The organism is Hymenobacter ruricola, from assembly GCF_015694525.1.
Taxonomy (GTDB): Bacteria; Bacteroidota; Bacteroidia; order Cytophagales; family Hymenobacteraceae; genus Hymenobacter; species Hymenobacter ruricola.
In genome coordinates this window covers 1-57,671 of sequence record NZ_JADQDM010000001.1, presented here as the reverse complement: position 1 = coordinate 57,671, position 57,671 = coordinate 1, and the positions used below count along the sequence as shown (strand labels likewise).

Sequence of the window (57,671 nt, the reverse complement as noted above, 5' to 3'; positions counted from 1 at the left end):
ACGGGACCCGTGTACTCGTCGGGGCAAACCACTTCAACGGCCATGATGGGCTCCAGCAATTTCGGGCCGGCCTTCTTGGCAGCTTCACGGAAACCGTCACGGGCGGCGAGTTCGAACGACAGGGCGTCCGAGTCAACGTCGTGGAACGAACCGTGGTACAGACGCACCTTCATGGCTTCGAGCGGGAAGCCGGCCAGCGGGCCACGCTTCATGGCTTCTTCGAAACCTTTCTGGATGGGCTGGATGAATTCGCGCGGGATAACACCGCCTACGATGGCGTTGTCGAACTCCAGACCGGGTTTCTCCGGCTCGGTTTCTTTCGGGCCCAGCTCAAACACGATGTCGCCGAATTTACCGCGGCCACCAGTCTGCTTCTTATACGTCTCGCGGTGGTCAACCACCTTGGTGAGAATCTCCTTGTAGGCCACCTGCGGGGCACCCTGGTTGATTTCCACTTTAAATTCACGACGCATACGGTCGATGATGATTTCAAGGTGAAGCTCGCCCATGCCGCGGAGGATGGTCTGGCCGGTTTCCTCGTCCGTGTTCACGCGCAGCGTGGGGTCTTCCTCGATGAGCTTGGCGATGGCCATGCCCATTTTGTCGACGTCAGCTTGCGTTTTCGGCTCGATGGCGTAACCAATTACCGGCTCGGGGAAGCTCATCGATTCCAGAACCATCGGGTTCTTCTCATCGGTCAGCGTGTCGCCGGTTTTGATGTCTTTGAAACCAACGCCTGCAGCAATGTCACCGGCCTGAATCTTGTCGATGGGGTTCTGCTTGTTGGAGTGCATCTGCATGAGGCGCGAAATACGCTCCTTTTTACCAGTGCGGTTGTTGAGCACGTACGAGCCCGAGTCCAGCACGCCGCTGTAGCAGCGGAAGAAGCACAAACGGCCTACGAACGGGTCGGTAGCAATTTTGAACGCCAGGGCGGTGAAGGGCTCCGAGTTATCGGGGTGACGCTCGATTTCGTCGCCGCTTTCGGGGTTGGTACCGATGATGGCGGGCATGTCGAGCGGCGACGGCAGGTACGCCATAACAGCATCCAGCATCGTTTGTACACCCTTGTTTTTGAAAGCCGAACCGCAGAGTACGGGCGAGAACTTCATGTCGATAACCGCCTGGCGGATAACAACCATCATTTCTTCGCGGGTAATCGAGTCGGGGTTGTCGAAGAATTTCTCCATCAACGTGTCGTCGTATTCAGCAACGCTTTCCACGAGCTTCTCGCGCCACTCGCGCACCGTGTCAACGAGGTCCTCGGGAACGGGGATTTCGTCGTATGACTTGCCTTCGGTTTTATCGTCCCACACGATGGCTTTGCCAGTCAGCAGGTCAACTACGCCTTTAAAGGTTTCCTCAGCTCCAATCGGAATCTGCAGGGGAATGGGGTTAGCGCCCAGTTTCTCCTTGATTTCGTTTACAGCTTTGAAGAAGTCTGCACCGGCACGGTCCATCTTGTTGACGAAACAAATGCGGGGCACTTTGTACTTATCAGCCTGACGCCATACGGTTTCCGACTGCGGCTCCACGCCCGAAACGGCGCAGAACAAAGCCACAGCACCGTCGAGCACGCGCAGCGAACGTTCTACTTCTACCGTGAAGTCAACGTGGCCGGGGGTGTCAATCAGGTTGATTTTGTACTGCTTGGTTTCCGACGTCGGGTCGCCCTTGATGTCGGTCGGGTAGTTCCAGAAGGTGGTGGTAGCAGCCGAAGTAATCGTGATGCCACGCTCCTGCTCCTGCTCCATCCAGTCCATCGTGGCCGCACCATCGTGCACTTCCCCGATTTTGTGGGTTTTACCCGTGTAGTACAGAATACGCTCCGACGTCGTGGTCTTACCGGCGTCGATGTGCGCCATAATCCCGATGTTGCGGAGGTAATAAAGGTCTTTATTAACGGCCATTGTTACAATGAGTGAGTTAGTGAATAAGCGAATGAGTGAATCAGTGATTAGGTTCCGTTAGGGGTAAATCACTCATTCACTCATTCGCTTATTCGCACTTGGTTAGAAACGGAAGTGCGAGAAGGCCTTGTTGGCCTCGGCCATGCGGTGGGTGTCGTCTTTTTTCTTAACGGCAGCACCTTCGCCTTTGGCGGCAGCGATGATTTCGCCGGCCAGCTTGTCCTTCATGGTCTTCTCACCACGACGACGGGCGTACTGAATCATCCACTTGGCACCCACCGAAATGCGGCGGTCAGCGCGCACTTCAATCGGAACCTGGAAGGTAGCACCACCTACGCGGCGGCTTTTCACTTCCACGGTGGGCATCACGTTGTTCAATGCTTTGCGCCACATTTCGAGGCCGCTCTCCTTGGTGCGCTGCTCCACGAGGTCGCAGGCGTCATAGAAGATGGTGTACGCCAGGTTTTTCTTGCCGTCGTACATCATGTAGTTCACGAAGCGGGTTACCAGCGTCTCCTTGTATTTAGGGTCCGGCAGCAGAACGCGCTTTTTCGGTTTTGACTTTCTCATGATTATATGTAGTGCTTGGTGCTCGGTGCTTGGTGCTTGGCATCTTGAGTTCGTATCAACGACCCAAGCACCAAGCACCAAGCACCAGGCACTATCTAATTACTTCTTTTTGCCGGGTGCTGGTTTGCCACCTTTACCCGTTGCTGCGGGCTGACCGGGCTTCGGACGCTTGGCGCCGTACTTCGAGCGGCGCTGCGTGCGGCCGTTTACACCGGCGGTGTCTAGGGCGCCACGGATGATGTGGTAGCGAACGCCTGGCAAGTCTTTAACCCGGCCACCACGAATCAGCACGATGCTGTGTTCCTGGAGGTTGTGGCCTTCACCGGGGATGTATGCGTTTACTTCCTTACCGTTAGTAAGGCGCACACGGGCCACTTTGCGCATAGCCGAGTTCGGCTTCTTAGGCGTGGTGGTGTACACACGGGTGCACACGCCCCGACGCTGCGGGCACGAATCAAGAGCGGGCGACTTCGACTTGGTAGTCAAAGCCTCACGGCCTTTCCGTACGAGTTGGTTAATGGTTGGCATTTAGAGAATGGTTGGTTTGGAGCCGTTTGCCCCTAAAATTTGGCTTGCAAAGGTAAGAGTATTCCGGCGCAATAGCAAACAGAGTGAGGATGTTAATTTTATGGTCATTGAGTTTGCGCCAAAATTAAAAGCGCCTCCACTGGAAAATGGAGGCGCTTTCACAGCTAGAGCTTCTGGTTCAGCTTACGCCTCCCCTACCGCGCCGCCGAAGTTCATCGGGTAGCTGGGGGCTTCGCTCTGCATCTTGATGGTGCCGAAAGCGGCTTCAAACCGCTCGATGTTCTCGGTGAGGGCTTGCAGGAGGCGCTTGGCGTGCTCGGGCGTGACGACGATGCGCGCCTTCACCTTGGCCTTGGGCAGGCCGGGCATCATGCGGATGAAGTCAATCACAAACTCGCTGTTGCTATGCGCAATCATGGCGAGGTTGGCGTATTCGCCCTCGGCCATGGCTTCGGAAAGCTCGATGTTGATGGCGTTGGGGTCTGGGTTTTGGTCGGTTGGTTGCATATGCTTTACTTGGCTGTTTACCGGTAATCTATTCTAAAAGAGAAGTTTTTGCTTTGTGAAGTGCTTCAATTAATAGGTCAAAGTCGACAACTTTATTGGTCTTCTTATCATTCAGCAAGCCAAATAACTCAACCATGACTTTATCTGGCCCTTCCTCTTTGCTAACAATAGCCACTAGTTGTCCATTTGACTTGACTTCGATATGGTCGAATTGGTCAATCCCATTTTCTTCTGCCCATTTTTTAGCGGACGCAGTAGCTTCAGCGTTTTCAACATATACATATGCTACTAGCTCTTCGTAGTCAATAGGACTTCCAATTACGATTGTATACTTCGGCATTGTCTCATGCTGTAATTAATCTTAAACAGAAAAAGCCGACCGGGTCACCCCAGTCGGCTTTTCCATTACAAACCTACGGCGGATTACTCAGCCGACACTTCGCGCTTGCCAGCACGGCTGGGACGCTTGGCGGGAACGGCAGCTTCGGCGGCCTGGGCGGCTTGGGCAGCCTCCATTTCCTCTTTCGAGCCTACTACCTGACGCGTGTACTCGCGCAAGCCAGTACCGGCCGGGATGAGGTGACCGACGATTACGTTCTCTTTCAAGCCCAACAGTTGGTCGGCCTTGCCGCGGATGGCGGCTTCGCTCAGCACCTTGGTCGTCTCCTGGAAGGATGCGGCCGAGATGAACGAGGCCGTACCCAACGACGCCTGCGTGATGCCTTGCAGCGTGGGGCGCGACACGGCGGGCTGGGCATCGCGCACCTGGACGAGGGCAAGGTCACGGCGCTTCAGGCTGCTGTTCTCGTCGCGGAGGCGACGGGCCGTCACAATCTGACCGGGCTTCAGGTTGGTCGAATCACCGGCTTCGGTCACCACCTTCATGTCGATAATCATGTCGTTCTCAGCCATGAATATGATTTTGTCAATCACCTGGTTTTCGAGGAACGACGTGTCACCGGCATCCAGAATCACGACTTTCTGCATCATCTGGCGGACTACCACCTCGATGTGCTTGTCGTTGATTTTCACACCCTGCAAGCGGTACACTTCCTGAATCTCGTTCACGAGGTACTCCTGCACGGCGCCGGGGCCCTGAATGCTCAGGATGTCCGAAGGCGTGATGGCACCATCCGACAGCGGCATGCCGGCGCGAATGAAGTCGTTGTCCTGCACCAGAATGTGCTTCGACAGCGGCACCATGTATTTTTTCTTCACGCCGTCTTTCGACTCCACGAAGATTTCACGGTTGCCACGCTTCACGGTGCCGTAGGTTACCACACCATCGATTTCCGAGACCACGGCGGGGTTAGACGGGTTACGAGCCTCGAAGAGTTCGGTAACACGCGGCAGACCACCGGTGATGTCGCGGGTCTTGCCCACGGAGCGCGGAATCTTGGCCAGGATGTGACCGGCCGTGATTTTGTCGTTGTTCTCCACGTTCAAGTGCGAGCCCACCGGGATGCTGTAGGCCTTCTGGCCTTCCACATCGCCTTTTTTGCCGGGACGCACAATGATGGACGGGTTCTGGTCCTTGGCCTTCGATTCGATAATCACCTTCTCGCGGTGACCAGTCTGTTCGTCCGACTCTTCGCGGTAGGTGATGCCTTCGGTGATGGCGTCGAACTGCACGGTACCATCAAACTCGGCCAGAATAACGGCGTTGTAGGGGTCCCAGGTATTCAGCTCCGTGCCTTTTTCCACTTGTTGGCCTTCCGTTACGAGCATGAACGAGCCGTAGGGAACGTGGTTGGAAGTGAAGACGCGGCCCGTGCCTTTCTCCACGATACGGATTTCACCCGAGCGGCCCATTACCACAGCACCCTTCACGCCTTCCGGCGTGGTAGTGGCCACGGTACGAACGTCTTCGAATTCAACCACACCCGCGAATTTGGCTTTGATGCTCGACTCAACGGCGATGTTGGAAGCCGTACCACCTACGTGGAAGGTACGCAGGGTCAGCTGCGTGCCGGGCTCACCAATCGACTGAGCGGCGATAACACCCACGGCCTCGCCACGCTGCACCATGCGGCCCGAAGCCAGGTTGCGGCCGTAGCACTTGGCGCAGATGCCGCGCTTGCTTTCGCAGGTCAGCACCGAACGGATTTCCACCGACTCAATGCCCGCGATGTCGATGCGACGCGTGGTGTCTTCCTTGATTTCCGAGCCGGAAGCCAGGAGCACCTCGTTGGTGTTCGGGTCCACGATGTCGTGCACCGTCACGCGGCCGAGGATACGCTCCGACAGCGGCTCCACGATGTCCTCGTTGTCTTTCAACGCGAAGGTCTCGATGCCGCGTAGGGTACCGCAGTCTTGCTCGTTCACAATCACGTCCTGCGAAACGTCCACCAGACGACGGGTCAGGTAGCCGGCGTCAGCCGTCTTTAGAGCCGTGTCAGCCAGACCTTTACGGGCACCGTGCGTCGAGATGAAGTACTCGATTACGTCGAGGCCTTCTTTGAAGTTCGACAGAATCGGGTTTTCGATAATCTCGCCAATCGAGCCTTGCAGCGACTTCTGGGGCTTGGCCATCAGACCACGCATACCGCCCAGCTGACGAATCTGCTCGCGCGAGCCACGGGCTCCCGAGTGCATCATCATGTAGATGGAGTTGAAGCCCTGGTTTTCCTTCTCCAGACGGCCCATCAACGTTTCCGTAATTTGGTTGTTGATGCGCGTCCAGATGTCGATAACCTGATTGTAACGCTCGTTGTCCGTAATCAGACCCATCTGGTAGTTCTGGGTTACGGCCGCCACGTCGGCTTGTGCCTGCTTCACCAGCTCATCCTTCTCTTTCGGGATATTGATGTCGCCGAGACCCATGCTCAGACCGCCTTTGTAGGCCGACTGGAAACCGAGGGTTTTGATGTCATCGAGGAACTGTGCGGTGCGGGCCATGCCCGTGCGCTTGAACACCAGCGAAATGATTTGCTGGAGCTTCTTCTTGGTCAGCAGCTCGTCCACGAAACCTACTTCCTCCGGCACCAGCTGGTTGAAGAGCACGCGGCCAGCCACGGTTTCCACCACTTTGGTTACGAGGTCATCGTTTTCGTCGCGAACCTGCGTACGCACCTTAATGTATGCGTGCTTCGAGAGCTGGCCTTCATTGATGGCAATTACCACTTCTTCATCCGAGTAGAACACACGGCCTTCGCCCTGAATCGTCTCGTTTTCGGTGCTGCGCTTGCCTTTGGTCACGTAGTACAGACCCAGAACCATGTCCTGCGACGGTACCGCGATGGGCGCGCCGTTGGCGGGGTTCAGGATGTTGTGCGACGCCAGCATGAGCATGGAGGCTTCCAGGATAGCGGCCGGGCCGAGGGGCACGTGCACAGCCATCTGGTCACCGTCAAAGTCAGCGTTAAAAGCCGTACAAACGAGGGGGTGCAGCTGGATAGCCTTGCCCTCGATGAGACGCGGCTGGAACGCCTGGATGCCCAAGCGGTGCAGCGTAGGAGCACGGTTGAGGAGCACCGGGTGGCCTTTCAGCACATTTTCCAGGATGTCCCACACCACGGCGTCCTTGCGGTCCACAATCTTCTTAGCCGACTTCACCGTCTTCACAATGCCGCGCTCGATGAGCTTGCGGATGATGAACGGCTTGAACAGCTCGGCCGCCATATTCTTAGGCAGACCGCACTCGTGCAGCTTCAGCTCCGGACCCACGACGATTACCGAACGACCCGAGTAGTCGACACGCTTACCGAGCAGGTTCTGACGGAAGCGGCCCTGCTTGCCTTTCAGCATATCGGACAGCGACTTCAGGGCGCGGTTGCCTTCGGCGCGCACGGCGTTCACCTTACGCGAGTTATCGAAGAGCGAGTCAACAGCTTCCTGTAGCATGCGCTTCTCGTTCCGCAGAATCACCTCGGGCGCTTTGATTTCAATCAGGCGCTTGAGGCGGTTGTTGCGGATGATAACGCGACGGTACAGGTCGTTCAAGTCGGACGTGGCGAAACGGCCACCGTCCAACGGCACGAGGGGGCGCAGTTCCGGCGGAATCACCGGCACCATGCGGATTACCATCCACTCGGGCTTGTTCTCGATGCGGGTGGCGGCGTCACGGAAAGCTTCCACCACGCGCAGACGCTTCAACGCCTCAGCCTTACGCTGCTGCGAGGTTTCGTGGGCTGCGGAGTCGCGCAGCGAGTAGCTCAACTCGTCCAGGTTGATGCGCTCCAGCAGCATGTGCAGGGCATCGGCACCCATGCGGGCGATGAACTTGTTGGGGTCCTCGTTGGGCAGCATCTGGTTCTCCCGGGGGAGTTTATCGATGATGTCCAAGTATTCATCTTCCGTGAGGAAGTCGAGCACTTGCACGCCTTCTTCAGCCAGCGAACCGGGCTGAACCACGACGTACCGCTCGTAATAGATAATCTGGTCGAGCTTCTTGGTGGGCAGGCCCAGCAGGTAGCCGATTTTGTTGGGGAGCGATTTGAAGTACCAGATGTGCGCAACAGGCACCACCAGTTCGATGTGGCCCATGCGCTCGCGACGCACCTTCTTCTCGGTCACCTCCACGCCGCAACGGTCGCAGATGATGCCCTTGTAGCGGATGCGCTTGTACTTACCGCAGTGGCATTCCCAGTCCTTTACCGGACCGAAAATCCGCTCGCAGAACAAGCCACCCATTTCGGGCTTGTAGGTGCGGTAGTTAATGGTTTCAGGCTTCACCACTTCGCCGGTGCTGCGCTCCAGAATTGCTTCGGGCGAGGCCAGCGAGATGGTGACTTTGGAGAAGTCCTGAACTACTTTCTTGTTTTTTGCGAAAGCCATTTGATTGGGGTTGAGCTAGTAGCTGTTGGCTTTGAGCTGCCTGATTCTTCGCCGTTCGCCAGAAGGGCGCAAGAGAATCAAAACAGGTTGACGCTTCAAAAAGTGCCTTTGCTTAACAGATAGGTATGTCGGGCAAAGGCACTCTGAAAAGGTCGAAAAATTAAAACTGCTGACAAGGCGGAATGATGAAAAGGCCTTCGATTAAGATTCACTGGGGGTTTGCTGCTGCACTGACCATATCTCGGAACAGCCCCCGCTCCTCTTTCACCGAAGCGTTTTCTCACCTTCTTTTACCAGAGTGGCTCAATCAGCTACTCTTATTGTCTGCCGGACAGTTTAGTTGTTAGTTGCTTGTTGTCAGTTGTTGGTTTCAATAAAGAACCTGACAACTGACAACAAGCAACTAACAACTAGTTATTCCATCGTGATTTCGAGTGCCAGACCACGGAGTTCGTGGAGCAACACGTTGAACGACTCGGGGATATTCGGCTTGGGCAGAACGTCACCTTTTACAATGGCTTCGTACGCCTTGGCGCGGCCCACCACGTCATCCGATTTCACGGTCAGGATTTCCTGGAGGACGTTGGAAGCACCGAAAGCTTCCAATGCCCACACTTCCATCTCGCCGAAGCGCTGGCCACCGAACTGCGCCTTGCCACCCAGCGGCTGCTGCGTGATGAGCGAGTACGGTCCGATGGAACGAGCGTGCATCTTGTCGTCCACCAAGTGACCCAGCTTGAGCATGTAAATCACGCCCACGGTCACCGGCTGGTCGAAACGGTCGCCCGTCAGACCATCGTGCAGGTAAGCACGGCCCCAGTCGGGCAAGCCAGCCTCGGTCAGCTCGCGAGCTACTTCGTCCTCAGTAGCGCCGTCGAAAATCGGAGTCGAATAAGTACGACCCATTTTCAGCCCAGCCCAGCCAAGTACCGTCTCGTAAATCTGACCGATGTTCATGCGGCTTGGTACACCCAGCGGGTTCAGCACAATGTCCATCGGCGTGCCGTCGGGCAGGAAAGGCATGTCCTCATCGCGCACGATGCGGGCTACCACACCCTTGTTACCGTGGCGGCCGGCCATTTTATCACCCACCTTCAGCTTGCGCTTCTTGGCAATGTATACTTTGGCCAACTGCACGATGCCAGCAGGCAGTTCGTCGCCCACTTCTAGGGTAAAGCGTTGACGCTTGAATTTCGCGGTGATGGTGTTGCGGCGCTTGGCGTAGTTACGCACCAGTTCCAGCACCAAGCCATTCACGCGGGCATCAGCCGTCCAACCTTCCAGAATCAGGTCCTTGAACAGGTTCACTTCTTCCGGAACAGCGTAGTTGCTCTCGTCCTTGTAAGGGTTCTTCTCCGGGAACATGCCCTCGGTGATGTTCTTGCGGTTGAACTTCACGCCCTTGGCAATCATCTCCTCGCCGAAGCGGTGCTTGATGCCCTGCGACGTTTTGCCTTCCAGCAATTGCACCAGCTTGTCAATCATAACGGCTTTTACGCCGCGCAGCTCCTGCGAGTAGGTCGACTTGAGGTCTTCGACTTCCTTCTTCGACTTAGCCCGGAGGTTCTTGTCTTTCTTCGGCCGCGAGAATAGTTTGGTGCCAATCACCACACCGTTCAAGGAGGGCGGCGCCTTAAGCGAAGCATCCTTCACATCGCCGGCCTTGTCGCCGAAGATGGCGCGGAGCAGCTTCTCTTCCGGAGTCGGGTCCGTCTCGCCTTTCGGCGTGATTTTACCAATCAGGATGTCGCCTTCCTTCACTTCAGCGCCGAGGCGAATGATACCGTTGTCGTCGAGGTTGCGCACAGCTTCTTCGCTCACGTTCGGAATTTCCGAGGTCAACTCTTCTTCGCCACGCTTGGTCTCGCGCACTTCCAGCTCAAACTCTTCGATGTGAATCGAGGTAAAGATGTCGTCGCGCACCACACGCTCCGAGATGACGATGGCATCCTCGAAGTTGTAGCCTTGCCACGGCATGAACGCCACCTGCATGTTGCGGCCCAAAGCGAGTTCACCCTGGTTGGTGCCGTAGCCTTCGCACAAGGGCTGGCCTTTGGTCACCCGCTCACCGCGCTTCACGAGCGGCGTCAGGTTGAGGCAAGTGTCCTGGTTGGTGCGACGGAACTTGATGAGGTCGTACGTAATACGCTCCGCGTCGAAGCTCACCATGATGTCGTCCTCGGAGAGGTCGTACTTCACGACAATCTTGTTAGCGTCCACGTAGTCAATCACACCGTCACCCTCGGCCATAATCAGCGTGCGCGAGTCGGTAGCAATGCGGCCTTCCAGACCCGTGCCCACAATCGGAGCCTCGGGGCGGAGCAGCGGCACAGCCTGGCGTTGCATGTTCGAGCCCATGAGCGCACGGTTGGCGTCATCATGCTCCAGGAACGGAATCAGCGATGCAGCTACCGATACAATCTGGTTCGGGGCTACGTCCATGTATGTGTACTCATCCGGGCTAACCACGGGGAAGTCACCTTCAAAACGGCCTTTCACCAGTTCCTGGGTCAGCTTGCCGTTGTCGTCCAGCAGCGAGTTGGCCTGGGCGATGTGGTGTGTGTCCTCTTCCTCAGCGGTCAGGAACTTCACGTTCTCGCTCATGTCCACCTTGCCCGACTTCACGTCACGGTAAGGCGTCTCAATGAAGCCCATCGAGTTCACGCGAGCGTGCACGCACAGCGACGAAATCAGACCGATGTTCGGGCCTTCCGGCGTTTCAATGGTGCAAAGACGGCCGTAGTGAGTGTAGTGAACGTCACGTACTTCGAAACCAGCGCGCTCACGCGACAGACCTCCCGGCCCGAGCGCCGATACGCGACGCTTGTGTGTCACCTCAGCCAGCGGGTTCGTCTGGTCCATGAACTGCGACAGCTGGTTCGTACCGAAGAACGAGTTGATAACGCTTGACAGAGTACGGGCATTAATCAGGTCAACCGGCTTGAAGTCTTCGTTGTCGCGCACGTTCATGCGCTCCTTGATGGTACGCGCCATACGGGCCAAGCCCACGCCAAACTGGGCGTATAGTTGCTCGCCCACGGTGCGTACACGACGGTTGCTCAAGTGGTCAATGTCATCGACAATGGCCTTCGAGTTGCTCAAGCCAATCAGGTACTTCACAATCAGAACAATGTCCTGGTTGGTCAATACCCGCGACTCCTGGTCCATGCCAATCTGCAGCTTCTTGTTAATCCGGTAGCGGCCCACCTCGCCGAGGTCGTAGCGCTTGTCCGAGAAAAACAGCTTCTGGATGATGTCGCGAGCGGTTTCTTCGTCTGGCGCCTCCGTGTTACGGAGTTGGCGATAAATCTGCTCAACAGCTTCCTTCTCCGAGTTGGAGTTGTCCTTCTGCAGTGTGTTGTAGATAATTGCGAAGTCTGCAATGTTCACGTTCTCACGGTGCAGGATTACCGACTTGGCGCCGGCCTCCAGAATCACGTCAATGTCAGCGTCCTCAATCGTGGCATCGCGCTCCAGCAACACTTCATTGCGGTCGATGGACACCACTTCGCCGGTGTCTTCGTCCACGAAGTCTTCTGTCCAAGTGCGCAGCACCCGAGCAGCCAGCTTGCGACCAACGGCCTTTTTAAGATTTTTCTTGTCGGCCTTCACCTCTTCCGACAGTCCGAACAAGTCGAGAATGTCTTTATCAGTGCCATAGCCGATGGCGCGAAGCAGCGTCGTCACCGGGAACTTCTTCTTCCGGTCGATGTATGCGTACATCACGTTATTCACGTCCGTGGCGAATTCAATCCACGAACCTTTGAACGGAATAATACGGGCCGAATACAGCTTGGTGCCGTTCGTGTGCTTGCTCTGAGCGAAGAACACGCCCGGCGAGCGGTGCAGCTGCGATACAATAACGCGCTCGGCGCCGTTGATAACAAACGAGCCCTTTACGGTCATGTAAGGGATATTCCCGAGGAACACCTCCTGCTCAATCGTCTCAAAGTCTTCGTTGTCCTTGTCGTTGCAAATCAAACGCAGCTTGGCCTTCAGCGGAACCGAGTAGGTCAGGCCGCGGTCGATGCACTCGTCCACCGAATACTTCGGCGGGTCAACGTGGTAATCAATAAAGTTGAGTACAAAATTTTCGCGCGAGTCCGAAATCGGAAAGTTCTCGGCAAACACTTTGAACAATCCTTCGTTAGAACGACGCTCAGCAGCGGTTTCCAACTGAAAGAATTCCTGGAACGAGCGCACTTGCACGTCCAGGAAGTCCGGGTACTCGATAACCTTCTTAATCTTGGCGAAATTGATTCGCTCGGCGGCCGTTTTCTTGAGGGCGGCCGTCTGTGCTTTCGGTGTAGCCAATGCGATGGGGATTATAAGATGGACACAGAAGCGTAAAGTGGGAAGCCGGGGTGGCGGCTCGTCAGCGGTGCAGCGCACTCCCCAACCACCTGTGCAACAAGATGGTTAGCTGACATAGCAAAAGCGCGAACCGGGTAGCTCGCGCGGTTGACACGCTACAAACAGGAAAAGACCTGGCTAAGTTGCCAGGTCTAATCCTTATTTGAAGCGGGTCCGGAGATGCTTCAGGAGCAGAAATTACTTAACCTCTACTTCAGCACCGGCTTCTTCGAGTTGCTTCTTCAGCGACTCAGCCTCGTCTTTGGCTACACCTTCTTTCACGGGCTTGGGAGCGCCGTCAACCAGTTCCTTAGCCTCTTTCAGGCCCAGGCCGGTCAGGTCTTTCACCAGTTTCACAACAGCCAGCTTCTGGCCACCGGCAGCTTTCAGGATAACGTCGAATGCCGTCTTCTCCTCAGGAGCTTCAGCAGCAGCAGCGCCGCCGCCACCTTGCATCATTACAGGAGCAGCAGCAGCGGGCTCGATGCCGTACTCGTCCTTCAGGATGCCTGCCAATTCGTTTACTTCTTTCACCGTCAGGTTTACGAGCTGCTCAGCGAATGCTTTCAAATCTGCCATTTCTGTAGATTGTTAAAAAAAGTGTTGTTGAAAATTTGTTATTGAAGTCGAAAAAGAGAGTTGGCGCTTAGGCGGCCTCTTTCTCGGAAAGCGTTTTGAGGATACCAGCCAGTTTGTTGCCGCCGCTCGACAGAGCAGAGATAACGTTTTTGGCGGGCGACTGGAGCAGACCGATGAGTTCACCGAGCAATTCCTGTTTGCCTTTGATGGTAGTCAAAGTCTCGAGCTGGCTCGAGCCGATGTAGATGCTGGCATCCACATAAGCGCCTTTCAGCACGGGCTTGGGCTCCACCCCACGGGCGTAGTTTTGAGCTTTGTAGAAGTCGCGCAGCAATTTGGCAGGAGCCGAACCGCTCTCCGTGGAGAACAGCACTCCCGACTGGCCTTTCAGCGCGGCATCCATTTCCGACGTGTCGTGGCCGAGGGTGTCTAGTGCTTTCCGGATAAAGGTGTTTTTGTACACCTTGTATTCCAGGCCGCGGTTGAACGCCAGGCGACGGAAGTCGTTGATTTTCGCTACCGACATTACCGAAGCATCGACAATGTAGAACGAGTTGTGCGATTGCATTTTTCCGCTCAACTCATCCACGAGGGCTTGTTTTTCTTCCCGGGTCATGTTTGGTTGATTTAATTAGTTAGCGGAATTTACTTGGCTGTCCACCGGAACGGCGGGCGACATCGTGCTCGAGAGCGTGATGCTCTTGATGTAGGTGCCTTTCGACGAAGAAGGCTTCAGGCGACCCAGCGTCTGGATTACTTCCAGCGCGTTTTCGGCCAGCATTTTCTCATCGAACGATACTTTACCAACCGAGCAGTGGATGATGCCGGTTTTGTCAACTTTGAAGTCGATTTTACCAGCTTTCACTTCCTGCACAGCCTTGGCTACATCGGTCGTTACGGTGCCCGACTTCGGGTTCGGCATCAGACCACGGGGACCGAGCACGCGGCCCAGGCGACCCACTTTGGCCATTACGGCCGGCATGGTGATGATGACGTCGATGTCGGTCCAGCCTTTCTCGATTTTCGAGATATAGTCGTCCAAGCCCACGAAGTCGGCGCCGGCGGCAGTGGCTTCGGCCTCCTTGTCAGGAGTCACGAGGGCCAGTACACGAACGGTTTTGCCGGTGCCGTGGGGCAGGGTGGCCACGCCACGAACCATTTGGTCCGCTTTGCGGGGGTCCACGCCGAGGCGAACGTCGATATCTACCGAGGCGTCAAACTTGGTGTAGGTAATGTCCTTCACCACTTTGGCGGCTTCCACGAGGCTGCGCACTTGCGTCAGGTCGTGTTTGGCAAGGGCTTCCTTGCGCTTTTTGCTTACTTGTGCCATCTGTTCGTTTCTCCGTTTAATTATTCAGCAAAAGGAGAGTCGCCCTTGATGGTAATGCCCATGCTACGGGCCGTACCAGCTACCTGCTTCATGGCCGACTCCACCTTAAAGGCGTTCAAGTCGGGCATTTTCGTCTCGGCGATGGTACGGATTTGGTCCCACGTCACGGAGCCCACCTTGTTACGGTTCGGCTCTTTCGAACCGCTCTGCAGCTTGGCAGCTTCCATGAGCAACACCGGAGCCGGTGCCGTCTTCACCACGAAGTCGAACGACTTGTCGGTGTACATGGTGATGAGTACAGGACAAACTTGGCCGGCTTTATCTTGGGTGCGAGCATTGAACTGCTTGCAAAACTCCATGATGTTCAAGCCTTTGCTACCAAGTGCAGGTCCTACCGGCGGCGAAGGGTTCGCGGCGCCTCCCTTTATCTGCAGACGCAGATAACCTCTGATTTCTTTGGCCATTTGATTGATTAGGCTGTGGCTCCTGCGTCGTAACTCGCGCTTGCCTCAGTTGGTATAAACTCCTGTTTGGAAGCCCCGCCAGTTCGGAGTAAATAACTGACGTGGTATAATTGACGAGGTTAAACCTCTTTTTCTACTTGGGTATAGCTGAGTTCTACCGGTTGCGAACGGCCGAAAATCTTTACGACTACATTGAGCTTCTTGCGCTCTTCAAATACTTCGTCCACGTTGCCAGAGAAGCCATTGAACGGACCGTCCACCACTTTCACGAGTTCGCCCACTACGTAAGGCTTGTCGAGGGTAGCGTCGGCCTGCTGCTCGGCCTCATCCACGATGCCGAGGATGCGATTCACTTCCGAGATGTGCAGCGGAACAGGTTTGTTGTTCGTGGCGTCCTTCTTGTCTTTGTCGCCGAGGAAACCAATCACGCCGGGCGTGCTGGTGATGATGTGGTCCACTTCCCCGTGCCCGAGGTCAGCATGGATGATGATGTAACCGGGGTAGAGGTTCCGCTCGCGGACGCGCTTCTTGCCGTTGCGCATCTCGAACACCTTTTCCACTGGAATCAGTACCTGTGGCACGAGCTCGGTCAGGTTGTGCCGGCCGAGCTCCGTTTCGAGGTAGTTTTTGGCTTTCTTTTCCTGGCCGCTCACGGAGCGCACCACATACCATTTCAATTCGCCCATCTTGATTGCTGACTAGCGAAACGAGTTGTAAAATGCTTTAAGTACCGACTCAAAGCTGACATCCATGATGCCTACCACGATGGCAAACACGAGCGAACCAATCAGCACCAAGCCGGCGCTTTTTTGCAGTTCCGTCGTCGAGGGCCACGTCACGTTGTAGCGCATCTCTTCGATGGTGGTGCGGAAGTAATTGCTCAGTTTGTCCATTGGGTGATAAAAAACAGCGTTGCCGCTGATAACAACATGGAGCGGGCCAACCGGCCCAAAGTGCACGAGTGGAGAGATTCGAACTCCCATCAAAGGTTTTGGAGACCTCTATTCTACCCTTGAACTACACTCGTTTTTAAACATTCCCACCCAGCGTATTTCGCCAAAGGGAGTGCAAAGGTAAGAGAAACAGCGGACAAAACAAATATGCCCTTCTGTTTCAGCGTAAAAAAGCCGCTCCCGAAACATCGAGAGCGGCTTTTTTATTCAAAAAGCATAAATCTATGGATTACCACTTACTAGGATTCTCTGCTATGCAAGCATAATACCCAGCAGTGCATGCATCCAGACATTTATAACCTTGACCGGAGTTCCGGCAATAGTCTTTGCACCTATAATAGAATGCAATACAGCCGCTACCTAGGAGTTGCTGGGGTTGGTAACCTTCAACGACCCGGTCATAAACCCGGGCTTGAATGTCCGCATACTCGGTGGGGCTGAGTGCGGCGAGTTGGGGATACTTTTGCTTTATCTCGTCCATGCGGCGCTGCTGCGACTCATTGTAAGCGGCGGTTTCCTGTGCAGTGTGCGCAGGGTCCGAGACGCCCTGCCCCGTTTCGACAGCGTGGTCAATTTCCGCTTTGCGCTGCTGCTGTTCCGCCGGCGCTAGGCCATTGTACCACACCGCATACTCTTTGGCAAAGTTGACGTCGGCGAGGATGTAATCCTTGACCAGTTGGTCGGCAGCCATCACCCCAACCAAGTCCTCATTGGCACTTTGCATTTTTGTTGCAACAAGTTCAGAGGTAACGTCTTTTTCTTTTTGACAAGAGAAAGCTAATGCCCCAAGAAACAGGTAGGCACACAGTATTGTGAATTTCGTGTTTGCAAACATTGGCTTAAAGTAAAATTCAATCATTCAAAATATTAGTGCTTTTTTGCTATTTTCTACGCTGACTGTTCTCTATCCCACTTACAAGCATAGTAGCCCACCCAACATGCTTGTCCACAGGATGCTCCTCCATTTTGTCCCCGACACCATGTTAGGCACATGCTCAGAGCTCGTACACATCCATCTGCAAATTGCTGGGGTTGGTAACCTTCAACGACCCGGTCATAAACCCGGGCTTGAATGTCCGCATACTCGGTGGGGCTGAGTGCGGCGAGTTGGGGATACTTTTGCTTTATCTCGTCCATGCGGCGCTGCTGCGACTCATTGTAAGCGGCGGTTTCCTGTGCAGTGTGCGCAGGGTCCGAGACGCCCTGCCCCGTTTCGACAGCGTGGTCAATTTCCGCTTTGCGCTGCTGCTGTTCCGCCGGCGCTAGGCCATTGTACCACACCGCATACTCTTTGGCAAAGTTGACGTCGGCGAGGATGTAATCCTTGACCAGTTGGTCGGCAGCCATCACCCCAACCAAGTCCTCATTGGCACTTTGTTTCACCGTTACGTGCTGAGCCATGGGCACGGTGGGGTCTTGCTCCTTCTGGCAAGACAGGGTCAACACCCCAAAAAGTGTTAGCGAACCCAATATTGTGACTCTCATTTTTTTCAACATGGCATTATGATGGTTAGTTTTAAGCAACATTGCTATGCTCAAACGTAATAATAGAAAGTCTGTTATCCAACGTCAGGACAAAAAACTTATCTTTTGGTATAAACGCGAAAACGCCCCCGATTACTCGGGGGCGTTTTCACATTCAGCGGTTGAGCTAAAACTAGTCGAGAACTTCGGTTACCTGCCCGGCACCTACCGTACGGCCCCCCTCACGGATAGCGAAGCGGAGGCCTTTCTCCATTGCCACCTTGTTGATGAGCTCAACGGTGATGGTGATGTTGTCGCCGGGCATTACCATTTCAACGCCCTCGGGGAGGGAGATGATGCCGGTAACGTCGGTGGTGCGCAGGTAGAACTGCGGACGGTAGTTGTTGAAGAACGGGGTGTGGCGGCCACCTTCCTCTTTCGAGAGAACGTAGACTTCAGCCTTGAACTTCTGGTGAGGAGTTACCGAACCGGGCTTGCAGATAACCATGCCGCGACGGATGGCTTCTTTTTCAATACCGCGGAGCAGCAGACCTACGTTGTCACCAGCTTCGCCACGGTCGAGGATTTTGCGGAACATTTCCACACCCGTAACCGTCGACTTCAGGCCGGCAGCAGCGCCCATGCCCAGGATGTCAACTTGCTCACCCGAGTTGATGATGCCGCGCTCGATACGACCGGTGGCCACAGTGCCACGGCCCGTAATCGAGAACACGTCCTCAACCGGCATCAGGAAGGGCAGGTCGGTCAGACGAGCGGGAATCGGAATGAACGAGTCAACCGCGTCCATCAGCTCGTTGATTTTGGGAACCCAGTTAGCATCGCCGTTCAGGCCGCCGAGGGCCGAACCCTGGATAACCGGAATGTTGTCGCCGTCGAAGTCGTAGAACGAGAGGAGTTCGCGGATTTCCATTTCCACCAGCTCGAGGAGCTCGGGGTCGTCCACCATGTCCACTTTGTTCATGAACACCACCAGCTGGGGAACACCTACCTGACGGGCGAGCAGGATGTGCTCACGGGTCTGGGGCATCGGGCCGTCGGTAGCAGCTACCACGAGGATAGCGCCGTCCATCTGGGCAGCACCCGTTACCATGTTCTTCACGTAGTCAGCGTGACCGGGGCAGTCAACGTGGGCGTAGTGACGGTTCTTGGTGGAGTACTCTACGTGAGCGGTGTTGATGGTGATACCACGCTCTTTTTCTTCGGGGGCGTTGTCAATCGAAGAGAAGTCACGCTTTTCGGCCAAGCCCTGGTTTGCCAACACCATGGTGATAGCAGCGGTCAGGGTGGTCTTGCCGTGGTCGACGTGGCCGATGGTACCGATGTTTACGTGCGGCTTGGACCGGTCGAAATTTTCTTTAGCCATTGTAAAGAGTAAAAAAAGAGGTGGTGAAGTGAATTTGAAGGTAAAAATCGGACCCTACACGAAGAAAGCGAGACTCAGCCCCTACTGTAATAGAAAACTGTGCGTCGCTTGCCTGAGAGAACCGCGCCAGCTTCCTGATAATTCAGAAAGCTGGACTTTAGTTGTAATCTGAGCCATTTATGGGATTTGAACCCATGACCTCTTCCTTACCAAGGAAGTGCTCTACCACTGAGCTAAAACGGCTTATTCTAAAAACGTGAGCGGGAGACGAGGTTCGAACCCGCGACCTGCAGCTTGGAAGGCTGCCGCTCTACCAACTGAGCTACTCCCGCAGATGGCATGTAAAGTTAAGTGGGGGTAACAGGACTCGAACCTATGAACCCGAAGGAGGTGAGTTACAGTCACCCGCAATTGCCGCTATGCGATACCCCCAATTTGGTGCTTCCCGGCCGATTGCTGAGAGGCGAGACCCTTGCGTTTTGACCATTGCCGAGGCAGTAGTGTTTCGTAAGGAGTCGCAAAATTAAGGCTTTTCTGACACCGGGCAAGGGATGACACAAAAAAAGGTCCTACTTTTTTCGTAAAACCCCCCTTAGGTGCTCCTACATAAGGTTATAAAATGCCTTGAGGCGGTCGTCGGTTTCCTTCTCGCGGATGTTTTGGAGCACGGCCTTGAGGTTGGGATTGGTGGGCATGAGCAGGGCGAGGCCTTTGTAGGCCCCAAGGCGAATGTCGTAGCGGGAGCCGTTGCGGGCGTAATCTTCAAGGATTTTGATGCCTTTGTCGCGCTCTACGGGCGGGATATGCGTCATGAGCGTGCCAAAAGACTGGAAGTAGGCGTAGAGGTCGTTGTCGCCCACGGCGGGCAGGCGCTTCAGAAACCACTGGTACTGGTCGAGGCCGCCGTTGAGGGCGTAGTAGTCGGCAATGGCTTGAATGAGCGGGCTGCTGCTGGTGTTTTCGATGGCGGCGACCTGCTGGCGGGTGGTGGGCTCGGGCTTTTTGGCCAGCACCTGGATGGCGGCGGCGGCTACCAGGGCGGAGCTGTCGCCGATGGCATCGCCGTATATATTGGCGTAGTTGCCGTCGGGGAAGGTAGCAAGGGTGGCAATGGCCTGGGCGCGGACGCGGGAGTTGGGGTCGGTGGTGGCGAGGCGCTGGATGTCTTTGCGCATGCCTTCGGGCTCGGGGCCGCGGTAGCGGCGAAGGTGGTCGAGGGCGAGGCGGCGCACGTTCCAGAACTTGTCGTTGAGGGCGTTGCGAAGCATGCTGCTCACGGCCATTTCGGCGGTTTTATTCTGGAGGAGCTCCAGCACCTCAGACTTTTGCTGGTAGGTGCGGGCGTGGTAAAACTGGAACACCAACTCGTCCTGGCTGCGGTCTTCGTCGATTTGGGCTAAAAGCTGGCTTTCGTTGTCGAACTTGACGAGGACGGGTTTTTGGCTGCTGGGGAAGGTGAACGTCTGGTCAGCTTTGGTGACGGTGATGCGGTGCTCGGTGGGCTGGTTACCGTTGGTCCAGACGGCCACGGAGACGGGCAGGCGGTAGATGGGCTGAAACAGCGTGTCCTGCACCTGCTGCACGTGCAGCGCTACCTGACCGTTGGCGTAGCTGTGGGTGATGCGCAGCTCGGGGTGCCCGCGCTGCATAAACCATTGGTTGAAAAACCAGGTCAGGTCCTCGCCAGTGGTTTCTTCGAAAGCGGTGCGCAGCTTCGCGATTTCGACTGCGCTTTGCTTGTTCTGGGTGAGGTAGTGGTTAAGGGAGGCGAAGAAGGCGTCATCGCCCACGTACTTGCGGAGCATGTGGAGCACGCGGCCGCCCTTGTCGTAGGAGTGGCGGTCGAACATGTCCTCGCGGTTCACATAGCGGTAGCGGATGAGGGGCTCGCGCTTGGCGGTGGCTTCTTCGAGGTAGTTGTTGAGCTTGATTTCTTGGACGAGGCTGGCTTCGTCGGCGCCGTACTTGTACTCAGCCCATAGGTATTCGGAATAGTCGGCGAAGGACTCGTTCAGCGGCAGGTTGCTCCACGACTCGCATGTGACGTAGTCGCCGAACCAGTGGTGAAAAAGCTCGTGGGCGATGACGGTTTCGGCCGTTTGGTAGTTGGTGTCGAGCAGTTCGCGCTTGGTGAGCTGGATGGTGCTGCTGTGGGTGGTGGCGGTGGTGTTTTCCATGGCGCCACTCACGTAGTCGCGCACGGCTACCTGGGCGTATTTCTCCCAAGGGTACTCCACACCCAGCTTTTTGGAGAAGAAATCCAGCATTTCGGGCGTGTGGCCGAAAATGGCGCGGGCGGTGCCAGCATACTGCGGCTCCACGTAGTAATCGACGGGCTTGCCGTGCCAAGAGTCGTTCACCACGGCGAAATCGCCGACTACCATGGTGGCGAGGTAGGGCGCGTGGGGTTGACTAAGCTTCCAGGTGTCGGTGCGGGTGCCGTCAGCGTTGGCGTGCGAGGAAATCAGGCTGCCGTTGGAAAGCGTTTTAAACTGCTTTTCTACCGTCATGCTGATTTCCTGCGTCATGCGCTGATTGGGCTTGTCGATAGTGGGAAACCAGCAGGAACTGGCTTCGGTCTCGCCCTGGGTCCAGATTTGACGGGGCTTGTTTTTGTCGGTACCCAGCGGGTTGATGAAATACAGGCCCTTGTCGGAGGTAATGGCCGCCGAGCCGCCTTGCGGCAATTCGTTGGGCTTGGCCACGTATGCTATGCGCACCTGGTAGGGCGTGCTGCGGGGGTACGGGTGGTCGAGGACAATGACGAGCTTGCGGCGGTTGTAATTGTAGTTGAGGCTCTTGTTTTTCTTCTCCCCTACCAACTCGATTTTCTGAATATCAAAACCCTTAGCGTCCAGCACCAGCTCCGACTGTGGGTAGAAATGCGAGCGCAACGTAAGGATGGCCGTGCCAAGCAGGTACTGCTTTTTGTAGTCGAAGCGCACATCGAGCTTGGTGTCAAGAAGGTCCGTGAGGATGGTGGCGGCGGGCTGCAAAGGCGCTTCGGCCGGTAGCCAGGATGGCACCACCAAGCCGGCAGAGGCGGGCGCCGACGTGGCCGCCGGGGCCACTTTTTTGTGCACGGGCGCCTTGGTAGCAGGCTTTTTAGTGCCGGGCTTGGCCACTTGGGCCACTGCCAGAAACTGCACAAACAACATCAGGCTGGAAAGGCCCGGAACCAGATACTTCATGCCAACAAGAACGGGCTAAAACCGCGTCAATTTCTGAATTAATTTGAGATTTGGGCTACCTTTAACCCCGGCTTTCCTCCCACCCTATTCACTGCAGATGCTTCAAATCAGCACCGGCCCCGGTCAACTCTGGGAAGTTGACTACCGCGCCGCCGACACCGTCACGCTCAACGGCCAGCTTTTTGCCTGGGACATAGCAGATTTGGGCGAAGGCCGCTTTCACGTGCTCCACGAAGGTCGCTCCTACAACGCGGAAGTTGTAGCGGTTGACTTCGCCACGAAAGATATCGTGCTCAAAATCAATGGCCAGCGCGTGGAGCTCAATGCCAAAGACCGGTTCGACTTGCTGCTCGAACGCCTCGGCATGAGCAACGCGGCCGCCGCGAAAGTAAACGAACTCAAGGCTCCGATGCCCGGTCTTATCGTAGATATTCGGGTGGAACCCGGCCAAGCCGTGCAAAAAGGCGACCCGCTGCTGGTGCTGGAGGCCATGAAAATGGAAAACATCCTGAAAGCGCCGGCCGATGGCACGGTGGGCACCATTAAGGTGAACCTGCGCGACAACGTGCAGAAGGGCCAGGTGCTGGTGCAGTTTTCGTAGCCGCCCGGCCACAATCAATTCGATAAACTCAACTCCTCTAACTTGAAATACAACCGCATCCTCCTCAAGCTCAGCGGCGAGTCGCTGATGGGCCAGCAGCAATACGGCATCGACGCCGAGCGGCTGATGCAGTACGCTTCCGAAATCAAAGCCGCGGTTTCCACCGGCGTGCAGGTGGCCGTCGTGATTGGCGGCGGCAACATCTACCGCGGCGTGGAGTCGGTGGCTTTCGGCCTCGACCGCGTGCAGGGCGACTACATGGGCATGCTGGCCACGGTCATCAACTCCATGGCCCTGCAAAGCGCCCTTGAAAAACTGGAAGTAAGCACGCGCCTGCTGTCGGGCCTCACCATTCAGCGGGTGTGCGAGCCATATATCCGTCGGCGCGCGGTGCGCCATCTGGAGAAAGGCCGCGTAGTGATTTTCGGGGCTGGCATTGGCTCCCCCTATTTCACCACCGACTCGGCTGCCTCGCTGCGCGCCATTGAGATTGAAGCCGATGTGGTGCTGAAGGGAACGCGCGTGGACGGCATCTATACCGCCGACCCGGAGAAGGACCCGAGCGCAACGCGCTACGACAAAATCACCTTTGACGAGGTGCTGAGCAAGAATTTGAACGTGATGGACATGACGGCCTTCACGCTCTGCAAAGAGAATAACCTGCCCATCATCGTGTTCGACATGAACACGCCGGGCAATTTGCAGCGTTTGCTGGACGGCGAGGCCATGGGCACGCTGGTGAGCGATGGCGGCAGCCGCGACGGCCGCAAGCCCACGCTGGACCCCATCAACACGCTGCTGCAGCCGCTGGTGGGCAAGCTGCCCGAGCAGGCGTAATTTTTTAGTTGTCGGTTGCTGGTTGTCGGTTGTTAGTTTGTATCGAAAAACTACACTGATAGCCGGGCCCGACAACGGACAACTATCAACTGACAACTAACTAAAATGGACGAAGAAATTCAGTTTTACCTGGACGACCTGGTTGAATCAATGGGCAAGGCCCTGGCCCACGTCAACGTGGAAATGAGCCGCATTCGGGCCGGCAAGGCCTCGCCGGCCATGCTCGACGGCATCCGGGTGGACTACTACGGCACGCCCACGCCCATTGGCCAGATTGCGAACATCTCGACGCCCGACGCCCGCTCGCTGTTCATCAAGCCCTGGGAGAAAAACATGATTGCCGAGGTCACCAAGGCCATTCGCAACAGCGACCTGGGCCTGAGCCCGGTGTCGGACGCGGAAGGCGTGCGCCTGAATATCCCGGCCATGACCGAAGAGCGCCGTCGCGACCTCGTGAAACAAGCCAAAAACGAATCGGAAGCTGGTAAAGTCCGCGTACGCGGCATCCGCAAGGATGTGAACGAAGCCCTGCGCAAGCTGCTGAAAGAAGGCGCTTCGGAAGACGCCATCAAAGTAGCGGAGGAAAAGGTGCAGAAAACCACTGATACTTACATTGCAGAGGTGGATAAGGCCTTGAGCAAGAAGGAATCAGAGATTATGACCATCTGATTTGGTCCGTTGAAGCATAAAGAAGCCCGGCGAGTTATCGCCGGGCTTTTTTGTTGAGCTGCATTCTTGCTGAATTCCGCAGATGGCTACGCAGAAGCCTGCCGGGAAGCAAGCACAGCCTCTACGGCATCTGGCACCAGGTAGCGGATGGATTTGCCCACGCGCAGGCTTTCGCGGATGTAGGTGGCCGAGATGTCGAGCAGCGGCGCGGCCATTACCTTAAGGCGGGGGAAGGCGGCTAAGTCCGGTAGCGCGGTGCCGGGCCTGGGATAGACGTAGATATCGACTTCGGCCAGCAGGCGGGCTGACTCCTGCCAGCGCGGCAGGCCCGAAACATTGTCGCCGCCCATAAGGAGCACGAAATCATGCTCGGGGTAGCGTTCACGCAAGGCGTCGAGCGTGGCGATGGTGTAGCTGGGGCGCGGCAGGTCAAACTCGATGGCTTCGGCGCGCAGGCGCGGGTTGCCGGCCAGGGCCAATTCTACCAGGCGCAGGCGCTCGGTGTCGGGCAACAGGTCCTTGGCTTCCTTGAAGGGGTTGTGGGGCGTGACCACCAGCCAGACTTCGGCCAAATCCGTACGCGTGGCGAAGTGCTCGGCCAGGATGAGGTGGCCGACGTGCACGGGGTTGAACGAGCCGAAGAGCAGGCCTATGCGCGGGGCGCTCATACCACGGCCGGCTCGGCGCTGATGAACTGACGCACGAGCTTTTCGGCTTGGGCGCTGGCTTCGTCGAGGTTGTCGTTGACGACGGTTACGTCGAACCGGTCTTCAAACGCCAGTTCAAACTTGGCTTTGTACACCCGCGAAGAAATGCTGGATTGCGAGTCGGTGGCGCGGGCTTGCAGGCGCTGCTCCAGGACTTCGATGGACGGCGGGCGGACGAAAATCGCCAGCGCCCGGTCCTTATAGAAGTCCTTGATGCTGAGGCCACCTTTCACGTCCACATCCAGGATGGCGTGCTTGCCGCTCTCCCAGATGCGTTCGATTTCGGACTTGAGGGTGCCGTAGAAGGCGCCTTCGTAGACTTCCTCCCATTCCACAAATTCGTCGTGACGAATCTTGTCCTGGAATTCTTCGGCCGAAATGAAATAGTAGTCCTTGCCGTTTTCCTCGGCCCGGCCGCGACGGTCGCGGGTGCAGGCCGAAATGGAAAAGCTCAGCTCCGGCACGCGCTCCATGAGCCGGTGCACAATGGTGGTTTTGCCCGCGCCCGAGGGCGCCGAAAACACAATGATTTTGCCTTGCATCGCGCAAAGCTAAGCCGCCCGGGCCGGTATTAGGCCACCGTGGCGCCCACGCGGGCCAAAATGGACTCGTGCAGGCTGGCGGGCGGGGCCGGCGTGTTCACGCGCTGCTTCAGGAAAGAGATGAAGGTGCGCTGCTTGTCAATGTTGTCGAAGCAGGGCGAACAGTCGGTGGCGTGGTCGTAGAGGTAGTCCTCGTCTTCCGCCGTCAACGGTTGGCCTTCGATGAGTTGGTCTAATACAGTATTCACGCGTTCGCAGTCGGGGCCGTTGTCAGGAGTAGCTGCAACGGGGGCCGACGTGTTGGTTTGTGTAGTAGCGGATGGGTTCATAAGAAAGGAGACGCGAAAGGGGTGAAAGACAACGAAATGCATTAGAGCATCCGGCTGGGTGCCGCTGCTGGGAGGGTTAATTATTTTCGGAGTCGGTTAGTTCCGTTTCGTCGTCAATTGCATCATTGCCATATCCCATTGATTGGGCGTATTTCTCCAGTTTATCCTTGAGGAAATTGCGGGCCCGGTGCAGGCGTGAACGCACCGTACCAATCGGAATGTCAAGCACTTTGGCCATTTCCTCGTAAGTAAATCCTTCGAGGTCGCAGAGGATGATGACGGTGCGAAAATCGACCGGCAAAGAATTTAGGGCGCTGGCCACTTCATCGCCAATCAGGTCGCGGGCCGACTGCTGGCGCATGTCGGACGACGAGGCGCCGACTTCGCCTTCGGCCTCCACGTCGTCGGGGTTGTAATAGCCCTCAATCTCGCTGTAATCTACTTTGGCGGGCTGCTTGCTCTTCTTGCGGAAATCGTTGATGAACGAGTTCTTGAGAATGCGGAAAAGCCAGGCCTTGGCGTTGGTGCCGGGCTCGAAATACTCGAAGAAGCGGTACGCCTTCAGGTAGGTTTCCTGCACGAGGTCGTTGGCATCGTCCTCGTCGAGGGTGAGCCGGTAGGCAAAGTTGTAGAGCGGGTCGAGCACGGGCATGAGCTCGGCCTGAAAGCGCCGGTCTTTTTCCTCTTTGCTCAGTTTAACCCGTTCGGGGGAATCGCTCATACAGGTGGGCGGGGGAAATTGCAGGCCGAAACCTACGAAAGAATAAGGTATTAGGACAAATCGGACTGAACCAGCAACTCGGAAAAAGCGGCCGGCCGGGTTGCTTGCTCAACAGGTGAAACCGCCCATGGGGTTTGCGGTTCGAAGTAGCATAACTACTTCCAAACGCATCGCCGGGCAGCCCAAGCCTTGCCCGATGTACGGATTGCAGCTTACGCTAGGTTGCAATAACCCGCGCAACTACCAAACTAAGTGGATGAATGAGCCCCAGAATATCGACAGAGAGCAATAGTTAACCCATCGGCAACGGCTGCCACGCTGCTATTTGCGCTGCCACGGCCGCCGGCTCGATGGCCCGGATGCAGGTGCAGGCGGCGGGTTGCTGGCGGCAGTCATTGCAGTTGGGTTTGTCGAACACCAGGAAGCCGGCGTGCGGCCCCAGCGGCCCCCAGCGGCCGGGGTGCATGGGCCGAATGGGCGGGTACAAGCCCAGCGCGTGGCGGCCCAGTGCGGCGGCCAGGTGCAGCGGCCCGGTGCTGCCCGCCACCAAGCCATCGGCGGCGGCGATGAAGGAAATGAATTGCGGCAGGCTGAGCTGGCCGGTAAGGTTGGCGGCGAGAAAGGCAGCATTTTGCTGGAGCCAGTCGGCCAGTTCCTCCCCTTCCGCCGCCGTGCCGGTGACGAAGACGCGGTGGCCGGCCTGGTGCAGCAACTGGGCGAGGCGGGCGTAGTTATCCAAGCCCCATTCGCGGGCACTACCGCGGCTGCGCGGGTGCAGAATGATATTTAACTGCCCCGGCTGGCGTTGGCCCAGCCGCTCTTGCCAATGCTCCGCCAGCAGCTCGGTGGCTTGCAGGCGCACCAGCTGGGCTACTTCGGGCAGCGGAGGAAAACGGTTGAGGCCAAACGGCTGGAGCAGCTTGAGGTTTAGCTGGGCTTCGTGCAGCGTGGAGTGGCGGCGGCTGAGGGCCACCAGCCGGTTGCAGGTGAGCCAGTGGCGCCAGCGGTTGCGGGTGCCAATGCGGACGGGGATTTTGGCTTTGTGGGCCAGCCGCGCCAGCAGGGTGTTGGGAAATACGTGAATGATGGCGTGGGCCGCGTAGCCGCGCAGGGTGGCTACCTGGGTGGCGCCGGGCAGCTGGGCCAACTCGTCCAGGTTCAGAAAATCATCGACCCACGGGCAGGCGGCGGCCACGGGCGCGGTGTAGGTGCGGCCGATGAGCACCACCCGGCACTTGGGAAACAGCTGCTTGAGATACCCGGCCACGGGCAGGGTCAGCACCACGTCGCCGATGGCGTCGGTGCGCGACACGAGGAAGGTTTGAAGGTTTTCCGGGCTCATGCTTCGGCGCTTTCGGTGCGGGTTTTCAGCTTGGCGAATTTCAGAAACACGCCCCAAGCCGAGATGCCGGCGATGCACAGGCCCGCGAACCCATCGAGCAAGCCCAGCCGGAAAAAGTAGCCGTGCACGAATTTCCAGAGCGGCTTGAGCAGCAGGTGAAACAAAGTCACGCGGGTTTGGCCGCGCAGGTCCAGCTCCTGGGCCGTGATGCTGGTGAACTTGTTGAGCTGGCTGACGTGCTGCGCGATGCTGTAGTAGCTGTAGTGCAGGGCATCGCCGGCAAGGGTGCCAGTGGTTTGGCCGGCGGTCACTTCGTAGCGCTCGTGCAGGAGCAGCCCGGTCCAGCGGCCCAGGCGGCGGTCGTAGAGGCGCAGCTTGCGGTCGGGGTACCAGCCGCCGTGGCGCACCCAGTGCCCGCAGTAGTTGGTGAGGCGGGCCAGGGAGTAGGCAGCGTGCTGCCAGTCGGCTTTGGCGGCCCGGATGGACCGGCGCAGCTCCTCGGTCAGCACTTCGTCGGCGTCGAGCTGGAGCACGTGGTCGAACTGGGCCTGGCCGGTGGCGTAGTTTTTCTGCTCCACGTAGCCGGCGAAAGCGTGCTGAATGACGCGGACGCCGTGCTGCCGGCAGATTTCCACCGTGTTATCAGTGGAAAAGGAATCGACCACCAGCACGTCGTCGGCCACGTCGCCCAGGGCTTCGAGGCAGCGGGCAATGTTGGCCGCTTCGTTGAAGGTGATGACGACGACAGAAAGGGAAATGGGCATTGTTGAGCAAATATCCGGCGTTTTTCCTCGGCATTGCGTCTACTGCGGGTGCAATATTTCCGTATGGCAAGCCGCCCGCCGTGCGTAACTTGCGCCCGCATTCGTTTCCCCACACATGAAAAAAACGTTCCTCCCCGGCCTGCTGGCCGCTGCCCTGCTGTCGTTTACGCTGCCGTCCTGCGGTCCTTCGGCCACGGAAGGCGACGATGACATTGCCACCACCGAGCTGCCGCCCCTGCCCGCCGCCCCCGACACCACCAAGGGTGCCAAGCAGCCCGAGCAGTACCGCGAGCTGAACTCGGTGAACGCCACCGAAGACATCAAAAAGATGCAGCCCCAGATGTAATCCGGCCGTTTGCTGCCTCAGGTTTTCTTTATTGAGCCGTTGCTGCTAATGCGGTGGCGGCTCAATTTCTTTTTACTGCACCGGCCCGGCGGGCATACTATGATGGAAAACAACCTTGTGCTGCGTCGCGGCGTCGAAACCGATTTGCCCCAGGTGCTGGGCCTGATTCACGAGCTGGCGCTGTACGAGCGGGCCCCGGAAGCGGTGACCAACACGCTCACGGCCATGCAGCGCGACGGCTTCGGGCCGGCGCCCATTTTCGGCTTCTTCGTGCTCGAAAACGAGGCCGCCGAAATCGTCGGCCTGGCCTTGTTCTACACCGCGTACTCCACTTGGAAAGGCCGCATGCTGTACCTGGAAGACCTGGTGGTGACGGAATCGGCGCGGCGCGGCGGCCTGGGCCGGCTGCTGTTCGATGCCGTGGTGGCCGAGGCCCGGGCAACCGGAGCCGTGCGCCTGAAGTGGCAGGTGCTGAACTGGAACGAACCCGCCATCACGTTCTACAAAAAGCTGGGCGCCAACATCGAAGACGAATGGTTCAACGGCAACCTCGACGAGGGGCAGCTGGCCAGCTACGCCGTGGCCCCGGCGGCTTCGGAGGCGGCCCGGCCCGTGGTGGGCCGCAGCCTGTAGCCCGCCGCTAGTACCGCACAAACCGGCTGCTACCGGTGCGGCCCTGCGCATCCTGCCAAAACAGCACGTAGAGGCCCGGCGCCAGGCCCGCAATGGACAGCGGCACCACGTTGAGCCCCACGGGCAGGCTCAGCAGGCTGGCGCGGGCCCGGCGGCCCAGTCGGTCGAAGATGCGGAAAGTCACGGTGGTTTCGGCGGCCGCGGGGTATTGCACGCGCAGCACGTCGTCGCTCACGGGGTTGGGGAAAATCGAAATGGTAGCGTTGGCGCCGTCGGTGCTGAGCACGGCGGGGGCCACGTTGTCGAGGGAGCCGTCGGGCCGTAGCAGGCGCAGGCGGTAGTAGAGCAGGCCACCGGGCACGGCAGCATCAGTGTACTGATAAGAACCGCCGGGCACCCGGTTGGCCACCGCGCCCAGCCGCACCCAAGCGGTGGTGTCGCCGGCGGCGGTGCGCTCCACCACAAAACCGCTCAGGAAGCATTCGTCGCGGGTGGCCCATGTCAGGGTGACGCCCGCGCCAGCGACGTATTGGGCGGCAAAGCTGGTGAGCGGGGCGGGCAGCAGGGCCGGGCCGCCGCAGCCCAGGGTGCGCAGGCTGCGCACGCGCAGCACCTGGCGCCCGCCGGCCACGTCGCTCGCGGGGTTGAGGCTACGCGAGAGCTGGCCGACGGACACGGCGTAGTGCATCACGGCTCCCGGCAGGTTGAGGTGGCTGAGCTGGTGAGCGTGGCCCAACTCGTGCACGGCCACCGACTCAAAATCAATCTGCCGCAGCGAAGTCAGGGGCGGCGCGGGCCCAAACTGAAAGTTGCTGGCGTCGTCGAACTGCATGTCGATTTCCTTTACCCAAAATACCACCTCGCCGCTGGGCGCGTAGCAGCCGCGGTAGTAGCTGGTGGTGCGGCCCAGCACCTGGGCCGGCAGCTCGGGGCCGGCATCGAAGGCCACCACGTTCTGGCCGTCGTCGGCAATGGCGCTGGTGGCGTTGGGGGCGCCCACTTCCCAGTTCATGCCCGTTTGGCAGCGCCAGGTGGCCAGCGCCCGCTGCCACGCCGCCGCCGCCGGGGCGTTGGCCGCGAAGCCGGGACCGAAGCGGAAGGAAATGCCGCCGCTGGCATTCAGGGCCACGTGGTTGGGCCGCTGAAGCAGGGTGCCGTCGGTGCTTTCGACGGTGGTGAGGGCGTAGACGACGGTGAGGGCGCTGGAGCTTTCCGCTGCCACTTGGTCGGCGGTGGTCACGCGGATGGTGCCCGAGCCGGCCGGATGGCCGTTGCTCACGGGCAGGCCGCCGTTGGCCGTGGAAGGCACTCTTACCTGAATGCGCGTATTGGTCCAGCTCACGTAGTCGGCCGCGCGGGCTTTCACGAAGGTGGCGCCGCCATCGTCGGCGTTGCGAAACTCCACGAAGCCCGTCCCCTGGCTGTTGCCGAAGCCGGCCCCGTCGATGGTGAGCACGGCCCCGGTGCCGGCCGGCAAGCTTCGGGGGGCGAAGCTGGCGACGGTGGGCGCCGTGACCCGTCGGGCCGGGCCCACCGCCGTGGCGGCCATCATCGACAGGTTGGGCTGCAGCACCCGGCGGGCCTGCCCCGTGAGGCCGGCCAGCTTCCGGTAAAAGGCCGCATCGACGGCCGGATAGGTGCGAAAGGGCTCAGCAGCGGTTTGCTCAATGGTGTTAAAGGCAATAAAGCCCTGCTCGCTGCCGTAGGGCGTGTAGGCGCGGCCAGCCGTGGCAATGCCCAGCCAGGGCGCGCGGCTCAGGAAAAAGATGCCCTGCTGGCCGGGCGCCAGCTGCAGGGTATTGGTCAGCACCTGCTGGTCGAGCCCCAGCCGGCCACCTTCCGTAATCAGTACCAGCTCCGTCGTGTCGGCCACCTGGCCTTTCAGCAGCGAAAACACCCGCAGCCGGTGCCGGGTGAAAAGCCGGGCGTGGTTCTCATTCCAAAAACCCTGCGCGTCCAGCACTTCTGCCTCCACCACCAGCGCCGCCTGTTGCGCCCGCTGCTCGGGTGCCAGCGGCAGCATCAGGCAGCGCAGCTCGGCGCCGGGGGCCTGGGCCTGTGTGGGGCCGCTACTCAGCACCCCAACGCCCAGCAAGGAGGCCATCCAGAAACTCAATCTACGAAAAGACGGTAAGGCGAGCGGCATAGGCGGAGAGGTTTCGGTGCAGCCCAAGATACGGGAAACCGGCCGTCGGCAGCTTGCCGCCGGCTCATTTTTGCGGAAGCCGGTTTACTGCCCCACCGGCGCGGGCTGGGGCTGCCAGGAGGGCGAGTTGCCGGCCACCACGGGCCAGCCGTCGGCATAGGTGAGGCGGTCGAGGAGCAGCACGCGGCGCGAGTAGCCTTCGGAGTCGTCGATGGCATCGAAGGTGGGCTGGCGCGGGTCGATGGCGTGGTAGGCCAGCCAGTCGTGGCCGGCGGCATCGGTCACCACGCAGTTGTGGCCGGGGGCGCGCCAGTGGGCATTCGCGGCCAGCAGGGCGGTGTGCGGGTTGGCACTGGCGGTGGCATAGGTTTCGAAGGGGCCGGTGGCGTGGCGGGCGCGGGCCACCAGCACGGCGTAGTGGGCATGGGGGCCGCAGCAGTTATCCCCCGAAAAAAAGAGGTAGTACCAGCCGTCGCGCTGGTGCACCCAGGCGGCTTCCACGACGCGGTGGTAGTCGGCGGGGTCGTCGCTCCCGCTGGGGTGCACCACGGCCCGCGCCTCGGTGCCGGGGCGGAAGCTGAGCCGGTCCTCGGCCAGCTCGCGCACCCAAATCGGCCCGAAGCCCGAGCCCCAGTACAGCAGCCGCTGGCCGGTGGCGGGGTCGTCGAACGCCATGGGGTCGATGCAGGTGAAGCCGGGGCCGGGCAGCAGCGGCTGGCCGCTGTCGCGGAAGGGCCCGGCGGGGCTCTCAGCCACGGCCACGGCCAGGCTGAGAAAGTCGGCGCCATCGGGCCGGGCCGAGTAGTAGAGGTAGAAGCGGCCGCCGTGCTCGCTCACGTGGGGCGCCCATATTTTCTGGCTTTGCCGGGCCCACACCGGCTTTTCGGGCAGGCCTTCGCCGAGGTATTCCCAGTCGATTAAGTCCGACGACCGCGCCACCTGCAGGTTGATGATGACGCCGGCGCGCTTGGTTTGGGTGCCGTAGGCGTAGTACTGCCCATCGGTGGCGCGGATGATGGTGGGGTCCGGAAAGTTGTCGTCGATGATGGGGTTGGTGTACACGGGCAGTGGTCCTTAATAATATGGCGTCTATTAGAACGTCATGCCGAGCTTTTTAAGTTATCCTTTCCTCACTGCTGTTGCAGCCACACATACGCCGACGCTATGTCATCGAAAGTGCCCACCAAGGGGCTGCTGATGGGGTGCACCCGCTCTTCGGTGGCGTGGCGGGCCTGCAGGCTGAGGGGCAGCACCCAGGCAAAATAGCGCAAGCCGGCGGCCTGCATCTCTTCCAGCCACCGGCTGCCCCACTGCGTGCGCTGCATGTGCACGGCGAGGATGTTGGTGCCGTCGGTCAGGATTTTCTGGCAGGGCCACTGGCGCAGGCTGGTTAGCATCTGCTGGCAGGCGGCTTGGGCCGCGGGGCCGTCGTAGGCGCCGCGCAGGTCAACGTACAGCCAGCTATTGGACTCATCGCGGCCGATGAACAGGGCAGGAGAATCGATGATGGTTTGCACGTGAGCTGACGGATAACGCAGGCAATGGCATTTGGCGCATTCAAATAACGACACAAAACATGCTCCCGCCGCGGCTTTCAGTTCTTTATGGCGGGGCGGCCGCTACTTTGCCGGCTGCGCATTCATCTGTTGCGGCCGGACGCTAGCTTTGTGGTTCTGCTTGCGCTGGCCGGTATCCGAACGGTCGGAGAACCGCTTGCTCCTGCCCTCACCCCCTTCGCTGATGTTCCGAAAAATCCTTATCCTGCTGGTCCTGACATCCGCCCCCTACCGCCTGCTGGCCTGGGGCGTGCTGGGCCACCGCGCCGTGGCCCGCATTGCCGAAAACCACCTTTCCAACGCGGCCAAGCGCGAAATTGCCCGAATTCTGGGGCACGAAACGATGCCGCTGGTCAGCACCTGGGCCGATGAGCTGCGCAACGACCCGCAGTTCAAGGACACGGCGCCCTGGCACTACGTGAACGTGGCCCCGGGCCTCGACTACGCCGCCTTCACCGCTCAGCTCAAGGCCACCGTGGCGCCCGCTCCGGCCCTGCCCACCAACGCCTACGCCGCCCTGCTGCAAGTGCGCCAGGACCTGAAGGACCCCAAGAAAACGGCCGACGAAAAGCGCATTGCCCTCAAGTTCCTCATTCACTTGGTGGGCGACGTGCACCAGCCCCTGCACCTGGGCCACCTCGAAGACAAGGGCGGCAACACCATTCAGGTGAGCTGGCGCGGCCGCGACACCAACCTCCACAGCGTGTGGGACGGCGACCTGGTGGAATACCCCGGCTTCACGTTCACCGAGATGGCGGCGGCCTACGACCACGCCACGCCCGCCCAAATCAAGGAATGGCAGAAAAGCGACCCCACCGCCTGGCTGTTCGAGTCGTACCAACTGTGCGGGCCGGCCTACGCCGCGCCGGTCACCAACCCCAAGTTCGACTGGCATTTCTACCCCACCTTCGGCCCCACCGTGGAAGACCAGATTCTCAAAGCCGGCGTCCGGCTGGCCGGCCTGCTGAACGAGGTGTTTGAGAAGTAGAAGCTCCCGCCAGCGTGTGGGGCTAAGGATGGCGCGGGGGAGCAATATTCATCACCCGCGACACAAATTCGGCCAATTCCTGGTAGGCCGGCGGACGGCGGCGCTGCAACTCCCGTAGCAGCAGTTGCAGCGCTTTGTTCTCCGTCACCCCATCTTGCTTGCAGAAGTTTTTGAAAGGCACCAGCTCGGCGGGCAGCCCGAGCGCCAGCAAGTCGATGCCAGCGGCCAGGGCCGTGCGCAGCAGCCAGGCATCGCAGGCCGGATGGAGCACAATGAGGTGGTGGGCCGGCTGGCCGGGGTGCCGCACAATGCAGTGCGGGTGGTGGCGCTTGTCCCAACCGCCGGCCACCACTTCCGTAAATTCGGAGAGGTAGGGCTGCTCGGCAAACTTCTTATCGCCGTCGACCATGCCCACTACCCGGCGCGCCTGCCCGCTGGCGTCGGCACCCTGCCGGCGCAGCACCCCGCCCACCTTGCCGATGCCCTGCGCGTGGCTAATGAAGTCGTCCCGGTCGTGCAGCAAGGCCAGCATGAGGGCGGTATCGGCCCAGCATTCGGGCACGAACAGCGCGTAGTTAGCCATTGGCAGGGCGCGGAATGAAGCGGCTCATGTTGTAGAACACATCCAACTCGTCGACCCGAATGGCCCGCACCTCCTCGTCGCTTAGCTGCTTCACCTTGGTTTGGTAGTCCTCGTAGTAGGCCACGAAAATGGCCAGCTCCGACGCCTGCCCCTCATCCGGCAGCATCTGCTCCAGGATTTCGGTGATGAGATAGGGGCTGTGCGTGGCCACAAAAAACTGGTTGTTGCGGCTCTCCACCATGCGCCGCCCCAGCATCGACACGTACACCGGGTAGGAATGCGCCTCAGGCTCTTCCAGCAAAATCACCGCGTCGTCGTTGCTCTCAATGGCGGCCAGGTAGAAGATGATGCGCTGCAGGGTATCGGCAATGCTGGAATAGGGGTAGGAGTAGATAAGTCCTCCGTCTTCTTTTACTACTTCTAGCTCATTGCTCACCATTCGCAGCAGTAGCTTCAACCCATATTTATTGAACATTTCCGCCACCTCTTCTCGCAACCCGCGATAGGTCTGAATGATATTCTTCAAATTGTCCCCATGGGGTGGGGCTAGATAAGGCAATGAATAATTTTTACCTACCTCACTACCTTTAACAAACAGGTACGGCCGAACTGAAACATAAGGAATAATAGACATAGAGGCATTCCTAAAGCCATTCGAATTTCGTGAACTCACTTTTCCATCCGAATCAAATTCAAGCCAACCATACTCAGCAGAATCAGGCATACTTTTCTGCTCCCTGTTATCCCGCCTAATAACTTCTTCAATCCATTCTTCCAGCGTGAGCGGCTTTGGCTCAGATGCATCTCCTATTCTTATTAGTGGCACCCGGCTCACTCTTTGCTCAAAAACGCGTTGCGCTTCACTATTCATGAATAATGCGGCCGATGTGCTGCGCCAAGGCTGCGTACATAAGTAGCAGTTATCTCTATTCGTGGTAACACTTACTGTATTGTGTAATAGGTTATCATAAAACAATTGATTTGACTGCTGATATCGAATCATTTGTTTCATGAGCTTATCATCTCTATCATACACCATTCCCCCCAACAAACTCATAGCCTCTAGAATATTCGACTTGCCGACGTTGGGCTGGCCGATAATCAGGTTTACGCGCCGGGGCTGCATCGTCACGTCTTTTATTGACTTGAAATTCTGAATGCGCAGGGTGTTGATGGCGTTTTTCATAGCGGCCAAAGGTAATTCAGCGCCCGCACCCCGGCGCGCCACCCAAAAACATCCACCCGCCACCAAAAAAGCCCGGCGTTCCGAGTTATTTGCCCGGCGTCCCGGGTTATTTCGGCGGGGTGCCGCCCAAAGAGCCTCGCGCGCCGCCTCAAAAGCCCGGCCCGCCGCCGAAATAACCCGGCACGCCACCAAAAAAGCCCGGCGGGCCAGGCAAAATGCTCGGCGCGTCGGGCTTTTTTGGTGGCGTCCCGGGGTCGGACCCCGGAATGCCGGGGTCCGACCCCGGCGCGCGGGGGTTAGGCGGCGGGGGCGTTGCCTGCCTTCTTGGTGGCTTTGGCCGCGTTGGTGGGACGGGCGAAGCGGGGGGCCAGCTCCGCGACGGCGGCCTGGGCGCCGGGCTGGTTGGTTTTGGCCGCGCCCTGCAACGCGCCGTAGCCAATGAGCGACGCGGTGTAGCCCTCGGAGCCGGCTATCATGCGGGTGCTGTCCACGTCGAGGGTGAAGCCGTCGAGTTCCTGGTACACCTCCAGCAGGTCGTTGCTCGTGGCCGCGTCGATGAGCAAGCCGGTCACATCAAGGTAGCTGGGCATGAGGCTGGGCAGGTTTTGGGCGTAGCCGGCCATCTTGGTCACGAAGGCCAGGGTTTTGTCGCCCATCTTGGGCAGTTCCTGCCGCTGCTCGGTGGTGAGGGGGTGCAGGTAGGGCGCCAGGGCCGCGCGGGCGTCCCGGATTTTCTTGAGCGCGTCGGCCAGCACGGCGGCCGGAATAGCGGTGGCGTTGAGGTTGTCCATAAAACGAAAAAGGGGTTAGGTAGAAGCCCCACGACGTTGCCGGGCCCGCGGGTCGCGCACCTCAGCGCTGAAGCACGTTACCGGCTGGAAATATGAGCAATAATTCCGGAACCGGCACCGAAATCGTTTTCAGCAAAGCAATTCCGCGCTACGACATTCAATATCCTGTATTTCAACCGGTATTTCGTCCCATTAATTTCCGGCGGCCGGCCCTGGGTTTGGTTGTTGGCTGCGCCCACCAGCGGGCTTTTTCGTTCCCGGCCGCGTAAGCTGCGCCGTCGTAACATCTGCGTAACATTGCCCGTCATTAGGAGCACCAGGCGGCACCAGCCGCTCCGCTTCCATGGCTTCGTCCCTGCATCAGTTGCCCGCCCACGTCCCCCACTCCCGCAGCCGCGTGCACGTGGTGGTGGAAACGCCCAAAGGCGGGCGCAACAAGTTTGCCTTTGAGCCCGACCTGCAAGTCTTCAAGCTAAAAGGCGTGCTGCCCGAGGGCCACAGCTTCCCGTTCGATTTTGGCTTCGTGCCCTCCACCCGGGCCGCCGACGGCGACCCGCTCGACGTGCTGCTGCTGCTGTCGGCGCCCGCGTTTCCGGGCTGCGTGGTGGAAGCCCGCCTCATCGGGGCGCTGGAGGTGGAGCAGCGCGAAAACGACGGCCAGGTGGTGCGCAACGACCGCCTGCTGGCCGTGGCCGCCGACTCGCGCGAGCACGACGACATCCGCGAAATCACCGATTTGTCGAAGGTTATGCTCCGCGAAATCGAGCACTTTTTCAGCTCCTACAACGAAGCCCACGGCCGCGAAATCAAGGTATTGCACCGGGTGGGGCCCGCCCGGGCCGCCGCCCTGCTGAAGCAGGCTCTTATTTCGACCCCATGAAAGAGCTGGCCGACACCCTTTTCGGCCCCGATGCCGACTCGCACACCATCACGGCGCTGCAAATGGCGGTGCGCACGGTGCTGGTGTTTGTGGCGGCGCTGGCGCTGCTGCGGCTTTCGGGCAAGCGCACCTTCGGCGGCAACACGGCGTTCGACATGGTGGTGAAAATTATGCTGGGGGCCGTCCTGAGCCGGGCCGTGGTGGCCGCCTCGCCGTTTTGGGGCACGCTGCTGGCCGGGCTGGTGCTGGTGGGCCTGCACCGGCTGCTGGCCTGGGCCTCCTTCCGCAGCGAGGCCGTGAGCCGCTTGGTGAAAGGCGATGCGGTGCTGCTGGCCGAGCACGGCCAGCCCTGCCCCGAAACCCTGGCCCAGCACAACCTCACCCACAACGACCTGCTGGAAGGCCTGCGCGACAGCGGCAACGTGGCCGCGCTGGCCGACACCGAAGCCGTGCGCCTGGAGCGCAACGGCAGCATCAGCGTGGTGAAGAAGCAAGAGTAGAATGTAGCGCGGACTTTGTAGTCCGCGACCCCGGGTCGTTATAGCGGTTTTAAGGGCGCGGGGTTGCGGACTACAAAGTCCGCGCTACAACCCGGGCCGCTTCTCAAACCACGGCCGGGCCTGTTCCAGCTGCCCGGCCAGCCGGAACAGCACATCCTCGGCCCCCAGCCGGGCAATGAACTGCACGCCGCAGGGCAGCCCCTCGGCCGTCCAGTGCAGGGGCACCGACATGGCGGGCTGGCCCGTGAGGTTGGCCACCTGCGTATAGGGCGTCTTTTCGAGGCTTTGCTCGGCCAGCTTCTCCACCAGGCCGGAGCGCTGGATGAGGCCGCCCAGCCCGAAGGTGTTCACCAGCTTCAGCAGCTTTTGCTCCAGCGGTTTCGGTTGCAGCTCGCCGATGCGCACGGGCGGGGTGGCCAGTGTGGGCGTCAGCAGCAGGTCATACGTCTCGTGGAAGCGGCCCATGCGGCGGGCGCTGTCGTTCCAGGTGTGGCGGGCGGCGGCAAAGTCGGCGGCGGTGTAGGTGCGGCCCAGCAAGCCCAGCAGCCAAGTGGTGGGCTCCACGTCGGCGGGCCGGGCGGGGCGCCCCAGGTGCTTGGCCAAAGCCGCAATGCTGGCCCCGGTTTCGCCGAAATACAGCATCAGAAAAGCGGAGGCTATGGCCCGGCCGTCGAAGGGCAGCGGCACTTCTTCCACGTCGTGCCCCAGACTTTCAAGCAGCCGCGCAGCATCCTGCACGGCGGTGGCGCACTCCGGGTGCAGGGCGCGGCCCAGCGGGTGGCCCAGGCTGAAGGCGATGCGCAGGCGGCCGGGCGGCCGGCCGGCTTCTTCCATATACGGCCGGGCCGGCGCGGGCAGGAAGTAGGGCGCGCCCGCGTCGGGGCCGCAGGTGGCGTCCAGCATCGCGGCGCTGTCGCGCACCGAGCGGCTGAGCACGTGCTCCACGGCGGCGCCTTGCCACTTCTCGCCCTGTTCGGGGCCGGTGGGCACCCGCCCGCGGCTGGGCTTCAGCCCAAACAGCCCGCAGCAGGCGGCCGGAATCCGGATGGAGCCGCCCCCGTCGCCAGCTCCGGCCACGGGCACCATGCCAGCGGCCACCGCCGCGGCCGCGCCGCCGCTGCTGCCGCCGGGGGTATGGCCCAGGTGCCAGGGGTTGCGGGTGGGGCCGTGCAGGGCGGGCTCGGTCACGCCCATCAGGGCAAACTCGGGCGTGTTGGTTTTGCCCAGGATATTCAGGCCGGACGCCTGCCAGCGGCGCACCAGTTCGGCGTCTTCCTTGGGCGTGAAATCGTGCAGGGCCCGGCTGCCCGAGGTGTGCGGCGCCCCGGCGTACTGCGCCCCAAAATCCTTCAGCAGAAACGGCACGCCGCCAAACGGCCCGGCCGGCAGCCCGGCCCGGGCCCGCTGCCGCGCGGCCTCATACAGCGGGTGCACCACGGCGTTGAGCTGCGGGTTCAGGGCTTCGGCGCGGGCAATGGCGGCGGCGCACAGCTCGGCGGCCGTGAGCTGGCCGCTGCGCACCAGGGCCGCCATGGCCAGGCCATCGAGCGCATCGTATTCAGCAGGAGAAATCATGCGCTAAATGTAGCCCGCCAGGGCCGTTTTCGGCGCCGTAACGCATTATCAATCACAAGCCCGCTTCTTCATAAAGTAATGCTTAACCAATCACGAGTTATATTTCCATTTCCGTAGGCAGCCCTTCCGACGCTTTTTCTACCCCAGGCGGCATGATAACCCCCGTTTTTCGGATTTTAGACTACGCCGCCGCACTCGATTTCTACGTGGGCTGGCTGGGTTTCCGCATCGACTGGGAGCAGCAGCCTGTGAAGCCCTACGCCTACGTGCAGCTGTCGCGCGGCGAGGTGGTGCTGCACCTCAGCACCAACCCCGACGACGGCGCCATGGGCTCTCGGGTGCGGGTGGTGATATGGGGCCTGCTGGCCTACCATAACCAGCTGCTCGACCAAAACAAACCCTACCACCGGCCCGCCCTGCTCCCCGCCTCCTGGAGCGCGCTGGTGCTGGAAATGGAAGTTTTCGACCCGTTCGGCAACTGCATCGTTTTCTGCGAAGCCGCCGGCCTGAAGTCCATCTAAACTTACTTTTTGACCGGCTTCGGGGCCACCGGCCGGGGCGCGGGCGCCGTAGGCTTGGGACCCACTGGTTTCGGACCAACTAGTTTCGGGCCAACTGGTTTTGGCGCCATTGGCTTGGCCGCCGTCATGGCCAGGGCGAGGCTGTTGAGGTAGTTTTCGAGCTGTGAGTAGCCGTTGGGGGCGCGCTGGGCGCGGTCGGCGGGACTGCTGGGGTTCAAGCCGTGGGCTTTTTCCCAGGCGTCGGGCATGCCGTCGTGGTCGGTGTCGGCGGGCGCGGGCGCCGATTTCAGCACCGGCCAGGCGCGCTGGCTCACGCTGTAGGGCGTGCCGTGCGGGTAGTGGCCCTGCACGTCGATGATGGTACCGGTGCCACGGCGCACCTCCCGCACAATGCGCTGGTCCAGGGTGTCGCGGGTGGGCCGGATGGCGCCGGCGCCCCGCAGCACGGCCTCGTAGGCGGCGGGGGCCGCTTGCAGGGTGGTGGGGCCCAGGGCGAAGGGCTTCGTCACCTTGGCCAGCACGGTGTCGGCGGCGGTGCCGCCGTTCATCACCACGCCGCGCCAGTTGCGGGCCGTCACGGCGGGCGCGCCGTCCACGTAGTTGCCGGTGAGGTAAAACTTGCCGTAGGGCAGGCGGCCCTGCTCCTTGTCGATTTTGTAGGGGTTCAGCACCTGTGCGCGCACCCGCGGGTTGGTGTTGGGGCCCGGCTTGTAGTAGTTGTTGACGACGTTGTAGTTGCCGCCCTCGCCGGCGTACACGTTGTTCTCGCCCCAGTTGTAGATGACGTTGTTGCTGAAATCGCAGTTCTCAAAGCCCGCCGGGTGGGTGTAGCGGCTGCCGTTGAAGCGGGGCGTGCGGTTTTTGCAGTGCGCAAACAGGTTGTGGTGGAACGAGGAATGCTGCCCGCCCCAGATGCCCCCGAAGCCGTGGCGCTCGAAGTCGGTGTCGCCCTTTTCGTAGTGGTAGGAGTAGTTCAGCGGCTCCGCAATGAGGTTCCATTGCAGTGTGGTGCTGTCGCCCTCATACACCGACAGGGCCTCGTCGGTGCTCCAGCTCATCGAGCAGTGGTCGATGATGAGGCGCTTGTTGCGGATGCCGCCGAAGGCATCGTCGCCCCCGGCGCCGTCCACGAAGCCGCCGTTCTGGTTTTTGTCGCCCATCCGAAACCGCAGGAAGCGCACGATGACGTTGTTGGCCTTCACCGACACCGGGTAGTCGGCCAGGCAAATGCCGTCGCCGGGCGCCGTTTGGCCCGCAATGGTGGTGTTGGGCTTGCTGATGGTGAGCGGCGAGAGCAAATGGATAGTGCCCGACACCCGAAACACCACCGTGCGCGCCGGCGCCTTGGCCGAGCTCAGCTGCAGCGCGTAGCGCAACGAGCCCGGCTGGCCGTCATCGAGCAGGTTCGTGACTTCCAGCACCGTGGTGGGCACCGCTGCGGTGCCCCGCCCCCCGGTCGTAAACCGGCCCGCGCCCTCGGCGCCCGGAAATGCGACCAACCCTTGGGCTTGTCCAGTGACCGCAGCCAACAGGCAACTGCAGGTAATTAAGGGGCCAATTTGTTTGGCCGCCACACGAAATACATTGTGAAAAGAAAAAATTGTCATATATTTAGGATGAAAAAGCAAATTACTACGCGGCCGTGAACGGCGGGTGAAAGAGTCATGTTGCCGTCAGGTGAACCAGTGGGGAACGAGCTACTCTTTTTTCTTCGTTTAGCAAGGCAACCTCGGCGTAGTGTGTTGCGTGTTAATGAAATGCCGCTTTCCGGGCCGTCGTTTCCCCTTCCTGCCACCCTTTCCCGCCCCCATCTCATGCGCCCTTTTTTCCTCGCTTTAAGTTTCGTTGTGATTTGCGGCGCGTGCCCGGCCTTCGCCCAAAGCGCTGATTCGCGTCCCTCATCCGAGGCGAATGCCCAGGAGCGCCTGGCCCTCTCCGAGCGCCCCGGCCGCGCCCCGGCCGCTACTGCCCGGCTGCTGTGCGCGCCCATCAGCGGCCAGGTGTACGACCCCAACGGCAAGCCCCTGGTGGGCGCCACGCTGCTCATCAAAGGCACCCACGACACCTACGTGACCGACGCGCTGGGCCGCTTCCAGCTCACCAACCCGGTGTACGAAGGCCAGGTGCTGGACGTGGAAGCCGCGGGCTACGTCCTCCAGCACGTGGCGCTTGACGACTGCACTCTCCCACGCCTCGTGCTGGCCCGCGCCCCCGATGCCAAGATTAAGCAGAGCGGCAAACGCGCAGGGCAGGTAATCCGCCTGCACCACCGCAGCACCAACCTGAAATAGCCACCCGGTTGGCCTACGCCGGTAAATCTTCGTGGGCGCGGCAGGCCGCCAGCCACTGCATGGCCGCCTGCTCTTCGGTGAAGCGCTCGACGTGGTACTCACGGCCCTCGAAGTAGGTGAGCGGCGGCACGGTGGCGTCGTGTTCCAGCTCGTAGAGGTGGGTGGGCATGAACAGGTAAGCCATGTGCACCGGACGGCCCAGTCGCTGGGGTAATTGGGGCAGAAAGTGCTCCATCATCCAGGCCGTGCCCTGCTGGTTGGCGTGGTCGCGTCGGCGGGCATCCACCAGCCAGAGGCGGGCGCCGCAGGCTTCGGCCACTTCCAGCAGGCGCTGGTAGCCGGCGTGCAGCTCCGCCTCGGTGGGCTGGCGCAGCCACCGGCCCACCAGCACCTGCAAATCGGGCCGAAACTGATACTGCAAATAATCGAGAGCGGGCAGGGAAGCCGGACGGGGCTGCATAGGGTGGCGAACGCCCGGCAAAGGCCGGCCTGAACGGCCGGAAGGTACGCCCCGCCAACGGACATGCGCAAAGCCGGCCCGCCGATTACGTATTGGCCGCAGAGGGCGGCGCGCCGGGGGTTCTACCGTGCCTGGGGGTCTACGGTTTTGGCGGCGGCGCGCTGCACGATGCGCGAGGCCAGCTCCAGCTTCAGCGCGCGCACGTCGGCCAGCACAATTTGGGCCATCTTGCGGGCGCCCAGTTCGTTGAAATGGGTGTTATCCTCTTTGCCTTCGGGGTAGTTGGGGTGCTCGCCGGGCAGCAGTTGGTTGAACAACAGTTTCGAGTTCTCAACGCCAAACTGCTGGAGTAGGGTCTGGCTTTCACGGTCCAGGTCGATGAGCGGCACCTGCTGCTCGCGGGCGGTGGCGCGCACGATTTCGGCGTATGCTGTGTGGGTTTCTTCCACCTTGCCGGCGGCGTCGAACTTGCGGCGCGCCACCGGCGTGATGAGCACCGGCGCGGCTTTCTGGGCGCGTGTTTCGGCGATGAAACGGACGAGGTTGGCTTTGAAGTCGGCTTCGGGGGTGTAGCTTTTCTTGGTGGGTACTTCGTCGTTGTGGCCAAACTGGATGAAGACGTAGTCGCCTTCTTTCAGGGCTTTGGCCACGGGCTGCCAGCGGTTTTCGGCCAGAAAGCTTTTGGTGCTGCGGCCGTTCTGAGCGCGGTTGTCCACCGTCACGGTTTCGTCGAAAAAAGTGGCAAAGGGCATGCCCCAGCCGGTTTCGGGGTAGGCCTTCACTTCTTTCACCGACATGGTGGAATCGCCGATGAGGTACACGGTAATCTTGCCGGGCGCCGGGGCAAAGGCGCTGAGCAGCAGCAATGCCAGCGCCGCGGCGCCAGCAAACAAACGGTTGACCATGGAAATAGCGCTAAAGGTTCAAAAAACCGAAGTTGGGGCTAATTTCCAATAATCCGGCACTTTTCTGGCACAAGTCGCGCCTGCGAATTACCATGCGATATGTGTGGAAAACCCGAAACCGCGAACGGTCAGCAAGCGGGGCTACTCCTCTTCTTCGGCATTCTTGAGCTTGCCGAGCAAGGCGTACGCGCCTGCCGTCACGAAGCGCAGCGGCTGGCCCTGCTCGGCGGCGGGCAGGTGGACTTCGGTGTAGCCGTCTTCGCTCACGCCCCGGGTCACGGGCACGAGGCGGTAGGTGGCGGTGCCGGCCGGGGCACCCGCGCTGGCGGCCACGAATACGTAGGCCTGGGCGCCGTACTGCACCACGGCTTTTTCGGGCAGCGTGGGCACGGTCACGCGGTTGGTTTCGATGACGGCGCGCACGAAGGTGCCGGGCAGCAACGCCTCGTCTTCGCGGTCCTGGTGGGCGTGCACGCGCACCGTGCGCTCGGGGCCGATGGCTTTGCTGATGAGGTAGATGTGGGCAGTACGCTCGCGGCTGAGCGAGTCGTTGCCGAGAGAAAAGCGCACGAGCTGGCCCGCCTTCACCTGCGGAATGTCGCGCTCAAACACGGTAAGCTCGACGTGCAGGTGCTCGGGATTTACGATTTCGAACAGCACGTCAGTAGGTGTCACGCTCTGGCCAATGCTCACGTTGACGGCCTTGACGAAGCCGCTTTTGGGGGCGCGCAAACTGGCCGTGCTCACGATGCGGCCGCCGACAGGCAGGCCCGCCAGGCGCAGGCGGGCGGCCTGGGCACTGGTTTTCACTTGCAGGGCTTCGTACTCGGCCTGGGCGCGCTGGTAATTTTTCTGCGGCGCCACTTCCTGGCGGTACAGCTCGCCCTGGCGCTCGGCTTCGGCCTTGGCGTACTTGAGCTGACTGCGGGCTTCGAGGTAATCCTGCTGCAGCTGCACAAAATCGGGGTTGCGAATGACGGCCAGCAGTTGGCCCACGCGCACGCGGGAGCCCTGCAGCAAGCTGGTGCGCTCAACAAAGCCACCCAGCGGGGCACTGACGGAAACCAGGTTTTCGGGCGGCACGTCCAGCACGCCGTTCACCTTGAGGCCGCCGCTCATGGGCTGCTGGGTGAGGGCGCCCAAGCGCACCCCGCCGATTTGCTGCTCGGCGCTGGTGAGGGTGACCTGGTCGGGGGCCGCGGCTTCGGCGGCCGGGGCAGCTTTGCTTTCCGTGGCTGAGGCTTCGGTGGTTTCTTCAACTGCTTTTTTGCCGCAGCCAGCCAGCAGGGCCAGCAGCAGAAAACAGGTGGTCAGGTAGCGCATTTTGAGAAGTGAAGAAGTGAGGGCCGGCATAATGCTTGTTCAATCAGGTGGTCATGTCAGAATCAGAAAAAGGCCGTCATGCAGAGCGCAGCGAAGCATCTCGCGTGCTCAAACTAAATAGTGGTGGCACGCGAGATGCTTCGCTGCGCTCTGCATGACGAGTTCACTCTTCGTGCTGGTTCTGCCATGGCTCTTATGTTCTACTGGCTGCCCAGTAGGTATTCCAACTCGATAACGGTCTGGTTGTGTTGCAGCAGGGCGTCGAGGTAGTCGAGGCGCAGGCGGCGGGCGCGCTCCAGGTTGAGCAGGTATTCGGAGTAGCCCGTTTCGCCGGCCTTGTAAGCCAGGGTGGACAAGCGGGTGATGACCGTGGCCTGGGGCAAGGCCGTGGTTTCGAAGTAGCGCAGGCGCTGCTGCTGCTCGGCGCGGCGGGCCAGCAGCTCATCGAGCCGGCCAGCCAGCTCGGCCTGGTAACGCTCAAGGCTGGCCTGGGCCACCTGCTCCTGCAGGCGGGCGGCCTGCACCCGGGCTTTTTGGGGGCCGCGCAGCAGGGGCACGGCCACGCCGGCCTGCACGCCCTGGAAGCGGGCGCCGGGCCCGAAGTAACGCTCGGTGCCCGCGGCGTCGAGGCGCTGGTAGCCAATGATGCTTTGGTTGAAGTAGCCCACCGTGAACTCGGGCAGGCCGGCGGTGCGGGCCACGCGGGTTTCGGCGCGGCGCTCGGCCACCTGCTGCACCAGGGCCCGCGCCTGGGGGTTGTTGGCGAGTAGCAATGTGTCGGCCGGGGCGGGCGCGCTGCTATCGGCCCGCGGCACGGCGCCCAGCAGCGCCAGGGGCCGCAGAATGCTGTCGGCCACCTGCACGGCGACGGGCGCTTGCAACAGGGCCTGCAGCTGGCGCCGGGCCACCCGGAAATCGGTGCGGGCGGCCAGCAGTTGGGTCCGGATTTCGCCCTGCTGCACCAGGGCCGTGGCGGGTTCGAGGCGGGCGACTTCCCCGGTTTTGAAGCGCAGGGTGGCGGCGCGCAGGAACTCGGTGTAGAGGCTGTCCTGCCCGCGCAGCACCCGCAGGCGGTGGCGGGCGTGCACGGCCTGCTCGTAGCTCAGGCGCACCTGGCGGCGCAGTTCGGCCTGCACCCAGGCCAACTGGGCCTGCTGGCCGGCAATGCGGGCATCGGCCAGCCCGGCGGCGCTGCGGTACACGCCGGGCAACGCCAGCGACTGCGAAACGGTGAATTGGTTGTCCCGATTCTCCGAATTATACTGCCCGTAGCTGCCCTGCACCGTAGTGCAGCCGAAGTCGTAGGCGGCGCGGCGCAGGGCCTGCTGGGCTTCGAGGGCGCGCTGGCCGGCCAGGACCGTACCGTTGGTTTGCAGGGCCTGGGCCACGGCTTGCGGAGCGGTGAGCGGGCTTTGGGCCTGGCCAAGCAACGGCAACAACAGCAGAAACAGCAGCGAGGCCACGGGCAGGCTCTTGGTCGCTGGCCGCTGCTCGGGAGTTGGCTTTGGGGCCTTTTTCTGCTCGGAGAGGGCATACAGCACCGGCAGCACCAGCAGCGTGAGCAGCGTGGCCGACACCAGCCCGCCGATGACGACGGTGGCCAGCGGCCGCTGCACCTCGGCGCCGGCCGACTGGGCCAGTGCCATGGGCAGAAAGCCGAGCGAAGCCACGGTGGCCGTCATCAGCACAGGGCGCAGGCGCACTTCGGTGCCGCGCATGATGCGTTCGGTCAGGTCACTGATGCCTTCGGCTTTGAGCTGGTTGAAGTAGCCGATGAGCACGATGCCGTTGAGCACGGCCACCCCAAACAACGCAATGAAGCCCACCCCGGCCGAGATGCTGAACGGCATGCCCCGCAGCCATAGCGCCGCCACGCCGCCAATGGCCGACAGCGGAATGGCCGTAAAAATCAGCACCGACTGCTTGAAGGAACGGAAGGTGAAAAACAGCAGCACGAAGATGAGCACCAACGCCACCGGCACCGCAATGCTGAGCCGCTCGGTGGCCTGGCGCAGGTTCTCAAACTGTCCGCCGTAAGTGGTGAAGTAGCCGGGCGCGAAGCGGATTTGGTGGTCGATTTTGCCCTGCAGTTCCTGCACCACGCTGGCCACGTCGCGCCCCCGCACGTTGAAGGCCACGCTGATGCGGCGCCGGGCGTCGTCGCGCTGAATCTGGTTGGGGCCCTCGCGCAGCTCCACGTTGGCCACTTGTTCCAGGGGCACCTGCTGGCCGTTGGGGGCGGCGATGAACAGGCGGCGCACGCTGTTGATGTCCTTGCGCAGGTCCGGGCGCAGGCGCAGCACGAGGTCGAAGCGGCGCTCCTGCTCGAACACCTGGCCGGCGGTTTCGCCCGCGAAAGCCGTTTGCACGGTGCGGTTCACGTCGGCCACGTTCAGGCCGAACCGGGCGAGGCGGTTGCGGTCAAGCTGCACCACAATTTGGGGCAGGCCGGTTATTTGCTCCACGTACACATCCTCGGCCCCCGGCACCTGCCGCACCAGGTGGCCGGCCTGCTGGGCGTAGTCGGCCAGCTGCTGCAGGTCTTCGCCGTAGATTTTCAGCACCACGTCCTGCTTGGCCCCGGAAATCAGCTCGTTAAACCGCATCTGGATGGGCTGCTGGAAGCCGAACGTCACGCCGGGCATCACGCTCAGGGCTTGGGCCATTTTGGCGGCCAGCTCCTCGCGGTTACCAGCCGAAGTCCAATCCTTCTGGTCCTTCAGAATAATCATCAGGTCGCCTGCCTCCACGGGCATGGGGTCGGTGGGAATCTCGCTGGAGCCGATTTTGGCCACCACCTCCTTCACTTCGGGAAACTGCTTTTTGAGGATGCCGCCGGCCACCTGGGCTTGCTCGATGGTGTAGCTGAGCGAGGAGCCGGTGAGCGTGCGCATCTCCACCGCAAAATCGCCTTCGCTGAGCGTGGGAATGAACTCACCGCCGAGCGTGCGAAACAGGAAAAACCCGCCCGCCAGCAGCCCTGCCGCCGTGAGCAGCACCGCCGCCTGGTGGCGCAGGGCGCCCTTCAGCAGCGGGTGGTAGAGGCGGGTGTAAAAGGCCATCATGCGGTCAGAAAAGGTCTTTTTGTTCTCGGTGCTGCGGCTCAGGGCCAGCGCCGACATCATGGGCACGTAGGTGAGGCTCAGCAAGAAAGCGCCGAGGATGGCGAAGGCCACGGTTTCGGCCATGGGCCGGAACATCTTGCCCTCGATGCCCGCCAGCGCCAGCAGCGGCAGGTACACAATCAAGATGATGATTTCGCCGAAAGCCGCCGACGAGCGGATGTTGCTGGCGGCCGTGTAGGTTTCGTCGTTCATTTCCGCCGCCGTGAGCTGGCCCCCGGCGGCGTGGCCCGGCGCGTGCCCGCCGTGCAGCCGGTGCACAATAGCCTCCACGATGATGACGGCCCCGTCCACAATCAGCCCGAAGTCGATGGCGCCGAGGCTCATCAGGTTGCCCGACACGCCAAACAGGCGCATCATGCTCACGGCAAACAACATGGCCAGCGGAATAACCGAGGCCACCACCAGCCCGGCGCGCCAGTTGCCGAGGAACAGCACCAGCACAAAAATCACAATCAGGGCGCCTTCGAGCAGGTTTTTGCTGACGGTGTGAATGGCGCGGTCCACGAGGTGGGAGCGGTCGAGGAAGGGCTCGACGGTGACGCCGGCGGGCAGGGTTTTGCGGATGATGGCCATGCGCGCCTGCACGTCCTTGATGACTTCCGAGGCGTTGGCGCCTTTGAGCATGAGCACCAGCCCGCCCGTCACTTCGCCCTGGTTATTCAGCGTCATGGCCCCATAGCGCACGGCCGAGCCCAGACGCACGTCGGCCACGTCGCGCACCAGCACGGGCAGGCCAGTGCTGGTGCTGCGCACCACGATGTTGCCGATGTCGGCGGGACTTGTGGCCAGGCCTTCGGTGCGGATGAAGGCGGCCGTGGGGTTCTGGTCGAGGTAGGCGCCGCCGGCGTTCTGGTTGTTGGCGGCCACGGCCTGGTACACTTCGCCCACGCTCACGCCCAGCGAGCGCAGCCGCTCGGGGTCGAGGGCCACTTCGTACTGCTTGAGCCGGCCGCCGAAAGAGCTGACATCGGCTACGCCGGGCGTGCCCAGCAGCTGCCGGCGCACCAGCCAGTCCTGAATGGTGCGCAGCTCGGTGGCGTCGTACCGCTGCTCGTAGCCGGGCTTGGCGCGCACCAGGTACTGGTAAATCTCGCCAAGGCCGGTGCTGAGGGGCGCTAGCTCGGGCCGCCCGGTGCCGGCCGGAATCTGGCTTTCGGCTTCCCGCAGCCGCTCCGAAACCTGGGCGCGGGCCCAGTAGATGTCGGTTTTATCCTCAAACACGACGGTGACCACCGAGAGGCCAAAGCGCGAAAAGGACCGGACTTCGACCCGGCCGGGAATGGTGGCCATGGCCTGCTCGACGGGAAAGGATACCAGCCGCTCAATCTCCTGGGCGGCCAAGGACGGCGCCACCGTGTACACCACCACCTGGTTGCTGGTGATGTCGGGCAGCGCGTCGATGGGCAGGCGGCTTAGCGAGTAGCTGCCCCAGGCCACCAGGGCCAGCGTGAGCAGCCCGATGATGAGCTTATTGTGAATAGAAAAGTGAATCAGCCGGTCAAACATCCGCTGGGTGGGGTAAGGTCTAACGCTTCAATTGAAATCCTGCGGCGCGGCGGCCCCGGCCTATGGGCAGAAGCAGCGGCGTGGCCCGGCGCGAAACACGCACCACGAATAACCGGAACGCCAGCAGCGCCCAGCGGGTCAGCAGAAAAATCGAGGAAAGGTTAGGCCCGCGGGGGCTGCCACACGGCCGCCGTGGAGCGGGTGGGAGCGGCCACGAGCAGCGCGGCGTGGCTCGGGCCGGCCACCCACTGCAACGGTGCCAACAAGGCCAGCGGCACCACTCTACCGGGCGCCAGCACCGCCCCGGCGCAGCAATGGCACTGGCAAAGCGGGGAGCACCAGTCGCCCAGGTCGTGCTGGCCGCCCTCGGAATGTGAGGCGGGGCTGACGCTGGTTTGGGCCGGGGCTGCGCACGTCGCCACGTCGTCGGCACAGGGCAGGCAGGCGAGGCAGGTGAGGTACAGAGAAAGCAGCAGGGCCAACAAACGCATCGGGGCAAAGATACGCCGACGGCCTGTTGCAGCCGGCGCAGTAAACGGCGCGGGGTGGGTTTGAGAGCCGGCTGCTTTGCCCGCTTTCACTTGAAGATGGCTTGTGGGGCGACGCCATTTAGCAACCGAAAAGGCCACCTGAGTCGCCAATCGGGCAAGCCGGCTGGCAAGGCATCTGTGCATTTCGCGGGCCGCCCGCATCGGGCAGTAAACCGCCCCTCTCCCGCTGCCTATGCGCCCTTTGCTACTTTTTGCCGCCTTCTTCCTGCTCTTGCTCCGCCCCGCCCTTGCCCAACAGCCGGTGGCCCAGGCCCGCCAAACGAGCTACCTCACTAAGGTTTTTCGCATCACCGATGCGCAGGCCCGCGCCCTCTACGAGCGGGGCATGAACGCGGCGCGGCCGGCGTTTTTCACGCAGGTGGCCGATTCGTTTCCTTCGGGCCAGCCCGCGCGCCGCCCGCTGCCGCTGGGCTACTACCTGGTGGCCCACACCGAAGGCAGCCAGCTGGTGTACTGGCTGCGCACCGAAACCGACCGCGAAGTGCTGGTGGTGGACAACCAGGTGGACGTGAGCCTGGTAGTGCGCGACTCGCTGGGCCAGCTGCTGCCCGATGCGCAAGTGGCCCTGGCCGGCCGGCCCCTCCCCTTCGACGCCGCCACCCAAACCTACCGGCGCACCGGCCGCAGCCGCGAAGGCCTAGTGGCCGTGACGCAGCACGGACGCACCACCTACCACACCCTCGACCAGAAGTTTCCGGAGGAAGGCGAGCGGTACCGGCCGCGCGCGGCCTGGCTGCGGCCGATTTACTGGCGGGCGGCATACGGCTTTCCGCTGGGCTACCTCGGCCGGCCGGTGCGGAAGCTGGTGACCGAGCTGCACCACGCCTCGGATGTGTCGACGGGCCTGGTAGGGCTGCTACGCTCACCCTTCAACGAAGACGTGCGCGACGAGCGCCAACAGCGCCGCGAGGACCGGCACGACAACGAGCGCGCCCAAACCGACTACCGCTGGACCAGCTACGTGGCCACCAGCCAGCCCCGCTACCGCCCCGCCGCCGACACCCTGCGCCTGAAGGCGCGGGTGCTGCGCCGAACCAACGGCCACCCCTACCGCCGCCCCCTCACCCTCTGGCTAGGCGCCAGCCAGGCCGATGCCCAAGCCGGCAAGCGCATTGCCACGTTGCGGCCCACGCGGCCCGGCAGCTACCAGTACACCCTGCCCCTGACCGACACGCTGGGCCTGCGGCCCGACACCTACGTGGGCTTCCGGCTGCAGGACCGGCGCCGGCGCGTGCTGGCCAGCGGGCAGTTTATGCTCGAAGACTACGAGCTCAAAAACACGCACTATGCCCTGCGCGTGGCCGAGAAAACCCAGCGCGCCGGCCAGCCCCAGGCCGTATTTCTGCGCGGCACCGATGCCAACGACCTCAACCTGCTCGATGCCCGGGTGCAGCTGAGCGTGACGCCGGCCGGCGCGCCGGGCCCGCTGCCGCGCCGCCAGCTCTTCGTGCCCGATACGCTCTGGACCAAGCGCCAGCCGCTGGATGCGCTGGGCGAAACCCGCCTCGACCTGCCCGGTGCCGCCCTGCCCGATGTGGACTTTCGTTACCGCGTGCAGGCCACTTTCCTCAACGCCGACAACGAGCGCCGCAGCGAAAGCACCACCGTCGATTTCCGCCGCGACCCCGGCGAGCTGCGTCTGGAGCTGCGCGGCGACTCGGTGCACCTGCAATACCGGCACCTGGGCCAAAGTCAGCCCCACGCGGCCATCCTCAAGGTATCCACGGACAGCGACCTGGGCAGCGGCTGGCTGTTTCGGGGGCCGGTGCAGCTGCCGTGCGCGGTGAAGGTGAACGGCCTAGCCGACTTTTATGCACTGAGCGACGCGCAGGGCCACGAGGCCAGCCTTGAAATCGACGAGGACAACGCCGAGCTCAGCCTGCTCTCCGACCGCTCGGCTGACTCGCTGGTGCTGGCCGTGAGCAACCCGCACCAGGTCAATTTCTGGTACTACCTCTACCAGGGCAACCGCCTGCGCTACCGCGGCTACGGCCCCGCCCTGCGCCTGGCCGTGCCCCGCGCCGGCACCGGGCCCTGGTACGCCTCGCTGCACTACTGGTGGGGCGAGGAAATGCGCACGGCCGAGTTCACCATGGCCCTGCCCGCGCCGCAGCTCGTCGTCAGCACCGAGCAGCCGGCCGTGGCCTACCCGGGCCAGAAAATCAGCCTGCGCTACGCCGTGACCGACGAGCGGGGCCGCCCCGTGCCCAACGCCGACCTCACGAGCTACGCCCACACCAGCAAGTTTGGGCAGCCCAACGCGCCGAAGCTGCCCGTGCTGCGGGCCAGCCGGCCGGTGCTGGGTCGGCAGTCGCGGCGGCGCTTCGAGCTGGGCGAGGATTTTGACGGCTCCTCGGGGCGGCAGCTGCTGCCCTGGGCCCGCTGGCACACCGCGCTGGGGCTCGACTCGCTTACGTTTTATAAGTTTTTGTACCCGGAAAGCGGCTTTTTTCACGAGTACCGGCCGGCGCCGGGCGGCATCACGCAGGTAGCAGTTTTTCTCGTTGATTCGGGCCGGGTGCAGCCCCCGATGGCCGTATACGTCGACGGCCAGCCCGCCTACATCCACGACCTCAACCGCAGCGCCCCCTACACGGCCGTGGCTGACAGTGGCTTTCACACTCTGAGCATTCGCACCGCTACCCGCTTTGTGACGCTGCGCGACGTGTACCTGCGCCCCCTGCACAAGCTCACCCTGAGCATCGACGTAAACCGCCCCTGCGCCGAGCTGAGCGTAGAAAAGTGCCCGGCCACCCTGGCGCCCGCCGAGCTGCTGGGCCTGCAGCGCGCCGTGGTGGTGCTGGATAATTCGCCGCTGGCGGCGGCCACGCTGCGGCAGGGGCTGCTGCTGCGGCCCGTGTCGCCGGGCTATTTCGGCGGCACGGCGGTGAGCGGGCCTTTCCGGCCCGATTCGGTGTTGCTGCGCGATGCCTACGGGCTGCGGCGCAAGTTCCTGTTTGAGCCGCTGTACCGCTATTCTTTCGGGCCCAGCCTGCTGAAAATGCAATGCCTGGAAACCGGCCATCTGGGCAAACTCAACGGCACTGCGGGCGCCGACTGGCTGCCGCTGAACGGCTTTGCCTACACCGAGGCTGACTTCAGGCGCCAGCCCGCCTGGGTGGCCGCTGCCACGCCCGACTACCTCACTGCCCGGCTCGACGTGCCCCAGGCCACGCCCGCAGGCCAGGGCCGACTGGAGCTGCGCTTGCCCGAGCGCCCCGCCAAAGTCAACCCCACTTATCCGGAATTGCCAGTGCCGCGCTACGTGCTGCTCACGCGCCCCGGCTTGCCCAAGTTCCGGCGCCTCGAACCCGGCGGGCAGCTAATTCAGGCCCTGGCGCCCGGCCGCTACCGCGTGGCCGTGCTGCTGGCCGACAGCTCCTGCTTGGCTCCCGCCGAGGACGTGTGCATTGAGCCCAACGGCCAGACCTACTTCCAGCTTTGCCTCGCTGACCGCGTGCCGGCCGGCCGCCTCAGCCGCCGCATCAACCAGCAGCTGTGGCTGCGGCGGCCCATCAAAGATTCCATCACTTGGGCCGACAGCGTGCCCGCCCGCCGCGAAATCCGGGTGGAGACGCCCACCGCGCCCAAGCCCGGCTGGCACACGGTGCGCGGCCGGGTGCTCGACCAGGCCAGCGAAGAAGGCTTGCCCGGCGTAACGGTGCTACTGAAAGGCACCACCCTGGGAGTTTCCACCAATGCCGACGGTAGCTTTTCGCTGCAAGTGCCGCCCGATGGGCGCAGCACCTTGTCCTTCCGCTACTTGGGCTACGCCAGCCGAGACGTGGCGGTGGACGGGCAGAGTGTGTTGGAAGTCAAGCTATCAGTTGACGTCAAACAGTTGAGCGAAGTAGTTGTGACAGCGCTTGGCAATACGCGAGAGCGCAAGTCCTTGGGCTATGCCGTTTCGTCGGTGGCGCTGCAAGGCAAGGTGGCTGGGGTGCAAATCACGAGTGGCATGCCGGGCAGCTCGTCGCGGATAAGCATTCGCGGCAGCGCCTCCCTCACCGCCAGCGCCCAACCGCTGATTATCCTCGATGGCCTGCCCTTCAACGGCTTGGTGGCCGACATTGACCCCGCCATTATTGCGAACGTTAACGTCCTGAAAGCCGCTCAGGCTGTGGGCCTGTACGGCGCCCAGGCCGCCAACGGCGTCCTGCTCATCAGCACCAAAAAGACCGGCGACGCCGCCGGCCCCGGCCAGGACCCGCGCCTGGCCATGCGCCGCCATTTCCGCGACTATGCCTGGTGGCGGCCCTTGCTCGTGACCGACGCCCGCGGCGAGGCCCGCACCGAGGTGGTGCTGCCCGACGACGTGACCAGCTGGGACAGCTTCGTGCTGGCCTCCGACAACCACGGCCGGCTAGGCCAGGCCACCGGCCGCGTAAAATCGTTCAAGCAGCTGCGCGCCGAGTTGGCCACGCCCCGTTTCCTGGTAGCCGGCGACCGCACCCAGCTGCTGGGCAAAAGCCTGAACTACGGCTTCGATACGGCGCAAGTGACCACCACCTTCCGGGCCGGCGGGCAGATGTTGCGCACCCAAAACCGGCTGGTGAGCCCTGTGGCGCTGGATACGCTCACCTTCACTGCTCCCGCGTCGCCGGGGCCCGATTCGGTCACGCTCAGCTTCGGCCTGGCCCAGGCCAACGGCTACCAGGACGGCGAGCAGCGCAGCCTGCCCGTGCTGCCGGCCGGCACCCTGGAGCGGGTGGGCACCTTCGCCACCCTCACGGCCGCCGACACCACCGTGCAGCTCCCTGTGAACCCGGCTTGGGGCGAGGTGACGGTGCGCCTGGAAAGTGACGCCCTGCCTCTGCTGCTCTCCGAAATCGAGCACCTGCAGCACTACGCCTACCTCTGCAACGAGCAGGCCGCCTCCAAGCTGAAGGCGCTGCTGCTGGAGCGGCGCATCCGGACGGTGCAGGCGCTGCCATTCCGGGGCGACAAATCCATCAACTTTCTCATCAAAAAGCTGCTGGCCGGCCAGCACAAGCCCGAACACCTGTGGGGCACCTGGCTCGAGTCGCCGGTGAGTGCCTGGGCCACCACGCACGTGCTGGAAGCCCTGCTGGAGGCCGAAAAAGCCGGCTACAAAGTGCCGCTTGACCGCGCGCCGGTGCAGGCTTTCCTACTGCGCGAGCTGGACAGCCACCTCAGCGAAGCCGCCACGGTGGCCGCGCTGCAGGGCCGGCTGCAGCCCGGCTACTATGGGTACTACCGCGCCCCCGACGACCTCATTCGCCTGCTGGGCCTGCTGCACCGCCTGGGCGCCCCGGCCGATTTCGGGACCTACCTGGCCCGCTTCGACCGCCTGCAGCAGGGCCGCCAGCCCCTCGACCGCTACTTGGCGCTGGTGGCGTTGCGCCAGCAGCTCGGCTTGCCCTACCAGCTCGATACGCTGCGCCGCTACCGCCTGCGCACCCAGCTTGGCGGCGTGTTTTATGGCGATACGCTGCACGCGTCGACTTACTATCGCTACCTGCTGCGTGGCCAGGTGGGCACCACGCTGCTGGCCTACCGGGCTCTGCGCACCCACACCGGGCACGAGGCCGAGCTGGCCCGCCTGCGCGTGGGCCTGCTCAATCTGCGCCTGGGCGGGCACTGGACCAGCACCTACGAAGCGGCCGAAATCCTCGAAACCATCGGGCCCGACCTGCTGGCGGCGGGCAAGCCGGCCACGCTGGCGCGGGCCCAGCTCAGCGGCGGCCTTAGCCAGACGGTAACGCAGTTTCCCTTCACGACTAAGCTGGCCAGCAGCAGCGGCCCGCTCACGCTGCGCAAAGAGGGCCTGCTCCCGCTCTACGCCACCGCCTACCAAAGCCATTGGAACCCGACGCCGGGGCCGGTGGCCGCCGCCTTCACGGTGCGCACCGAGCTGGCCGGGCAAGCCGGCACGCGGGTGCTGCTGCACGCCGGCCAGCCCGCCGAGCTGCTCGTGACCGTGGACGTGCCCGCCGAAGCCCGCTACGTGCTGCTGGAAGTGCCCATTCCGGCCGGCTGCTCCTACGGCGAACCGGCCCCGACCAATTCCCTCGAAACCCACCGCGAATACCTGCGCCAGCAAACCGGCATCTTCCTCGACCGCCTGCCCGTGGGCCGGCACCAGTTCCGCATCGCGCTGCAGCCCCGGTTCCGGGGCGTGTACACCGTCAACCCCGCCAAAGCCGAGCTGGTGTATTTCCCCACCAGGTTTGGGCGCTCGGCCAGCAAGCAGGCCGTGGTGCAGTAAGCGGGTTTCCGGGCGCTGACTGAACTAACCTAGCATCTTATCCCCGGGTAACTACGTGGTTTTTCTAAACGCGTAATTACCCTATGGTGAGAGGGTTTGATGTGCCGTTCCTTTGGTGCTCACCAATTCCTGCTTCAGCATAGCGCCCATGAAACACTTTCTTCTTACAACCGCCCTGGCTTTGCTGGCGGGATGCTCGTCAGTCCCGGAAGAGGCCGATACCACCGTGGTGCCTTTGCCCATGGCGGAAGTTTCGGCTTTGCGGACCAAGCTGGGCGGGCTTTCGGAGGAATTTCAAAAGCCCATCTACCGGCAAGTGCCATATGACGTGTCCGGGATGATTGCCCGAACGAAATGGTTTGCCGAAATGGGCGGACTGCTTAGAAGGGGAAACCGCAGTGGTGACTCCGTCTGCCGCAAGCTGTGCGCTGGGCTATACCCCCGCCTATCGGCGCAGCAGCGGGCTTTGTTCCCTCAAATGCGTCAGAGTTATATCCGTTTGCTGCCGCGTGACCAACTCATGAAGGGCGCCAAAATCGAGTGGAGAGACCGAACCATAAACCTTAGCGCAACCGAGTTTAATGACCCGGGCAAGCAAGCCCGAATTAAAACGGTGTATGAACGCAACCTAAGGGCCCTCCGCTTTAGTCAGATGAACCTCATTTGGGGCAATACGTCCAAAGAGCGGTGGTCATTCGCCACGGGCGCGATGGCAGATGCAGAGGTTTCCAGCAACGCCAGTGGCTACCGATAAGGTACCACTGCTCGAACTACGAAAAAGGCCGCCTTATCAGGCGGCCTTTTTCGTGCCAGGCATCCGGAACTTCCCAACCCGGGTTTCTATTCTGGTGCATTTAACAGCTTTTTGACCACCGCACGGTGGCTCCTTTCCAGCGGATTTAGCTCCCGGGAAAGTCATAGGAGAAAGCGACGCACCGCCCCCGGCGCGTGAGGACATAAGCGGACACCGTGCGGTTTTGAGGTGGTCTAGGAATGATGGACAGAAGAAGGACGTATATTTCTTCTGTAATGACAGCAAAAAAGAGCGGGGCGTC

Annotated in this window: 48 protein-coding genes, 4 tRNA genes and 1 pseudogene (1 of these 53 running past the window's edge); 12 read left to right on the top strand and 41 right to left on the bottom strand. The window is 61.3% G+C overall.

All coding sequences use genetic code 11. The annotated features are described in order from the left end of the window. From fusA to I2H31_RS00160, 21 genes are all read right to left on the bottom strand, one after another. On the bottom strand, window positions 1-1,910 hold the 5' portion of the coding sequence (fusA, locus tag I2H31_RS00260; RefSeq protein WP_196291003.1) for an elongation factor G. 229 nt of this gene lie to the left of the window's left edge; only the first 1,910 of its 2,139 coding nucleotides appear in the window; it begins with the start codon at window positions 1,908-1,910; its stop codon lies beyond the left edge, outside the window. Between the two features lie 102 nt (window positions 1,911-2,012). Next, window positions 2,013-2,480 (bottom strand): 30S ribosomal protein S7, encoded by a 468-nt coding sequence (gene rpsG / locus I2H31_RS00255; RefSeq protein ID WP_196291002.1) that lies wholly within the window; start codon window positions 2,478-2,480, stop codon window positions 2,013-2,015. A 99-nt stretch (window positions 2,481-2,579) separates the two neighbouring features. Beyond that, the gene (gene rpsL, locus I2H31_RS00250) at window positions 2,580-3,008 is read right to left on the bottom strand and encodes a 30S ribosomal protein S12 (RefSeq protein WP_190925666.1); all 429 of its coding nucleotides are present in this window, start codon (window positions 3,006-3,008) and stop codon (window positions 2,580-2,582) included. 183 nt (window positions 3,009-3,191) lie between these two features. Beyond that, entirely contained in the window at window positions 3,192-3,515 is a 324-nt protein-coding gene (locus I2H31_RS00245; RefSeq protein WP_046245258.1) for a DUF3467 domain-containing protein, read from the bottom strand. 28 nt (window positions 3,516-3,543) lie between these two features. Beyond that, the gene (locus I2H31_RS00240) at window positions 3,544-3,855 is read right to left on the bottom strand and encodes a hypothetical protein (protein ID WP_196291001.1); all 312 of its coding nucleotides are present in this window, start codon (window positions 3,853-3,855) and stop codon (window positions 3,544-3,546) included. A gap of 83 nt (window positions 3,856-3,938) precedes the next feature. Beyond that, window positions 3,939-8,291, bottom strand: a complete 4,353-nt coding sequence (gene rpoC / locus I2H31_RS00235; RefSeq protein ID WP_196291000.1) for a DNA-directed RNA polymerase subunit beta' — start codon at window positions 8,289-8,291, stop codon at window positions 3,939-3,941. A gap of 414 nt (window positions 8,292-8,705) precedes the next feature. Beyond that, entirely contained in the window at window positions 8,706-12,551 is a 3,846-nt protein-coding gene (rpoB, locus tag I2H31_RS00230; RefSeq protein ID WP_394368951.1) for a DNA-directed RNA polymerase subunit beta, read from the bottom strand. 291 nt (window positions 12,552-12,842) lie between these two features. Beyond that, a complete protein-coding gene (rplL, locus tag I2H31_RS00225; protein ID WP_196290998.1) occupies window positions 12,843-13,223 on the bottom strand; it encodes a 50S ribosomal protein L7/L12 in 381 nt (126 codons plus the stop codon). 67 nt (window positions 13,224-13,290) lie between these two features. Beyond that, complete coding sequence (rplJ, locus tag I2H31_RS00220; protein ID WP_196290997.1) at window positions 13,291-13,839, bottom strand: 50S ribosomal protein L10; 549 nt, start codon at window positions 13,837-13,839, stop codon at window positions 13,291-13,293. Window positions 13,840-13,854: 15 nt separating this feature from the next. Beyond that, window positions 13,855-14,553: a 50S ribosomal protein L1 gene (gene rplA / locus I2H31_RS00215; RefSeq protein WP_196290996.1), complete on the bottom strand. Its 699-nt coding sequence runs from the start codon at window positions 14,551-14,553 to the stop codon at window positions 13,855-13,857. A 20-nt stretch (window positions 14,554-14,573) separates the two neighbouring features. Beyond that, window positions 14,574-15,017: a 50S ribosomal protein L11 gene (rplK, locus tag I2H31_RS00210; protein WP_190925651.1), complete on the bottom strand. Its 444-nt coding sequence runs from the start codon at window positions 15,015-15,017 to the stop codon at window positions 14,574-14,576. Window positions 15,018-15,136: 119 nt separating this feature from the next. Beyond that, window positions 15,137-15,703 carry a transcription termination/antitermination protein NusG gene (gene nusG / locus I2H31_RS00205; RefSeq protein WP_196290995.1) on the bottom strand — a complete coding sequence of 189 codons (567 nt, stop codon included), beginning with the start codon at window positions 15,701-15,703 and terminating at the stop codon, window positions 15,137-15,139. A gap of 12 nt (window positions 15,704-15,715) precedes the next feature. Continuing rightward, on the bottom strand, window positions 15,716-15,910 hold the full coding sequence (gene secE, locus I2H31_RS00200) for a preprotein translocase subunit SecE (RefSeq protein WP_196290994.1): 195 nt from the start codon (window positions 15,908-15,910) through the stop codon (window positions 15,716-15,718). A 63-nt stretch (window positions 15,911-15,973) separates the two neighbouring features. Then, window positions 15,974-16,044 (bottom strand) — tRNA-Trp (locus I2H31_RS00195). Between the two features lie 155 nt (window positions 16,045-16,199). Further along, window positions 16,200-16,829: a hypothetical protein gene (locus I2H31_RS00190; RefSeq protein WP_196290993.1), complete on the bottom strand. Its 630-nt coding sequence runs from the start codon at window positions 16,827-16,829 to the stop codon at window positions 16,200-16,202. A gap of 29 nt (window positions 16,830-16,858) precedes the next feature. Next, a complete protein-coding gene (locus tag I2H31_RS00185; RefSeq protein WP_196290992.1) occupies window positions 16,859-17,497 on the bottom strand; it encodes a hypothetical protein in 639 nt (212 codons plus the stop codon). Between the two features lie 130 nt (window positions 17,498-17,627). Continuing rightward, window positions 17,628-18,818: an elongation factor Tu gene (gene tuf, locus I2H31_RS00180; protein ID WP_046245268.1), complete on the bottom strand. Its 1,191-nt coding sequence runs from the start codon at window positions 18,816-18,818 to the stop codon at window positions 17,628-17,630. A 171-nt stretch (window positions 18,819-18,989) separates the two neighbouring features. Continuing rightward, window positions 18,990-19,061 (bottom strand) — tRNA-Thr (locus I2H31_RS00175). A gap of 16 nt (window positions 19,062-19,077) precedes the next feature. Continuing rightward, window positions 19,078-19,150: transfer RNA gene (locus I2H31_RS00170), tRNA-Gly, on the bottom strand. Window positions 19,151-19,170: 20 nt separating this feature from the next. Next, window positions 19,171-19,250 (bottom strand) — tRNA-Tyr (locus I2H31_RS00165). A 170-nt stretch (window positions 19,251-19,420) separates the two neighbouring features. Then, complete coding sequence (locus tag I2H31_RS00160; protein WP_230687375.1) at window positions 19,421-22,009, bottom strand: M1 family aminopeptidase; 2,589 nt, start codon at window positions 22,007-22,009, stop codon at window positions 19,421-19,423. A gap of 97 nt (window positions 22,010-22,106) precedes the next feature. Between I2H31_RS00160 and I2H31_RS00155 the strand changes: the two genes are divergently transcribed. From I2H31_RS00155 to frr, 3 genes are all read left to right on the top strand, one after another. Then, the gene (locus I2H31_RS00155) at window positions 22,107-22,610 is read left to right on the top strand and encodes a biotin/lipoyl-containing protein (protein ID WP_196290991.1); all 504 of its coding nucleotides are present in this window, start codon (window positions 22,107-22,109) and stop codon (window positions 22,608-22,610) included. A 42-nt stretch (window positions 22,611-22,652) separates the two neighbouring features. Next, window positions 22,653-23,447: a UMP kinase gene (pyrH, locus tag I2H31_RS00150; RefSeq protein ID WP_196290990.1), complete on the top strand. Its 795-nt coding sequence runs from the start codon at window positions 22,653-22,655 to the stop codon at window positions 23,445-23,447. A 105-nt stretch (window positions 23,448-23,552) separates the two neighbouring features. Then, window positions 23,553-24,116, top strand: coding sequence for a ribosome recycling factor (gene frr, locus I2H31_RS00145; protein ID WP_196290989.1), 564 nt, complete (start codon window positions 23,553-23,555; stop codon window positions 24,114-24,116). An 86-nt stretch (window positions 24,117-24,202) separates the two neighbouring features. On the opposite strand, the gene nadD is transcribed toward frr, so the two are convergent. The 6 genes from nadD to I2H31_RS00115 form a co-directional block, all read right to left on the bottom strand. After that, window positions 24,203-24,784 (bottom strand): nicotinate (nicotinamide) nucleotide adenylyltransferase, encoded by a 582-nt coding sequence (nadD, locus tag I2H31_RS00140; protein WP_196290988.1) that lies wholly within the window; start codon window positions 24,782-24,784, stop codon window positions 24,203-24,205. Continuing rightward, a complete protein-coding gene (gene gmk / locus I2H31_RS00135) occupies window positions 24,781-25,365 on the bottom strand; it encodes a guanylate kinase (protein WP_196290987.1) in 585 nt (194 codons plus the stop codon). Before gmk ends, nadD begins: the two co-directional genes overlap by 4 nt. 29 nt (window positions 25,366-25,394) lie before the next feature. Continuing rightward, window positions 25,395-25,694, bottom strand: coding sequence for a hypothetical protein (locus I2H31_RS00130; protein WP_196290986.1), 300 nt, complete (start codon window positions 25,692-25,694; stop codon window positions 25,395-25,397). A 76-nt stretch (window positions 25,695-25,770) separates the two neighbouring features. Beyond that, window positions 25,771-26,415: a sigma-70 family RNA polymerase sigma factor gene (locus I2H31_RS00125; RefSeq protein WP_196290985.1), complete on the bottom strand. Its 645-nt coding sequence runs from the start codon at window positions 26,413-26,415 to the stop codon at window positions 25,771-25,773. Window positions 26,416-26,707: 292 nt separating this feature from the next. Further along, window positions 26,708-27,727 (bottom strand): glycosyltransferase family 9 protein, encoded by a 1,020-nt coding sequence (locus I2H31_RS00120; RefSeq protein WP_196290984.1) that lies wholly within the window; start codon window positions 27,725-27,727, stop codon window positions 26,708-26,710. A 26-nt stretch (window positions 27,728-27,753) separates the two neighbouring features. Continuing rightward, the gene (locus I2H31_RS00115; RefSeq protein WP_196290983.1) at window positions 27,754-28,521 is read right to left on the bottom strand and encodes a glycosyltransferase family 2 protein; all 768 of its coding nucleotides are present in this window, start codon (window positions 28,519-28,521) and stop codon (window positions 27,754-27,756) included. A 115-nt stretch (window positions 28,522-28,636) separates the two neighbouring features. On the opposite strand from I2H31_RS00115, the gene I2H31_RS00110 reads away from it, so the two are divergent. Continuing rightward, the gene (locus tag I2H31_RS00110; RefSeq protein WP_196290982.1) at window positions 28,637-28,867 is read left to right on the top strand and encodes a hypothetical protein; all 231 of its coding nucleotides are present in this window, start codon (window positions 28,637-28,639) and stop codon (window positions 28,865-28,867) included. Window positions 28,868-28,969: 102 nt separating this feature from the next. Then, complete coding sequence (locus I2H31_RS00105) at window positions 28,970-29,500, top strand: GNAT family N-acetyltransferase (RefSeq protein ID WP_196290981.1); 531 nt, start codon at window positions 28,970-28,972, stop codon at window positions 29,498-29,500. A 7-nt stretch (window positions 29,501-29,507) separates the two neighbouring features. Here I2H31_RS00105 and I2H31_RS00100 read toward each other — a convergent pair whose 3' ends face one another. The 3 genes from I2H31_RS00100 to I2H31_RS00090 all read right to left on the bottom strand — a co-directional run bounded on the left by I2H31_RS00100 (window position 29,508) and on the right by I2H31_RS00090 (window position 33,163). Then, window positions 29,508-31,616, bottom strand: a complete 2,109-nt coding sequence (locus I2H31_RS00100; protein ID WP_196290980.1) for a matrixin family metalloprotease — start codon at window positions 31,614-31,616, stop codon at window positions 29,508-29,510. 114 nt (window positions 31,617-31,730) lie between these two features. After that, window positions 31,731-32,708: a glycoside hydrolase family 43 protein gene (locus I2H31_RS00095; RefSeq protein ID WP_317192149.1), complete on the bottom strand. Its 978-nt coding sequence runs from the start codon at window positions 32,706-32,708 to the stop codon at window positions 31,731-31,733. Between the two features lie 68 nt (window positions 32,709-32,776). Continuing rightward, entirely contained in the window at window positions 32,777-33,163 is a 387-nt protein-coding gene (locus tag I2H31_RS00090; RefSeq protein WP_196290979.1) for a hypothetical protein, read from the bottom strand. A 223-nt stretch (window positions 33,164-33,386) separates the two neighbouring features. Here I2H31_RS00090 and I2H31_RS00085 point away from each other — a divergent pair, with 223 nt between their 5' ends. After that, window positions 33,387-34,190: a S1/P1 nuclease gene (locus I2H31_RS00085; RefSeq protein WP_196290978.1), complete on the top strand. Its 804-nt coding sequence runs from the start codon at window positions 33,387-33,389 to the stop codon at window positions 34,188-34,190. 22 nt (window positions 34,191-34,212) lie between these two features. Here the strand turns inward: I2H31_RS00085 and I2H31_RS00080 are convergent, their stop codons facing one another. The 4 genes and pseudogenes from I2H31_RS00080 to I2H31_RS00070 form a co-directional block, all read right to left on the bottom strand. Beyond that, window positions 34,213-34,773, bottom strand: a complete 561-nt coding sequence (locus I2H31_RS00080) for a hypothetical protein (protein WP_196290977.1) — start codon at window positions 34,771-34,773, stop codon at window positions 34,213-34,215. Continuing rightward, window positions 34,766-35,230: an AAA family ATPase gene (locus tag I2H31_RS25770; protein WP_394368950.1), complete on the bottom strand. Its 465-nt coding sequence runs from the start codon at window positions 35,228-35,230 to the stop codon at window positions 34,766-34,768. The genes I2H31_RS00080 and I2H31_RS25770 overlap by 8 nt, the downstream gene beginning before the upstream one ends. A 600-nt stretch (window positions 35,231-35,830) precedes the next feature. Then, window positions 35,831-35,959: pseudogene (locus tag I2H31_RS25765) on the bottom strand (AAA family ATPase); the annotation flags it as partial. 296 nt (window positions 35,960-36,255) lie between these two features. Continuing rightward, window positions 36,256-36,750 (bottom strand): hypothetical protein, encoded by a 495-nt coding sequence (locus tag I2H31_RS00070; protein ID WP_196290975.1) that lies wholly within the window; start codon window positions 36,748-36,750, stop codon window positions 36,256-36,258. 343 nt (window positions 36,751-37,093) lie between these two features. Here I2H31_RS00070 and I2H31_RS00065 point away from each other — a divergent pair, with 343 nt between their 5' ends. Next, the gene (locus I2H31_RS00065; RefSeq protein WP_196290974.1) at window positions 37,094-37,630 is read left to right on the top strand and encodes an inorganic diphosphatase; all 537 of its coding nucleotides are present in this window, start codon (window positions 37,094-37,096) and stop codon (window positions 37,628-37,630) included. Next, on the top strand, window positions 37,627-38,130 hold the full coding sequence (locus I2H31_RS00060) for a DUF421 domain-containing protein (RefSeq protein ID WP_196290973.1): 504 nt from the start codon (window positions 37,627-37,629) through the stop codon (window positions 38,128-38,130). The genes I2H31_RS00065 and I2H31_RS00060 overlap by 4 nt, the downstream gene beginning before the upstream one ends. A gap of 84 nt (window positions 38,131-38,214) precedes the next feature. On the opposite strand, the gene I2H31_RS00055 is transcribed toward I2H31_RS00060, so the two are convergent. Further along, a complete protein-coding gene (locus tag I2H31_RS00055; RefSeq protein WP_196290972.1) occupies window positions 38,215-39,705 on the bottom strand; it encodes an amidase in 1,491 nt (496 codons plus the stop codon). Between the two features lie 152 nt (window positions 39,706-39,857). On the opposite strand from I2H31_RS00055, the gene I2H31_RS00050 reads away from it, so the two are divergent. Then, a complete protein-coding gene (locus I2H31_RS00050; RefSeq protein WP_196290971.1) occupies window positions 39,858-40,226 on the top strand; it encodes a glyoxalase superfamily protein in 369 nt (122 codons plus the stop codon). Window positions 40,227-40,228: 2 nt separating this feature from the next. On the opposite strand, the gene I2H31_RS00045 is transcribed toward I2H31_RS00050, so the two are convergent. Continuing rightward, window positions 40,229-41,725: a pectate lyase gene (locus I2H31_RS00045; RefSeq protein ID WP_196290970.1), complete on the bottom strand. Its 1,497-nt coding sequence runs from the start codon at window positions 41,723-41,725 to the stop codon at window positions 40,229-40,231. Window positions 41,726-42,040: 315 nt separating this feature from the next. Between I2H31_RS00045 and I2H31_RS00040 the strand changes: the two genes are divergently transcribed. Further along, on the top strand, window positions 42,041-42,517 hold the full coding sequence (locus tag I2H31_RS00040; protein ID WP_196290969.1) for a carboxypeptidase-like regulatory domain-containing protein: 477 nt from the start codon (window positions 42,041-42,043) through the stop codon (window positions 42,515-42,517). 13 nt (window positions 42,518-42,530) lie between these two features. Here the strand turns inward: I2H31_RS00040 and I2H31_RS00035 are convergent, their stop codons facing one another. The 5 genes from I2H31_RS00035 to I2H31_RS00015 form a co-directional block, all read right to left on the bottom strand. Beyond that, window positions 42,531-42,977: a hypothetical protein gene (locus tag I2H31_RS00035; RefSeq protein WP_196290968.1), complete on the bottom strand. Its 447-nt coding sequence runs from the start codon at window positions 42,975-42,977 to the stop codon at window positions 42,531-42,533. Window positions 42,978-43,099: 122 nt separating this feature from the next. Continuing rightward, the gene (locus I2H31_RS00030) at window positions 43,100-43,882 is read right to left on the bottom strand and encodes a rhamnogalacturonan acetylesterase (protein WP_196290967.1); all 783 of its coding nucleotides are present in this window, start codon (window positions 43,880-43,882) and stop codon (window positions 43,100-43,102) included. Window positions 43,883-44,023: 141 nt separating this feature from the next. Next, the gene (locus I2H31_RS00025) at window positions 44,024-45,205 is read right to left on the bottom strand and encodes an efflux RND transporter periplasmic adaptor subunit (protein ID WP_196290966.1); all 1,182 of its coding nucleotides are present in this window, start codon (window positions 45,203-45,205) and stop codon (window positions 44,024-44,026) included. Between the two features lie 200 nt (window positions 45,206-45,405). Continuing rightward, entirely contained in the window at window positions 45,406-49,836 is a 4,431-nt protein-coding gene (locus I2H31_RS00020; protein ID WP_196290965.1) for a CusA/CzcA family heavy metal efflux RND transporter, read from the bottom strand. 161 nt (window positions 49,837-49,997) lie between these two features. Further along, window positions 49,998-50,327, bottom strand: coding sequence for a DUF6660 family protein (locus tag I2H31_RS00015; RefSeq protein WP_196290964.1), 330 nt, complete (start codon window positions 50,325-50,327; stop codon window positions 49,998-50,000). Between the two features lie 232 nt (window positions 50,328-50,559). Here I2H31_RS00015 and I2H31_RS00010 point away from each other — a divergent pair, with 232 nt between their 5' ends. Then, window positions 50,560-56,616, top strand: a complete 6,057-nt coding sequence (locus I2H31_RS00010; protein WP_196290963.1) for a carboxypeptidase-like regulatory domain-containing protein — start codon at window positions 50,560-50,562, stop codon at window positions 56,614-56,616. Between the two features lie 148 nt (window positions 56,617-56,764). Continuing rightward, entirely contained in the window at window positions 56,765-57,370 is a 606-nt protein-coding gene (locus I2H31_RS00005; protein WP_196290962.1) for a hypothetical protein, read from the top strand. The last annotated feature ends 301 nt before the right edge of the window (window positions 57,371-57,671 follow it).

Coding starts and splice junctions, on each gene's coding strand:
- rpsG (WP_196291002.1), bottom strand. CDS start 2,480: ATGAGAAAGTCAAAACCGAAAAAGCGCGTTCTGCTGCCGGACCCTAAA.
- rpsL (WP_190925666.1), bottom strand. CDS start 3,008: ATGCCAACCATTAACCAACTCGTACGGAAAGGCCGTGAGGCTTTGACT.
- I2H31_RS00245 (WP_046245258.1), bottom strand. CDS start 3,515: ATGCAACCAACCGACCAAAACCCAGACCCCAACGCCATCAACATCGAG.
- I2H31_RS00240 (WP_196291001.1), bottom strand. CDS start 3,855: ATGCCGAAGTATACAATCGTAATTGGAAGTCCTATTGACTACGAAGAG.
- rpoC (WP_196291000.1), bottom strand. CDS start 8,291: ATGGCTTTCGCAAAAAACAAGAAAGTAGTTCAGGACTTCTCCAAAGTC.
- rplL (WP_196290998.1), bottom strand. CDS start 13,223: ATGGCAGATTTGAAAGCATTCGCTGAGCAGCTCGTAAACCTGACGGTG.
- rplJ (WP_196290997.1), bottom strand. CDS start 13,839: ATGACCCGGGAAGAAAAACAAGCCCTCGTGGATGAGTTGAGCGGAAAA.
- rplA (WP_196290996.1), bottom strand. CDS start 14,553: ATGGCACAAGTAAGCAAAAAGCGCAAGGAAGCCCTTGCCAAACACGAC.
- rplK (WP_190925651.1), bottom strand. CDS start 15,017: ATGGCCAAAGAAATCAGAGGTTATCTGCGTCTGCAGATAAAGGGAGGC.
- nusG (WP_196290995.1), bottom strand. CDS start 15,703: ATGGGCGAATTGAAATGGTATGTGGTGCGCTCCGTGAGCGGCCAGGAA.
- secE (WP_196290994.1), bottom strand. CDS start 15,910: ATGGACAAACTGAGCAATTACTTCCGCACCACCATCGAAGAGATGCGC.
- I2H31_RS00190 (WP_196290993.1), bottom strand. CDS start 16,829: ATGATTGAATTTTACTTTAAGCCAATGTTTGCAAACACGAAATTCACA.
- I2H31_RS00185 (WP_196290992.1), bottom strand. CDS start 17,497: ATGTTGCTTAAAACTAACCATCATAATGCCATGTTGAAAAAAATGAGA.
- tuf (WP_046245268.1), bottom strand. CDS start 18,818: ATGGCTAAAGAAAATTTCGACCGGTCCAAGCCGCACGTAAACATCGGT.
- I2H31_RS00160 (WP_230687375.1), bottom strand. CDS start 22,009: ATGAAGTATCTGGTTCCGGGCCTTTCCAGCCTGATGTTGTTTGTGCAG.
- I2H31_RS00155 (WP_196290991.1), top strand. CDS start 22,107: ATGCTTCAAATCAGCACCGGCCCCGGTCAACTCTGGGAAGTTGACTAC.
- frr (WP_196290989.1), top strand. CDS start 23,553: ATGGACGAAGAAATTCAGTTTTACCTGGACGACCTGGTTGAATCAATG.
- nadD (WP_196290988.1), bottom strand. CDS start 24,784: ATGAGCGCCCCGCGCATAGGCCTGCTCTTCGGCTCGTTCAACCCCGTG.
- gmk (WP_196290987.1), bottom strand. CDS start 25,365: ATGCAAGGCAAAATCATTGTGTTTTCGGCGCCCTCGGGCGCGGGCAAA.
- I2H31_RS00130 (WP_196290986.1), bottom strand. CDS start 25,694: ATGAACCCATCCGCTACTACACAAACCAACACGTCGGCCCCCGTTGCA.
- I2H31_RS00125 (WP_196290985.1), bottom strand. CDS start 26,415: ATGAGCGATTCCCCCGAACGGGTTAAACTGAGCAAAGAGGAAAAAGAC.
- I2H31_RS00115 (WP_196290983.1), bottom strand. CDS start 28,521: ATGCCCATTTCCCTTTCTGTCGTCGTCATCACCTTCAACGAAGCGGCC.
- I2H31_RS00110 (WP_196290982.1), top strand. CDS start 28,637: ATGAAAAAAACGTTCCTCCCCGGCCTGCTGGCCGCTGCCCTGCTGTCG.
- I2H31_RS00105 (WP_196290981.1), top strand. CDS start 28,970: ATGGAAAACAACCTTGTGCTGCGTCGCGGCGTCGAAACCGATTTGCCC.
- I2H31_RS00085 (WP_196290978.1), top strand. CDS start 33,387: ATGTTCCGAAAAATCCTTATCCTGCTGGTCCTGACATCCGCCCCCTAC.
- I2H31_RS00080 (WP_196290977.1), bottom strand. CDS start 34,773: ATGGCTAACTACGCGCTGTTCGTGCCCGAATGCTGGGCCGATACCGCC.
- I2H31_RS00070 (WP_196290975.1), bottom strand. CDS start 36,750: ATGGACAACCTCAACGCCACCGCTATTCCGGCCGCCGTGCTGGCCGAC.
- I2H31_RS00065 (WP_196290974.1), top strand. CDS start 37,094: ATGGCTTCGTCCCTGCATCAGTTGCCCGCCCACGTCCCCCACTCCCGC.
- I2H31_RS00060 (WP_196290973.1), top strand. CDS start 37,627: ATGAAAGAGCTGGCCGACACCCTTTTCGGCCCCGATGCCGACTCGCAC.
- I2H31_RS00055 (WP_196290972.1), bottom strand. CDS start 39,705: ATGATTTCTCCTGCTGAATACGATGCGCTCGATGGCCTGGCCATGGCG.
- I2H31_RS00050 (WP_196290971.1), top strand. CDS start 39,858: ATGATAACCCCCGTTTTTCGGATTTTAGACTACGCCGCCGCACTCGAT.
- I2H31_RS00040 (WP_196290969.1), top strand. CDS start 42,041: ATGCGCCCTTTTTTCCTCGCTTTAAGTTTCGTTGTGATTTGCGGCGCG.
- I2H31_RS00035 (WP_196290968.1), bottom strand. CDS start 42,977: ATGCAGCCCCGTCCGGCTTCCCTGCCCGCTCTCGATTATTTGCAGTAT.
- I2H31_RS00030 (WP_196290967.1), bottom strand. CDS start 43,882: ATGGTCAACCGTTTGTTTGCTGGCGCCGCGGCGCTGGCATTGCTGCTG.
- I2H31_RS00025 (WP_196290966.1), bottom strand. CDS start 45,205: ATGCGCTACCTGACCACCTGTTTTCTGCTGCTGGCCCTGCTGGCTGGC.
- I2H31_RS00020 (WP_196290965.1), bottom strand. CDS start 49,836: ATGTTTGACCGGCTGATTCACTTTTCTATTCACAATAAGCTCATCATC.
- I2H31_RS00015 (WP_196290964.1), bottom strand. CDS start 50,327: ATGCGTTTGTTGGCCCTGCTGCTTTCTCTGTACCTCACCTGCCTCGCC.
- I2H31_RS00010 (WP_196290963.1), top strand. CDS start 50,560: ATGCGCCCTTTGCTACTTTTTGCCGCCTTCTTCCTGCTCTTGCTCCGC.
- I2H31_RS00005 (WP_196290962.1), top strand. CDS start 56,765: ATGAAACACTTTCTTCTTACAACCGCCCTGGCTTTGCTGGCGGGATGC.